The sequence below is a fragment of the Nonomuraea sp. NPDC005692 genome (assembly GCF_040631115.1).
In the GTDB taxonomy this organism is placed as follows: Bacteria; Actinomycetota; Actinomycetes; order Streptosporangiales; family Streptosporangiaceae; genus Nonomuraea.
On the sequence record NZ_JBEXYU010000007.1, the window covers coordinates 113,174 to 170,844 of the forward strand.

At 69.9% G+C, this 57,671-nt stretch carries 46 protein-coding genes (2 of these 46 running past the window's edge); 18 read left to right on the plus strand and 28 right to left on the minus strand.

What is annotated here, in order from left to right:
* Positions 1 to 910, minus strand: the 5' portion of a protein-coding gene (locus tag ABZ459_RS17715; protein WP_357971312.1) for an MFS transporter. It extends 368 nt beyond the left edge of the window; 910 of the gene's 1,278 nt are visible here — the first part of the coding sequence; its start codon is at positions 908 to 910; its stop codon lies off the left edge, out of view.
* Positions 911 to 1,036: 126 nt separating this feature from the next.
* Between ABZ459_RS17715 and ABZ459_RS17720 the strand changes: the two genes are divergently transcribed.
* Positions 1,037 to 1,564 (plus strand): CGNR zinc finger domain-containing protein, encoded by a 528-nt coding sequence (locus ABZ459_RS17720; protein ID WP_357971313.1) that lies wholly within the window; start codon positions 1,037 to 1,039, stop codon positions 1,562 to 1,564.
* Positions 1,565 to 1,592: 28 nt separating this feature from the next.
* Here the strand turns inward: ABZ459_RS17720 and ABZ459_RS17725 are convergent, their stop codons facing one another.
* From ABZ459_RS17725 to ABZ459_RS17740, 4 genes are all read right to left on the minus strand, one after another.
* Complete coding sequence (locus ABZ459_RS17725) at positions 1,593 to 2,012, minus strand: VOC family protein (protein WP_357971314.1); 420 nt, start codon at positions 2,010 to 2,012, stop codon at positions 1,593 to 1,595.
* A 20-nt stretch (positions 2,013 to 2,032) separates the two neighbouring features.
* The gene (locus ABZ459_RS17730) at positions 2,033 to 2,893 is read right to left on the minus strand and encodes an SDR family NAD(P)-dependent oxidoreductase (RefSeq protein ID WP_357971315.1); all 861 of its coding nucleotides are present in this window, start codon (positions 2,891 to 2,893) and stop codon (positions 2,033 to 2,035) included.
* Between the two features lie 123 nt (positions 2,894 to 3,016).
* Entirely contained in the window at positions 3,017 to 4,498 is a 1,482-nt protein-coding gene (locus ABZ459_RS17735; RefSeq protein ID WP_357971316.1) for an MFS transporter, read from the minus strand.
* A gap of 75 nt (positions 4,499 to 4,573) precedes the next feature.
* A complete protein-coding gene (locus ABZ459_RS17740; protein ID WP_357971317.1) occupies positions 4,574 to 4,948 on the minus strand; it encodes a VOC family protein in 375 nt (124 codons plus the stop codon).
* A gap of 184 nt (positions 4,949 to 5,132) precedes the next feature.
* Between ABZ459_RS17740 and ABZ459_RS17745 the strand changes: the two genes are divergently transcribed.
* Positions 5,133 to 8,579 (plus strand): serine/threonine-protein kinase, encoded by a 3,447-nt coding sequence (locus tag ABZ459_RS17745; RefSeq protein WP_357971318.1) that lies wholly within the window; start codon positions 5,133 to 5,135, stop codon positions 8,577 to 8,579.
* 91 nt (positions 8,580 to 8,670) lie between these two features.
* Here the strand turns inward: ABZ459_RS17745 and ABZ459_RS17750 are convergent, their stop codons facing one another.
* Positions 8,671 to 8,979 carry a hypothetical protein gene (locus ABZ459_RS17750; protein ID WP_357971319.1) on the minus strand — a complete coding sequence of 103 codons (309 nt, stop codon included), beginning with the start codon at positions 8,977 to 8,979 and terminating at the stop codon, positions 8,671 to 8,673.
* 439 nt (positions 8,980 to 9,418) lie between these two features.
* Here ABZ459_RS17750 and ABZ459_RS17755 point away from each other — a divergent pair, with 439 nt between their 5' ends.
* On the plus strand, positions 9,419 to 10,780 hold the full coding sequence (locus ABZ459_RS17755; RefSeq protein WP_357971320.1) for a DNRLRE domain-containing protein: 1,362 nt from the start codon (positions 9,419 to 9,421) through the stop codon (positions 10,778 to 10,780).
* A gap of 112 nt (positions 10,781 to 10,892) precedes the next feature.
* Here the strand turns inward: ABZ459_RS17755 and ABZ459_RS17760 are convergent, their stop codons facing one another.
* Together ABZ459_RS17760 and ABZ459_RS17765 are read right to left on the minus strand one after the other, a co-directional pair.
* Entirely contained in the window at positions 10,893 to 11,381 is a 489-nt protein-coding gene (locus ABZ459_RS17760) for a GNAT family N-acetyltransferase (protein ID WP_357971562.1), read from the minus strand.
* Between the two features lie 119 nt (positions 11,382 to 11,500).
* Positions 11,501 to 11,773, minus strand: coding sequence for a hypothetical protein (locus ABZ459_RS17765; protein WP_357971321.1), 273 nt, complete (start codon positions 11,771 to 11,773; stop codon positions 11,501 to 11,503).
* 99 nt (positions 11,774 to 11,872) lie between these two features.
* Here ABZ459_RS17765 and ABZ459_RS17770 point away from each other — a divergent pair, with 99 nt between their 5' ends.
* The 3 genes from ABZ459_RS17770 (at position 11,873) to ABZ459_RS17780 (ending at position 15,268) form a co-directional block, all read left to right on the plus strand.
* Positions 11,873 to 13,114, plus strand: a complete 1,242-nt coding sequence (locus ABZ459_RS17770) for a sensor domain-containing protein (RefSeq protein ID WP_357971322.1) — start codon at positions 11,873 to 11,875, stop codon at positions 13,112 to 13,114.
* Entirely contained in the window at positions 13,102 to 13,740 is a 639-nt protein-coding gene (locus tag ABZ459_RS17775; RefSeq protein ID WP_357971323.1) for a response regulator transcription factor, read from the plus strand. The genes ABZ459_RS17770 and ABZ459_RS17775 overlap by 13 nt, the downstream gene beginning before the upstream one ends.
* Positions 13,741 to 13,909: 169 nt before the next feature.
* The gene (locus ABZ459_RS17780; RefSeq protein WP_357971324.1) at positions 13,910 to 15,268 is read left to right on the plus strand and encodes an erythromycin esterase family protein; all 1,359 of its coding nucleotides are present in this window, start codon (positions 13,910 to 13,912) and stop codon (positions 15,266 to 15,268) included.
* Between the two features lie 359 nt (positions 15,269 to 15,627).
* Here ABZ459_RS17780 and ABZ459_RS17785 read toward each other — a convergent pair whose 3' ends face one another.
* Genes ABZ459_RS17785 through ABZ459_RS17795 form a run of 3 tightly spaced genes read right to left on the minus strand, consistent with a single transcriptional unit; the run spans position 15,628 to position 20,408 of the window.
* The gene (locus tag ABZ459_RS17785; protein ID WP_357971325.1) at positions 15,628 to 16,002 is read right to left on the minus strand and encodes a helix-turn-helix domain-containing protein; all 375 of its coding nucleotides are present in this window, start codon (positions 16,000 to 16,002) and stop codon (positions 15,628 to 15,630) included.
* Positions 16,003 to 16,035: 33 nt separating this feature from the next.
* The gene (locus tag ABZ459_RS17790; RefSeq protein ID WP_357971326.1) at positions 16,036 to 16,728 is read right to left on the minus strand and encodes a hypothetical protein; all 693 of its coding nucleotides are present in this window, start codon (positions 16,726 to 16,728) and stop codon (positions 16,036 to 16,038) included.
* Positions 16,725 to 20,408: a CHAT domain-containing protein gene (locus ABZ459_RS17795; protein ID WP_357971327.1), complete on the minus strand. Its 3,684-nt coding sequence runs from the start codon at positions 20,406 to 20,408 to the stop codon at positions 16,725 to 16,727. Before ABZ459_RS17795 ends, ABZ459_RS17790 begins: the two co-directional genes overlap by 4 nt.
* A gap of 288 nt (positions 20,409 to 20,696) precedes the next feature.
* Between ABZ459_RS17795 and ABZ459_RS17800 the strand changes: the two genes are divergently transcribed.
* The gene (locus ABZ459_RS17800; protein ID WP_357971328.1) at positions 20,697 to 21,239 is read left to right on the plus strand and encodes a hypothetical protein; all 543 of its coding nucleotides are present in this window, start codon (positions 20,697 to 20,699) and stop codon (positions 21,237 to 21,239) included.
* 87 nt (positions 21,240 to 21,326) lie between these two features.
* On the opposite strand, the gene ABZ459_RS17805 is transcribed toward ABZ459_RS17800, so the two are convergent.
* Positions 21,327 to 21,713: a DUF4345 domain-containing protein gene (locus tag ABZ459_RS17805; RefSeq protein WP_357971329.1), complete on the minus strand. Its 387-nt coding sequence runs from the start codon at positions 21,711 to 21,713 to the stop codon at positions 21,327 to 21,329.
* A gap of 76 nt (positions 21,714 to 21,789) precedes the next feature.
* Here ABZ459_RS17805 and ABZ459_RS17810 point away from each other — a divergent pair, with 76 nt between their 5' ends.
* The gene (locus ABZ459_RS17810) at positions 21,790 to 22,389 is read left to right on the plus strand and encodes a helix-turn-helix domain-containing protein (RefSeq protein WP_357971330.1); all 600 of its coding nucleotides are present in this window, start codon (positions 21,790 to 21,792) and stop codon (positions 22,387 to 22,389) included.
* 65 nt (positions 22,390 to 22,454) lie between these two features.
* Here the strand turns inward: ABZ459_RS17810 and ABZ459_RS17815 are convergent, their stop codons facing one another.
* The 4 genes from ABZ459_RS17815 to ABZ459_RS17830 form a co-directional block, all read right to left on the minus strand.
* Complete coding sequence (locus ABZ459_RS17815) at positions 22,455 to 25,544, minus strand: BTAD domain-containing putative transcriptional regulator (RefSeq protein WP_357971331.1); 3,090 nt, start codon at positions 25,542 to 25,544, stop codon at positions 22,455 to 22,457.
* Positions 25,545 to 25,751: 207 nt separating this feature from the next.
* Positions 25,752 to 26,096: a hypothetical protein gene (locus ABZ459_RS17820; protein ID WP_357971332.1), complete on the minus strand. Its 345-nt coding sequence runs from the start codon at positions 26,094 to 26,096 to the stop codon at positions 25,752 to 25,754.
* 45 nt (positions 26,097 to 26,141) lie between these two features.
* Positions 26,142 to 27,125: a LuxR C-terminal-related transcriptional regulator gene (locus tag ABZ459_RS17825; protein WP_357971333.1), complete on the minus strand. Its 984-nt coding sequence runs from the start codon at positions 27,123 to 27,125 to the stop codon at positions 26,142 to 26,144.
* Entirely contained in the window at positions 27,122 to 28,081 is a 960-nt protein-coding gene (locus ABZ459_RS17830) for a transcriptional regulator (RefSeq protein ID WP_357971334.1), read from the minus strand. Before ABZ459_RS17830 ends, ABZ459_RS17825 begins: the two co-directional genes overlap by 4 nt.
* Before the next feature lie 118 nt (positions 28,082 to 28,199).
* Between ABZ459_RS17830 and ABZ459_RS17835 the strand changes: the two genes are divergently transcribed.
* On the plus strand, positions 28,200 to 32,057 hold the full coding sequence (locus ABZ459_RS17835; protein ID WP_357971335.1) for a S8 family serine peptidase: 3,858 nt from the start codon (positions 28,200 to 28,202) through the stop codon (positions 32,055 to 32,057).
* Between the two features lie 107 nt (positions 32,058 to 32,164).
* On the opposite strand, the gene ABZ459_RS17840 is transcribed toward ABZ459_RS17835, so the two are convergent.
* The 3 genes from ABZ459_RS17840 to ABZ459_RS17850 all read right to left on the minus strand — a co-directional run bounded on the left by ABZ459_RS17840 (position 32,165) and on the right by ABZ459_RS17850 (position 35,221).
* Positions 32,165 to 32,473 carry a hypothetical protein gene (locus ABZ459_RS17840; RefSeq protein ID WP_357971336.1) on the minus strand — a complete coding sequence of 103 codons (309 nt, stop codon included), beginning with the start codon at positions 32,471 to 32,473 and terminating at the stop codon, positions 32,165 to 32,167.
* 235 nt (positions 32,474 to 32,708) lie between these two features.
* On the minus strand, positions 32,709 to 33,932 hold the full coding sequence (locus ABZ459_RS17845; RefSeq protein ID WP_357971337.1) for a cytochrome P450: 1,224 nt from the start codon (positions 33,930 to 33,932) through the stop codon (positions 32,709 to 32,711).
* Positions 33,933 to 34,321: 389 nt separating this feature from the next.
* Entirely contained in the window at positions 34,322 to 35,221 is a 900-nt protein-coding gene (locus ABZ459_RS17850) for an RNA polymerase sigma-70 factor (RefSeq protein ID WP_357971338.1), read from the minus strand.
* Between the two features lie 222 nt (positions 35,222 to 35,443).
* On the opposite strand from ABZ459_RS17850, the gene ABZ459_RS17855 reads away from it, so the two are divergent.
* The 9 genes from ABZ459_RS17855 (at position 35,444) to ABZ459_RS17895 (ending at position 51,327) form a co-directional block, all read left to right on the plus strand.
* The gene (locus tag ABZ459_RS17855) at positions 35,444 to 36,295 is read left to right on the plus strand and encodes an SDR family NAD(P)-dependent oxidoreductase (protein ID WP_357971339.1); all 852 of its coding nucleotides are present in this window, start codon (positions 35,444 to 35,446) and stop codon (positions 36,293 to 36,295) included.
* 51 nt (positions 36,296 to 36,346) lie between these two features.
* A complete protein-coding gene (locus ABZ459_RS17860) occupies positions 36,347 to 37,552 on the plus strand; it encodes an FAD-dependent oxidoreductase (RefSeq protein WP_357971340.1) in 1,206 nt (401 codons plus the stop codon).
* Between the two features lie 451 nt (positions 37,553 to 38,003).
* The gene (locus ABZ459_RS17865; protein ID WP_357971341.1) at positions 38,004 to 38,675 is read left to right on the plus strand and encodes a hypothetical protein; all 672 of its coding nucleotides are present in this window, start codon (positions 38,004 to 38,006) and stop codon (positions 38,673 to 38,675) included.
* 920 nt (positions 38,676 to 39,595) lie between these two features.
* The gene (locus ABZ459_RS17870; RefSeq protein WP_357971342.1) at positions 39,596 to 40,534 is read left to right on the plus strand and encodes a DUF1702 family protein; all 939 of its coding nucleotides are present in this window, start codon (positions 39,596 to 39,598) and stop codon (positions 40,532 to 40,534) included.
* 49 nt (positions 40,535 to 40,583) lie between these two features.
* Complete coding sequence (locus ABZ459_RS17875; RefSeq protein ID WP_357971343.1) at positions 40,584 to 42,512, plus strand: CRTAC1 family protein; 1,929 nt, start codon at positions 40,584 to 40,586, stop codon at positions 42,510 to 42,512.
* Positions 42,502 to 43,443, plus strand: a complete 942-nt coding sequence (locus ABZ459_RS17880) for an enediyne biosynthesis protein UnbU (RefSeq protein ID WP_357971344.1) — start codon at positions 42,502 to 42,504, stop codon at positions 43,441 to 43,443. The genes ABZ459_RS17875 and ABZ459_RS17880 overlap by 11 nt, the downstream gene beginning before the upstream one ends.
* On the plus strand, positions 43,443 to 49,172 hold the full coding sequence (locus tag ABZ459_RS17885) for a type I polyketide synthase (protein WP_357971345.1): 5,730 nt from the start codon (positions 43,443 to 43,445) through the stop codon (positions 49,170 to 49,172). The genes ABZ459_RS17880 and ABZ459_RS17885 overlap by 1 nt, the downstream gene beginning before the upstream one ends.
* Positions 49,169 to 49,636, plus strand: a complete 468-nt coding sequence (locus ABZ459_RS17890; protein WP_357971346.1) for an acyl-CoA thioesterase — start codon at positions 49,169 to 49,171, stop codon at positions 49,634 to 49,636. The genes ABZ459_RS17885 and ABZ459_RS17890 overlap by 4 nt, the downstream gene beginning before the upstream one ends.
* Before the next feature lie 905 nt (positions 49,637 to 50,541).
* The gene (locus ABZ459_RS17895) at positions 50,542 to 51,327 is read left to right on the plus strand and encodes an AraC family transcriptional regulator (protein WP_357971347.1); all 786 of its coding nucleotides are present in this window, start codon (positions 50,542 to 50,544) and stop codon (positions 51,325 to 51,327) included.
* On the opposite strand, the gene ABZ459_RS17900 is transcribed toward ABZ459_RS17895, so the two are convergent.
* The 9 genes from ABZ459_RS17900 to ABZ459_RS17940 all read right to left on the minus strand — a co-directional run.
* Positions 51,295 to 51,936: a tetratricopeptide repeat protein gene (locus ABZ459_RS17900; RefSeq protein ID WP_357971348.1), complete on the minus strand. Its 642-nt coding sequence runs from the start codon at positions 51,934 to 51,936 to the stop codon at positions 51,295 to 51,297. The genes ABZ459_RS17895 and ABZ459_RS17900 overlap by 33 nt on opposite strands.
* Positions 51,933 to 52,334 carry a cytochrome c-type biogenesis protein CcmH gene (locus ABZ459_RS17905; protein ID WP_357971349.1) on the minus strand — a complete coding sequence of 134 codons (402 nt, stop codon included), beginning with the start codon at positions 52,332 to 52,334 and terminating at the stop codon, positions 51,933 to 51,935. Before ABZ459_RS17905 ends, ABZ459_RS17900 begins: the two co-directional genes overlap by 4 nt.
* Complete coding sequence (locus ABZ459_RS17910) at positions 52,331 to 52,882, minus strand: TlpA disulfide reductase family protein (protein WP_357971350.1); 552 nt, start codon at positions 52,880 to 52,882, stop codon at positions 52,331 to 52,333. The genes ABZ459_RS17905 and ABZ459_RS17910 overlap by 4 nt, the downstream gene beginning before the upstream one ends.
* Positions 52,879 to 54,804: a cytochrome c-type biogenesis CcmF C-terminal domain-containing protein gene (locus ABZ459_RS17915; protein ID WP_357971351.1), complete on the minus strand. Its 1,926-nt coding sequence runs from the start codon at positions 54,802 to 54,804 to the stop codon at positions 52,879 to 52,881. The genes ABZ459_RS17910 and ABZ459_RS17915 overlap by 4 nt, the downstream gene beginning before the upstream one ends.
* Before the next feature lie 28 nt (positions 54,805 to 54,832).
* The gene (locus ABZ459_RS17920) at positions 54,833 to 55,210 is read right to left on the minus strand and encodes a cytochrome c maturation protein CcmE (protein ID WP_357971352.1); all 378 of its coding nucleotides are present in this window, start codon (positions 55,208 to 55,210) and stop codon (positions 54,833 to 54,835) included.
* Between the two features lie 112 nt (positions 55,211 to 55,322).
* Complete coding sequence (gene ccsA / locus ABZ459_RS17925; protein WP_357971353.1) at positions 55,323 to 56,084, minus strand: cytochrome c biogenesis protein CcsA; 762 nt, start codon at positions 56,082 to 56,084, stop codon at positions 55,323 to 55,325.
* 3 nt (positions 56,085 to 56,087) lie between these two features.
* On the minus strand, positions 56,088 to 56,759 hold the full coding sequence (locus ABZ459_RS17930; RefSeq protein WP_357971354.1) for a heme exporter protein CcmB: 672 nt from the start codon (positions 56,757 to 56,759) through the stop codon (positions 56,088 to 56,090).
* Positions 56,740 to 57,432 carry a heme ABC exporter ATP-binding protein CcmA gene (gene ccmA, locus ABZ459_RS17935; RefSeq protein ID WP_357971355.1) on the minus strand — a complete coding sequence of 231 codons (693 nt, stop codon included), beginning with the start codon at positions 57,430 to 57,432 and terminating at the stop codon, positions 56,740 to 56,742. The genes ABZ459_RS17930 and ccmA overlap by 20 nt, the downstream gene beginning before the upstream one ends.
* Positions 57,432 to 57,671, minus strand: the final stretch of a protein-coding gene (locus ABZ459_RS17940) for a hypothetical protein (RefSeq protein WP_357971356.1). The gene runs 609 nt beyond the window's last position; 240 of the gene's 849 nt are visible here — the last part of the coding sequence; its start codon lies beyond the right edge, outside the window — the gene reads right to left on this strand; the stop codon is at positions 57,432 to 57,434. The genes ccmA and ABZ459_RS17940 overlap by 1 nt, the downstream gene beginning before the upstream one ends.

Here is a 57,671-nt window from a genome sequence, read left to right on the forward strand (position 1 = left end):
GCATCGACCAGCGGCGTCCGAGCAGGCGGTTGACGGTGGTGACGGTGATCGCGCCGACCAGGCCGCCGGCGCCGAGCGCGCTGAGCAGCAGGCCGTACTGGGCGGGCTCCAGCTTCATCAGCTGGGTCGCGACCAGGGGGATGAGGGCCAGCCAGGCGCCCCAGCAGGCGCTGAGCACGGTCAGGGCGAGCGCCATCAGGCGGAGCAGCGGCTGCTGCCACAGGCAGCGCAGCCCTTCGGCGATGCGCTGGTTGACGGTGCCGGACACGCTCGCGGCCTGCGGCTTGAAGCGGCCGGCGAGCAGCACCAGGATCAGCGTGCCGAGCAGGTAGCCCACGCCGGTCCAGCCGAGCGCGACACTGGCGCCTGCGGCGATGAGCAGGCCGCCGACGAAGGGGCCGCAGAACTCGTTGCAGACGGTTTCGGCCCCCGCGAGCCAGGCGTTGGCCCGCTCGTGCCGGGCCGGGGCGACGGCGGCGGGCACGAGGGTGGCGGCGGAGGTCAGCGCGACCACTTCGGCGCCGCCGAGCGTGAGTCCGGCGAGGTAGAGGGCGGGCAGGGTGATGTCGTCGCCGACGGCCAGGGCGATCAGTCCGGCGACGACCAGCATGCGGGCGCCGTCGGCCAGCCACAGGAGCATGCGCCTGTCGAAACGGTCGACCAGGACGCCGACGTGCAAGGCGATCAGGAGCCAGGGCAGCGTGAGGGTGAGGCCGACGCCGGCCACCTGGGCGGGGGAATCGGTCAGCCGGGTCGCCATCAGCGGCAGCACGACCTTGGTCACGCCGTCGGCCAGGTTGGTGATCGCGGTGAAGGCGACCAGCACGACGGTGTTGCGGCCGCTGCGATCGACCGGCACCGGCCGGCCGTCGGCACCGGCGGTGGTTCCCGGTTCCAGCGCACTCGTCATCGCTAACCTCCTAAACGCGTTTGCCGGTCAGTATGCAGGTAGAGAAACCCGTTGCGCCACCTGGGTCGATAACTGGTAAAGTACTTTCGCTGGTTGGTCGGCAAGCTGACGGAAGGGGGGCGCGACGTGATCGAGCCCTCGCCCGCCGCCCGCCTGATCGAGGCGTTCCTCAACACCGTCGACCTCGAGAACGGACAGGACGACGTCGCCACCCCGGCCGAGCTCGCCGGCTGGCTCGCCGCCCGCCAGATCGCCGACGACGCGCTCCGGCTCACGGCCGAGCAGCATCGCGCCTTCCTCGACCTGCGTGCCGGATTCCGGGAGGCCCTCGACCCCGGCCACCCCGTCTCACCCGACCACGTGGCACCGGCCGAGGCGATCCTCGCCGAGATCCCCCTCCTGGCCGGCCTGGGACAACCGCTCGTCCCCGTTCCCGGCCGGGGGGCGGTGGAGACCGCGATGGCCCACCTGGCCATCGCCTGGGTCACCCTCGTCCTCACCGGCCAGATCCACCGGCTCAAGCGGTGCGCCGAGCACACCTGCCGCGGCGCCTTCTGGGACTCCTCCAAGAACCACAGCCGCCGCTGGTGCTCGATGCGCCTGTGCGGCAACCGCACCAAGTCCCGCCGCTACGCCGCCCGCCGGCGCCAATAGCGGCCGTCGGCGAAGGCACCCGAGACCGTCACCCGGCGGAGACGTCGGTGGCTGACGTGCCGGTGGCCGCATGGTCCCACTCGACGAGCTGAACGACGACGCCGTTGGGGTCGGTGAGCTGCAGCAGCCGCTCACCCCATGGTTCGGTGCGCAACGGCATGGTGATGGGGGCGTTCTCCGCGCGCAGCCGGGCGTCCTCGGCGTCGATGCCGTCGACGGTGAAGGCCACGATGAGCCCGCTCGCCCGCTGGTGGCGCTGGGCCTCCGGCAGGACGTCGGTGCCGCGGCGCAGCAGCACCATGTCCGCCGCGGCACCGTCCTGTCTGGTGAGGGACGCGAAATCGGGGGTCGCCATGGCCTCCTGGTAGCCCAGGTGGGCACGGAAGAAGGCGCTGGAGGCGGCCACGTCGTCGACGGTGAGCGACACGGTCGTGATGGTGATCTTCATGGGAATTCCTCTCAGGGTGGTCAGGAGTGGTCGGCGGGGGCGGGGACGGCCCGCTCGGCGGCCCTGCTGACCCGCTCCCAGCCCGACCAGTCAGCCATCCGGCGGCGCGAGAGGTCGAAGGCCAGGTCGTAGACCATGCTGCCGAGCAGCAGCCGCTGCGGCGGCTCGGGGCTGTCGACCAGCGCGAGCATCGCCTCGGCGGCCAGCCGGGGATCGCTGTCGATCGAGCCCTCCGCCCACTGCCGCGCCAGTTCCTCGCGCAAGGGTCCGTACGGCTCGGCCGGAGTGGTCGCCGTCATGCTGGTGTACAGATTCGTCCAGTAGCCGCCCGGCTGGACGATGGTGACCTTCACCCCGAACGTCGCGGCCTCCTGCGCCAGCGCTTCGCTCATGCCCTCCAGCGCGAACTTGCTCGCGCTGTACAGCCCCGTGCTCGGGAAGCCGCCCAGGCCGCCGATGCTGGAGATCTGCACGATGTGCCCGGATCGCTGCGTGCGCAGCGCCCCGAGAGCCGCCTGGCTGACCCACAACGCGCCGAAGAAGTTGACCTCCATCTGCGCGCGGGCCTCGGCCTCCGTGAACTCCTCGATCATGCCGGAGTACATGCTCCCGGCGTTGTTGACCACGATGTCGAGCCGGCCGAAACGTTCGGCCGCGGCGGCCACCACCGCGAAGACAGCGTCCCGGTCGGTCACGTCGGCGGCCAGCGGCATCACCCGGTCGCCGTGGACGGCGTCGAAGTCCTCGCGCACCACGCTCCGGGAGACGGCGACGACCCGGTCGCCGCGCTCCAGCGCGGCCACGGCGTAGGCGCGGCCCAGGCCGCGACCGGCTCCGGTGATGAACCACGTGCGCGGTGAACGAGTGGATGCGGTACTCATGGGCGGACAGCTCCTTGTGTCGTCGGTTCGGTAGGTGAGGAAAGTGGCCGGGGGCCGTCGCCGGCCCTGGGGCGACCGCGTCGGCCAGGTCTCCGGCGGAGGTCGGCGCTGCGGCGCGCCCGGTCAGTGAACGGGCGCGACCGGGGCAGGCTGCTGAGCCTGCGCGACCGTAGGCGCGGCGGGTCCACGGCCGCGCAGCAGGAACAGCGCGACCACGGCCGCGGCGAGCACACCCGCCGTGGCGCCCGCGAACGCCGTGGTCATGGCGGAGTCGTAGGCCTGCCGGGCGGCGTCGGCCAGGGACGGGTCGGCCACGGCGGCGGCGACCGAGCGGCGGGCCTCCTGCGAGGCGTCGGCGGGCATGGCCGCGGTGTAACTGCCGGTGGCCAGGGCGCCGAGGGCGGCCACGCCGAGCGCCGCCCCGGCCTGCTGGATGGTGTCGTTCAACGCCGACCCGACCCCGGCCCGGTCGGTGGGGATCGCGCCCATCAGCGCGGCGACGGCCGAGGGGGCGGCCAGGCCGCTGCCTGCGCCCAGCACGACCTGTGCGACGGCGAGGACGGCGAAGCCGTCGGTGGAGGCAAAGCCCAGCAGGGCGAACCCGGCGGCCATCACCAGCATGCCCGCGACGGCGGTGGCGCGGTTGCCGATCCGGCCGCCCAGCGCGGCGCCGAGCCCATTGAAGACGATCGAGGCGACGAACATGGGGATGAACGCCAGTCCGGCCTGCGTGGGGGTGTAGCCGAGGACGAACTGCAGGTACTGGGTGAGCACCAGCAGCAGTCCGCCGTTGCCGACCTGGACCAGGGTCAGCGACAGGCTGCCACCGGCGAAGTCCCGGTCGCGGAACAGGGCCAGGGGCACCATCGGGTGCGCCGTGCGCAGCTCCCAGGCGACGAAGGCGCCGAGGGCGAGCACGGTGACGACGAGCGGAATCCAGGCGACGCCGTGCGCGAGCTCGTTGATCGTCCACACCAGCGCCGACATGCCGATCACCGACAGGACGGCCCCGAGAGGGTCGGCCCTGGTCGCGGGGCCCTTGGACTCGGGCATGAGGGTCAGGGCGGCGATGACGGCCAGGGCGGCGATCGGGAGGTTGATCCAGAAGACCGACTCCCAGCCGAGCGCGGTGGTCAGGACGCCGCCCGCGACCGGGCCGCCGATCAGGCCGAGCAGCGCGAAGGCGGCGCCGGCGGCCATGGCCTTGCGGCGTTCGGTCTCTTCGGGGAAGACGACGATGAGGATCGACAGCGTGGAGGGCATGACGAGGGAGCCGCCGAGGCCCATCGCCACGCGGGCGGCGATCAACTGGCCGGGATCACCGGCGAAGGTGGCGGCCAGGGACGCCGCGCCGAAGATCACCAGGCCGATGACCATGATCTTGCGTCTGCCGTACCGGTCGGAGAGGGATCCGGCCGTGAGCAGCAGGCCGGCGAAGGCCAGCATGTAGGACTCCAGGATCCACTGGACGTCCTGAGAGTCGGCGCCGAGGTCGGCGGCCAGGGCGGGCACGGCGACGGTGAGCGCCATGTTGTCGATGACCAGGACCAGCGTGCTCAGGCAGAGCACGATGAGAATCAGCCAGCGACGAGGATGCGGTTGCATACGTTTGGATTCCATTCGGATACGGAGGGTGTTCGACGGTGAGCGGCCTGCTGCGGCCGTCCGCCGGAGGGGAGATCAGGCGCCGCTCGGCGTGATCCATTCGGTCAGCTCGACGACGATGCCGTTGGGGTCGGTGAGGCGGACCAGCCACTCGCCCCACGGAGTGCGCCGCGGCGGCCCGGCGACCGGCGCGCCCTCGGACCGCAGCCGCTCGTACTCGCGCGCCAGGCCGGTGACGGTGAACGCCACCACCGGCTGGGCGCTCGCCTGGCGAGGCTGTTCGAGGTCGCGGCGGTGCAGCAGGATGTCGGCGGCCGCGTCGTCGCGGCTCAGCCAGACGAGGTCCGGGGTGCCGAGCGTCTCGCGGAACCCCAGATGGGTGGTGAAGAAGCGGCTGGAGCTCGCCAGGTCGTCGACGGTGAAGACGACCGTGGAGGAGACGACGTTCACTGATCTCCTCTGGCGCGGTTGCCGGTCATGGATGGTCCTTCTTGCGGTGTTTCATGCTGGATCAGCTTCGCCGGTGCGGCGTGCGGGAACAACGCGGGGTTCTGCAATGGTGCGTTAACCGCAGACTTAACGGGCGGCCGGTCGGACGTTGACGTTCGTGACGGCCTCGCGCGCACAATGGGGCGTGGCTTGGAGCCCGCTCCTCGACGGTGACCCCCAGCGCATCGGCGCGTACACCCTCGCGGGGCGCCTCGGCGCGGGTGGCCAGGGCGTCGTCTACGAGGCGTACGGGCCGGCCGGCGACCGGGTGGCGGTCAAGGTGCTGCACGCCGGGGCGGCCTCCCTCCGCCCGCCCGACGGCGAAGTACGGGCGTTGTCGAGGATCGCCCCCTTCTGCACCGCCAGGATCCTCGACTTCGACCTGGAGGCCGAGCGGCCGTACATCGTCAGCGAGTTCGTGTCGGGGGCGAGCCTGCGCGCGGCCGTCCGGGAGCACGGCCCCTTCCACGGCGACGAGCTGCACCGGCTGGCGGTGGGGGTGGCCACGGCCCTGGTGGCGGTCCACCGCGCGGGCGTGGTGCACCGCGATCTCAAACCGGACAACGTGCTGCTGGGCCCCGACGGGCCCCGCGTCATCGACTTCGGCATCGCCCGGCTGCTCACCGGCTCGATCACGCCGGGCGGCGCCGTCGGCACCCCGCTCTACATGGCCCCCGAGGTGCTGCGCGGCGCCCCCGCGGGCCGGGCGGCCGACGTCTACGGCTGGGCGGCCGTCATGTTGTACGCCGCGTCGGGCCGTCCGCCGTACCGGGCGCAGGCGCACACCGTCCCGCTGCCGGAGCCGCTGCGCGCGCTCGTGAACGCGGGGCTGGCCGAGCGGCCGGAAGGGCGTCCGGCGGCCCGCGACCTCCTGCTCGGCCTGCTGGAACACCGGGCCGCCCACGGGAGCCTCATGGAGGCCGGCAGCCGGGCGGCGGGCGTCGTCGCCGCCCGGAACGGCGCCGTACGGCCGCCGCTCGGCGAGCGCGCCGAGCAGGCGTTCGCGGCGCTGCCCGAGCCCTCGCAGGCCGCCGTCCCCGGCCTCCTGGTACGCCTGGTCGGCCCCGGCGACCAGCTCAGATCCGCCACCCCGGACGAACTCGGCGACGACCCGGCGGCGCCCGTCGCCGTCGAGGCCCTGCGCCGGGCGGGGGTGCTGACCGGCGACGCGGACTGCGTGCGCATCGCCTCGCCCGCCCTGCCCGTCGCCTGGCACCGGCTGCGCGGCTGGCTGGCCGACGAACGTCCCGGCCTGGCCGATCTCGAACGGCTGCGCGACGCGGCCCGGGCATGGGCGGCGAACGGGCACAAGGACGCCGACCTGCACCAGGGCTCCGCGCTCGAACGCGACCACCGCTGGGCCGGCCAGACCAGGCGGCACCTACGGCTCAACCCGGTCGAACGGCGCTTCCTCGCCGCCTCGGCCGCGCTAGCGGGCCGTCGCAGGCGGCGCCGGGCTCTGCTGCTCGCCCTGCTCGCCGCGCTGCTCGCGGTGGCGGCGGTCCTGGGCACGCTGGCCGAGACGCAGCGACGTACCGTCACCGGGCAGCGGGACGAGGCGATCGCCCGCGGGCTCGCCGCGCGGGTGCCCGCGCTGCGACTGCACACGCCCACCACGGCGATGCAGCTCAGCCTCGCCGCCTGGCGCCTGTCCCCCGTGCCCGAGGCGCGGCTCGGGCTGCTGGCCTCGCTCGGCCAGGCCGACGTCAGTACGGGCATCGACGGCAGGTACGTCGCCGTGGCGGCCCGAGGGCACGTCCTGACCTGGGACAGCGACGGCGCGACGGTCCGCGACCCGGCCACGCGCCGGACGCTGGGCACGATCGCCTCGCCCGGATGTTGCGCGAACAGCTTCCTCAGCCCGGACGCCTCCCTCCTGCTCGCCATCGACGCCTACCAGTCCACGGCCCGCCTGTTCGGCGTGCGCGACGGCCGCCTGCTGCACGAGCTGCCCCTGGTCGGCAACGGAGCGGTCTTCGCCGCCGGGGGCGGCAGGGCGGCGGTGTTCACGTACGACTCCGGCAGGCCGGTCTCGGTCCTCGACCTGCGCCGCGGCACCGTCGTGCGCACGCTGACCAGGAAGACGGTCACGGCGGCGGCCCTGAGCCCCGACGGGTCCACCCTCGCGCTGGCCGGCGCGGACCGCCGGGTGGAGCTGGTGGACCTCGCGTCGGGACGTACGGCACGCGCCTTCACCGTCCCGCCCTCCGACGACCAGATCCGGGCCCTGCGCTTCGCCCCGGACGGCAGGACCCTGATCAGCCACGCCGTCGAGCTCCGCTTCTGGGACACCGGCACGGGCGCCGAGCTCGCCGGCCACGCCGCGGCCGGGGAGCACGTGGAGAGCTTCGCCACGGACCCCGGCGGGCGGTGGCTGGCGACCGCGAGCAGCCAGGGCCTGCGGCTCTGGGACGTACGCGCCCGCCGGTCGGCGACCGTCGTACCGGGCCTGCCGTCCCTGGTGGAGGAGCTGGCGTTCACCGGCGACGGCCGCGGCCTGGCCTACACGGTACGGCCGGGCGGCGTACGGTTCGCCGACGTCGCCGCCTGGACCGCGCCCGATCGGCTGGGCGGGGAGGCCGTGCAGGGGGCGCTGGCGGTCGGGGCGGGACGGGCCGCCACGGCCGGGCCTGACGGCGTACGGGTGTGGGACCTGCGCACCCGCCGCCAGGTCGGGCCCACCCTGGTCTTCCAGGGCACGGAGGCGACCTCGCCGTGCGCCGCCTCGAACGACCCCGCGCACGCGGTGACCCTCAGCCCGGACGGCGCCACCCTCGCGGCGGTCACCCCCGACGGAGCCGTACGGATCAGCGACATCGCCACCGGCCGCGAACTGGCCCGCCTCTCCCGCCGCCCGCCCCGCCGGACGGGCGATCTGTGGCGGGTCGGCGACCTCACGTTCGGCCCCGACGGCAGGACGCTCGCCGCCGCCACGACCTACCGCGCCCCTGGCACCTGCCAGGAGGAACGGGCCACCCAGCTCTGGACCGCCACCCCCTCCTGGCGGCCGGCCCACACGGTGAACGCGACCTACGGGAGTTTCGCCTTCCTGCCCGGCGGCCGGGAAGTGGTGGCACGCGACGACGACGGGCTCGTGCTCCTCGACGTCGCCTCCGGGCGGACGGTCCGGCGGATCACCACCGATGCCGTCGGCGGGTCGCTGAGCGGCCTCGCGCCCGACCCCCGGTACGCGCTCACCGGCGTCAACGCGCTGTACCTCGCCGATCTGCGTACCGGCCGCCTCATCGAGCCGCCGCTGGTCAGCGAGGCCGGCGTCGGCGCCGCCGCCTCCTCCCCCGACGGCCGCACCCTCGCCACCGTCGACAGGGACCAGCGCATACGCGTCCGCGACACCTCCACCGGCCAGGTCGCCGACCTCCCGTTCCCCGGCACCGCGGGCCCCGTGCTCGCCCTGTCCTTCTCCCCCGACGGCCGCACCCTGTACGCGCTGACCGGCGACGGCGCCCTGTTCTCCTACGTCACCGACGGCCCCCGCGCCGCCGTCCTGCTGTGCACCCGCGTAGGCGGCCACCCTTCCCGTACCGACTGGTCGCGCTACGTCCCGGACGCGCCGTACCGCGAACTCTGCTGAACGGCGCGCATGACATCCATGCGGGGCCGCGGTCCCCGAACATGCGGAAGCCCTCGCACAGCCGGAGTGCGAGGGCTTTGGCATGTTCGTGCTAGGCGGAGAAGCTCCCGATGGGAGGGGTGTCCACGCCGTAATCCGGCTTGAGTATCCACGCGACCGGGCCGATGCATCCCGGGAAGGCGTAGAGGCGGACGTCGCCGTTGGTCCGGTTGTAAATCTGATGGGGGTCAGGGGGCAGGTTGTGGCAGCCGTTGGGGTTGGCGTACACGAACAGGGGCTGGAGTGCGGTGGTGTAGACCACCACCTCACCGCCGGCGGCCAGGGCCGGGGCGGCGGCGGCCAACGGGCTGACGGTGACGGCCGCGGCAGTGAGGGCGGCGAACGCGAGACGAGACTTCATGCGGACTCCTGATCTTCTCTGAGGCGGCGGGAAGATCTCCGGCGATCCCAGGTCTTCCCCACGACACTCAGGGTAAATCGCAAAGCGTGGCCGATCAACCACCGAGCGTAGTCAACGGACGGCCGCGGATTGCGGTGCCGTCAGTCAGGTGAACGCACACCGCCCGCGCCGGGACACGCCGTCGTAGCCGGGGTTGACAAACGTTGGTGACCGACCGACGATCTCCGGGAATGCAGATGTGCAGCCGGGCGGCAAATGGCCGCGGCCGCATCTTTTTTTCGTGTCCATTGATTCTTGTCATGGCATCCGACGTGGCCCGGTTCGCCTTTCCTGGAGGTTACGGGCAATCCTCATGCCTGGGCCGAGAAATGTGTTCCGACAGGGGACGACTTCACAGACAACAGGGAGAGACGTGCGACGAAGAAGTTTCCGCTCATCCGTGAGATTACGTGTCTGGGCCTTCCTTCCGAGCCTGCTGCTCGGCGGCCTCGCTCCCCTGCCGGCCTCGGCACAGGCGGCACAGGTGGCACGCGACGGCATCGCACCCGTCGCCGACACCTACGTGGTGGCCGAGGCGCCGGGAACCGTCTATGGGACGTCGGCCAAACTCGCGGCCTCGAACTGGAGCACTCCCTGGCACAGCCAGGCATACCTGAAGTTCTCCGTGCCCGCCCCGCCGGCCGGGCAGAGCATCGCCTCGGCCCGGCTGGAGATGCTCTACCAGAAGACCGAGCAGCAGGCCGCCGTCACCGAACTACGCTCGGTCGCCGACAACTCCTGGACCGAGTCCATGACCTACCCCCTCCGGCCCGCGCCCGGCCCCGTCGTGGCCACCGCCACCCTGCCCGCGCCGGGCGCCACCAGTCTCGGCTTCGACGTCTCCGCCACGGTGCGCACGGCCGGGACGTACTCCTTCGCGATGACCAACCCGAGCGCGGAGTCGGCGACCGTCGTGCACTCGCGCGAGGCCGGTGACCTGGGCCCCCGCCTGATCGTCACCTACACCCGGCCGACGCTGTGCGGAGCGTCCTTCGCCGCCGAGACCGGCGAGACCTATCAGCAGGCGCTGGCTCGCGAGGACGCCCTGTTCGGCGGGCTGAAGGCGGTACGCGTCTTCTACGGCGGCCTGCCCGACCCCTGGCCCGGCAAGCTGAACGCGGGCAAACGCCCCATGGTCATCTCGTTCAAGGCCGCCCCCGCCGCGATCGTCGCCGGCACCCACGACGCCGCGATGCGCGCCTGGTTCGCCGCAGCACCGGCCGACCAGGACATCTACTGGACCTACTACCACGAACCCGAGGACAACATCAGAAACGGCGAGTTCACCGCCGCAACGTACCGCCAGGCCTGGAGTCACCTCGCCGCGCTGGCCGACGAGGCGGCCAACCCCCGCCTGCGAGCCACGCTCATCCTGATGGGCTGGACGGTGGACCCGGCCTCAGGCCGCGACTGGCACGACTACTACCCCGGCAGCACCGCCATCGACGTCCTGGCCTGGGACGTCTACAACTACGACACCACCGCCGCCAAAGGCCAGTACCTCAGCCCGGCCACCCTGCTCGACCGCACGTACGCCGTCAACCAGGCCGAGAACCTCCCGCACGGCGTGGCCGAACTCGGCAGCCACATCGCCGCGGGCGACGACGGCACCCGCCGCGCCGCCTGGCTCGGCCAGATGACCGCCTACCTCGGCCAGCACGCCTCCTTGTGGGCGCTCTACTTCGACCTCGACTGGTCCACGGGCGACTACCGCCTGCGCGACCCGGCGGGCCGCGCCGCCTGGACCTCTTTCTGCACCTGACCGTCCCGCCGGCGGACGTCATCAAGTTCTCAGCACAGCCGGCTGCTCGGCCAGGCGCCGGACCGCCTGCAGGCGGTCCGGTGGCACTGGCCGGGCGCGTCGTGGGGAACCGTCACAGAGCGCGGTACATGATGTGCAGTCCGACGTAGCCCTTCACCGGACTGCAGAAGCCCTCCGGCACGGTGCCGAGCACCTCGAATCCGAGCCGCCGGTACAGCCGCACCGCCGTCTCGTTGGTCTCCACGACCGCGTTGAACTGCATCGAGCGGAAACCCATGGCGCGGGCCCACTCGATGGTGTACTCGCACAGCGCGCGGCCCACACCGCGTCCGGAATGCGCTGGATCGACCATGTAGCTGGCGCTCGCGACGTGCGAGCCGTTGCCCATCTGGTTGTTGTTCATCTTCGCGGTGCCGAGGATCGTCCCGTCGTCGTCGACCGCGACGACCGTACGATTCGGGGCGGGCAGCAACCACCAGCCGCGCCCCTCTTCCTGATCGAGATCGAGCGGATAGGTGAAGGTCTCACCGGCGGCGACGATCTCGTGGAAGAACGGCCAGATGGCCGACCAGTCGTCCACGGTGGCTTCTCTGATCAGCATCCGGCCAATATACCGGCGGCCCCGAACGTCTCCCGGTGACGGCGAGGCATCGTGCGCCTTCCCTTCGGTGACAGCCGTCCGAGCAGCGGGCTTCCTGCCTGCGAGGGGGACGACGTGGTTCATGTCTTGCGCCTGCTCACGTGGTGCACGATGAGGGCGGCGACGCACACGATGGCGACGGCGCCCGAGGGCAGGCCGAGCGACCAGGCACGGCCGATGCTGTTGGCGATCAGGTTGACGACCGCGCTGGCCATCAGGACGAGCCAGAGCAGGGCGCGCAGCGCGAAAGCGCCTCTGCTCAGCGCGGGCCTGCGCGCCGCGTGCCGGGATGTGATGGCCCGGGAGGTGGCGGGGTCGGAGTCAGGGCTGGGGATGCGATAGGGGTCCGTCATGGCCAGAACTCTAGAAACGGGCCCGATCTGCGGAAATCCCGGACGCTACCTGGCCGTGGTACAGCGGGCTGGAGCAAGCTGTGTCCCCTTTCACCTACCATGGCATCAGTGTTGCGGGGAATCCTTGAAAGTCTGGAACGGCTGGCCGGAGGGCTCGGCACAGCGTTCATGGCCGTCGTCGTCTCGCTGTGCTGGCTGGTGGTGGCCGCGCTGAGCCTGGTAGGGGTCGGGCTGGCGCTGGTGCCGGCGATGATCGCGATGACCAGGGGCGCGGCCGAGTGGGAACGCAGGCGCCTGGCCGGCGCGGGTGTCGAGATCGTCAGCCCGTACCGGCTGCCTGCCGAGCAGCTGCCCCGAGGCTGGGCGGCCAGGATGCGGGCGGCCCGTGCCGACCCGGCGACCTGGCGCGACCTGGGCTGGCTGGCCCTCTACGCCGTGGTGGGCCCGGCCTGCGGCCTGCTCGGGCTGGTCATGCCGGTGGCGGCGCTGCGGGAAGTCACCTACCCGTTCTACTGGCAGTTCCTGTCGCGCGAGGATCAGCTCACCAACTTCGCCGTCCCGGTCACCACCTGGCCGGGCGCGATCGCCACTTCGGTGATCGGCATGGTCGTCGTGGTCGCCCTGGCCCGTCTCTTCCCTGTGCTGGCGCGCCTGCAGGCGCTGCCCGCCAGGAAACTGCTGGTCCCGCACGCCTCGATCGACTTGTCGCAGCGCATCGCGCAGCTGACCGCGACCCGCGCGGGTGCGCTGCGCGCGCATGCCGTCGAACTGCGCCGGATCGAGCGGGCCCTGCACGACGGCGCGCAGAACCGGCTGAACGCGGTCGTGGTCACGGTGGCCGCGGCCGAGCGTGCACTCCAGCGCGATCCCGCCCGGGCCGCGCACGCACTGGAACGTGCCAGGAACGCGGCCGAGCAGGCGCTGGCGGAGCTGCGCGGCGTGGTTCGCGCGATCTTGCCGCCGATCCTGGAGGAGAAGGGGCTGGCGGGCGCACTGGACGCGCTGGCCGCCGGATGCTCGGTGCCCTGCCGGGTGCGGGTGGGTGAGCTCGCCGAGGTGCCGTTGTCGGTGGAGAGCACCGCCTACTTCGCCGTGGCCGAGGCGCTGACCAACGTGGGCAGGCACAGCGGCGCCCAGCACGCGGAGGTCGTCGTCGAACGTGTAGGCCCGTTGCTGCGCGTCCAGGTGCGTGACGACGGCAAGGGCGGCGCCCGCGACGGCGCGGGCACCGGGCTGGCCGGCATCCGACGCCGCGTCGAGGCCCATGACGGAACGATGACCGTGACCAGCCCCGATGGGGGGCCGACTGTGATCGAGGTGGAACTGCCGTGCGAGTCGTGATCGCTGAGGATGACGCGCTGCTGCGCGAGGGCCTGGTGCTGCTGCTGAGCGGGGAGGGCATCGAGGTGGCCGCGGCCGCGAGCGACCCCGAGGGGTTCCTGGCCGCGGTCGAGGAGCACCGGCCCGATGTGGCGGTGGTGGATGTGCGCATGCCGCCCACCCACACCGACGAGGGCATCCGGGCGGCCGTGGCGGCTAAGCGCCTGCAGCCGGGCCTGGGGGTGCTGGTGCTGTCGGCGCATGTCGAGCAGGCGTTCGCGACCGACCTGCTGGCCGACGGCACGCAAGGGGTCGGCTATCTGCTCAAGGAGCGGGTCGGCAAGGTCGAGCAGTTCCTCGAGGCGCTGAACCGGGTCGCCGGCGGCGGCACCGCCATCGACCCGGACGTGGTGGCCCAGCTGTTCACCCGCCGCCGCGACCCCCTGGCGGAGTTCACCCCGCGCGAACGCGAGGTGCTCGCGCTGATGGCCGAAGGACTGGGCAACCTGGCCATCGCCGACAAGATGGTGATCACCGAGGGGGCGGTGCACAAGCACATCCGCAACATCTTCGCCAAGCTCGGCCTGGCTCCCAGCGACCGTATGGACCGCAGGGTCGCCGCGGTGCTGCGCTACCTCAGCGCCTGAAGCCGGCCCCTGACACCCGGCCTCCGGAAAACGGCCCTGTGCGCTGGGCCGCGGGCGGCGTGCGGTAGCCAGCACCACCATCGACCGGCCAGCGAGCGGGATCGAAACCGCCTGCGCCGCTCCCTACGTTGGTAATCGCTTCATCCGACACCCAACGTAAGGATCTGTCTTGACGAGCAACACTCTGCGTCGCACCGTGCCGGTCACCCTGGCGCTGGCGGCCTGCCTGACGAGCCTGAGCGCTCCGGCCTTCGCCACCCCTGCCCCCGCCACCGCCGGCGTCGCCACGGCGGCCGTCGGCGCCGGCCAGGAGCCGGTGGTGGCGGACCTGGAGCGCAACGCTCAGGAACTGCGCAGCACCGTCCCGGGCGGCCCGTCCCGCGACCTGCGGGCGTTGTCGGCGATGACCAAGGGCGCCACCATCGTGGGGATCGGCGAGGTCACGCACGGCTCCAAGGAGCTGTTCACGCTGCGGCACCGGATGTTCCGGCACCTGGTGCAGACCCAGGGCTTCACCACGCTGGCGCTGGAGGCGACCTGGTCGGCCGGCGTCCGCCTGGACGCGTACGTGCGCACCGGCAAGGGCGACCTGCGCACGATCATGGCCGAGGAGTTCCAGCAGTCCTACCGCTCGTGGAAGACCCAGGAGTGGGTGGACCTGTACGAGTGGATGCGCGACTACAACCGCACCGCCTCACGCAAGCTGCGCGTGATGGGATTCGACATCGGCGACGTCAATCCCGAGCAGTACCGGCGCATCCTCGCGTGGGCCGAGAAGCACCAGCCGTCGCTGGAGCCCGAACTGCGTCGCCGCTACGCGGGCCTGCTCGCCCTGCCCGCCGGTGTGGAGGAACGGATGAACACCCTGGCCGAGTTCCCGGCCGAGCGGCGCACCGCCCTGGCCGGCGACGCTCAGGCCGCCTACCGCCTGCTGGACAAGAGCGGCAAGGCGAGCCCGCGGGTCCTGCAGGAGGCCCGCGTCATCGTCCAGATGACCACCATGTACGCACTGGACGGGTCGGCCCTGCACCGTCACCGTGACCGGGCCATGGCCGAGAACACCGTGTGGTGGCAGCGCAACACCGGCACCAAGACGGTGGCGGCCGCGCACAACGGGCACATCGGCTACGTCTCGGCCTGGCCCGACCTGTACCCGGTCACCCAGGGCGCCGTCCTGCGCTCCCTGGCCGGCGCCTCCTATGTGGCGATCGGCACCACCATCCACAGCGGCCGCTTCCGCGCCACCGACCCCAAGACCGGCCAGGTCGCGGTCTTCGACACCGGCTCCCCTGTCCCGGCCAGCAGCGAGGCCGTCCTGGACCGGGTGCGCTACCGCGACTACTACGTGGACCTGCGCCGCGCCGGCCGTACCCCGTCCACCCGAGCGTGGCTGGACACCGCCCGTCCGACCTTCACCATCCCGGCCACGTACGTGCCCGAGCAGTTCAACCGGCCGCTGGCCCTGGGAGCGGCCTTCGACGTGATCGCGCACCTCAACCGGGTCGAGGCAGCCACCCCGCTGCGCTGACCCGCCTTCCCGCGGACTGGTCGGCCGATGGTGCAGCAGGTTGCATGGCGGCCCGGCACGGTGACGCTGTGCAGTCGATCGATGACACACGATGGGCGATGGCGGCGTCGGCGGCCGTCGTCCGAGGGGATTCGGCGTGCCGGCCAGCCGGCGCGCCTGCACCGGGATTCGCGTTGTGCCCGGCACGACACGCGAAGCGGGTCATGCCGGGCGGCGGCGTTCGAGGATGGCGGCGATGGTGTACGCGCCGCCGCCTTTCCGCGCCAGGAGGACCACGGCTTCCGCGAGCCGACGGTGGGCGACAGGGCAAAGGTGTGCCCGATCGCTCCGCCGGGCGATGGGAGGGGTGTCGCCGCGGCTCACCGTGCCGTCATCGGTTCTGGCGCGTTGTGGGCGCGGCGGTAGGCCAGTGGTGACAGGCCCAGGTACGTGTTGAAATGCTTGCGCAGGGCGACGGGGTCGCCGAGGCCGCAGGCGGCGGCGATCCGCGCAACGCTCAGATCTGTGGACTCCAGCAGCAGCCGCGCGTGCGCCAGCCGCCGCTGCGCCAGCCACTTCTGCGGGCTGCTGCCCACCTCGCCGCGGAACCGCCGGGTGAAGGTGCGCACGCTCATGTGCGCGTGCCCTGCCCTACGGAGGACTCCGATGGCCGCCCCCGGGCTCGCCCGAGACCGAGTCCGAACTGGGCCAGGACCTGACGATCCACCTCCACCGCGGCGCCGCTCCGGCGGCATGACCCTCAGCACTCCGTCGGGGTGACACGTCGGTCAGGTGGAGATCGGGATGGTCTCGAGGGCCGGGGGCAGTTCCGCCAGGTAGGGGATGAGGCCGAGCCTGTGGTGGCGGATCGTCGCGGTGATCCGGATGTCGGCCGTCACCGGCCGGCCGGCCGCGGCGCGGATCGTCACGGTAAGGGGCTGGTCGCCGGCGAGTGCCTGGTCGGCCACGGCCTTCAGACGCCATTCGGGATCAGGGTCGCGTTCGCCGCAGCCGGTGAGGAAGACGTCCTCTGAAGCAGGGCCGGGGGCGTACTCGACGCTCGATTCCACGAAGGCCAGGTTGGCGGTGAACGTGACGCGCCAGTCGCGGGCGCGGCGGGGGTACGCCTGGCGTTTGGGGGCGAGGGACCAGGCGATGGGCTGTTCGGCCGGGGCGGCGTCCGGGGACTCGAACCGCATGCCGACGTCCGCTTTGGTGAACGGGGCGCCGGCTGTGCCCTCGCGGAAGGTGCAGACGATGGCGAGCCAGTAGAAGTCGTATCGATCCTGGTGCTCGGCGAGGAAGGCCCGGGCGGCGGAGTCGAGTTCCGGTGTGTCGGCGGTGAGCTTGCGAACGTAGGGGGCTCCGATCGACACCCGGCCGGCCAGCCGGGGGTCCGCCGCGATTCCCCCCAGTCGCCGGTCCAGGACGAGATCGACGTCGAAGACATCGGTGGCGTACGGCTGGTCGGGTCCGGTCATCTCGTGGTCTCCCCGGGGGCGTTCGAGGTTCGCCAGTCTCCCATGAAACCGAACGCTCCCCAGTCCTGGTAGGCCGGATGGCGGCGGCGGGTCGCGATCTGCGCGGTGCGGAAGGCCGCCCGCCTGTCGTCGTGTTCGGCCAGGCACCGGTAGAGCGTCGCGTAGAAGAACGTCGCGGCCTCGGGCCGTACCGGCCACAGGCACCCGACGATCGCCGGGACGCCCGCCGCGAACAGCGCCGCCGGCAGGCCGCGCAGGTTGTCGTTGATGTCGAAGCGGCCGAGCGCGGACTCGCACGAGCTCAACGTGACCAACTCGACGTTGCGGAGGTCGGCCCGCAGGATGTCGTGCGCGAACAGCCGCCCGTCGTCATCAGGGCCTGGTGTGAGGAACAGGCACTGGAACCACGGCGCCGCCGCGTTGTGGCTTCCGTGCGCCGCGACGTGCACGTACCGGGCCGTGGGCGCCAGGGTCAGGAAGGCGCCCGGGGTCGCGGCGGCTCCGATCAGCACCTCCCCCGTCAGTGCCCGCCCCACCTCGGCCGCGTGGATCTCGAGGCCAGGCTCCGCCTGCAGCCCGTGGCGGGAACCACCCTCGGCCGAGCCGAACACCACCAGGTGCCGTGTTCGGGCGGGCGGCGTCGTTCGGGTGATCGGACCGCCAAGGGAGCGGCGGAGCGGGTTCAGCCCGCAGATCTGGGTGATGGTCCAGCCGTCCGCGATGGGCTCTCCCTCCGTCTCGAACAGGTGGAACGGCAGATAGTGCAACGGTCCGTGCGGCCAGACGCACAGGTGGGTCTTCCCCTGCCGGCTCCATTCGCCCAACCGCTGCCCGAAGCGGCCGAGGTAGGTGTCGCCGACCTCGGTCAGCAACCGCCGCGCGGCGCGGCTCACCGGACGATGGAGGGGGTCGTCCTGGATGCTGGCGCGAATATCGGACACCTCCGACGCGACCGGATGGAACATGATGACGTGCTGATCCTGACTCGCCCGTACGATGCCGGCTTCCACGTCGGAGATCCGGATGGTGTGGAGTTCGACCCAGTCGCGGCTGATCGCCAGGCAGCTGAGTGAGGCACGTGGCGTCTGCCCGTCCTCGGCGGCGTCCGTGGCTCCCAGGTAGATCGACAGGATCACCGTGTCGCCGGGGATGAGCGGCTGGACCTGGTCCAGGAAAAGCAGCGGAACACCGCCAGGCCGGCGCGAGGTCATCAGCTCGCCGGTGATCCACTCATCTGCCAGGCGCAGCCGGTTGAGCCGCTCGGCGTCGGCCGCTTCGGGCTCGGCCTCGCCCGCCCCCGCGTAGGCGAGCATGTCGAACGTCTCGTCCTGCCACGGCCGGGCGGGGCCGGTGCGCTCGACGGCGCCCGCCCGCAGGAGGCTGCGCTCCAGCCCTGACGACAGGGTCAGCGGGCCGCTGTCGAGTTGCGCGACAGTCGTGTCGACGCCCTTGGCGGCCTGGTGCAGCAGGAACACGACGTCGTAGGCGACACTCCGGCGCGAGCCGAGGCGCAGGGACATCAGCAGGCAGAGTTCGTGGATCTTGAATCCGATCTCCGCTGTGACGGCGTGAAGACATGCGACGCCCGGCACGAGCAATCCGGCGACGTGATCGATCCGGGCTTCGCCGGCGGTGAGGACGACCGCCATGGCGAGGTCGATGGCATCGGCCGCCGCGGCCGAGTCGGCCGCGAAGCCGTACTGGCGGATCGCGGAACCGGCGGCCGTCGCCGCGCCGATCAGATCCCCGTCGTCCAGCTTGGACTTGGCCGCCTGTTCGGCCAGCCGGGCGCTGTGGTACCAGCGTAGGCCGGGGTACTGTGCGGTGAGGTCCGGCCAGATTCGCGCGGCCTCCTCGATGAGCTCCTCCCCCTGGCCCGCTTCGGCGCCGTCGGTGTGCACCGCCAGGTGCAGCAGGGTCACCGCCAGCTCGGACGCGGGCCACCGCTCGGCATGCGCCCGCGACCGGACCGCCTTCGCCGCTCCCTTCGCCTGTGCGCAGGCGACGCGGTTGCCGGGCAGCGCGTGTACCTCGGTGTCCCAGCGCCGGCGCCTGCTGTCGGGCGAGGTCGGGGAGGGCAGGTCCCGGTCTCGCCAGATCTGCCGTTGCAGATCCGGACGGGCCGTCTCGGCGGCCAGGGCCAGCGCGTCGGCGTGCAGGGTTTCGGCGTCTCTGCGTCCGAGCCGTTCCCCCAGCAGGTGCAGCGGTTCCGCGCACAGCCGGTCGGCGCTCGCCGGGAGTTCGACCTCGCCGAAGTGGGCCAGCAGGCGTAACAGGTTGATCCGCCCGATGGGATCCAGCCGGGGGTTGAGCAGGTCGAACGCCTCGCGAACCGCCCTGAGCTGCTGTCGGCCGTCTGATTCGCCAGAGAGCAGGCCGAGGGCGGGGAGGACGCGTGCCTGGGCCACCAGGATGCGGCCCTTGGTGTGCCCGGTGGTCAGGGTCTCCGCCTCCCGCAGTTGTGTCAGGGCGACCTGTAGCGGCCCGGCCGGTGGCGGCATCTCGGCCAGGCCGTCGCCGAGACGGAACCTGGCCCGTCTGAGCCGTTCCCGCCACGCCTGCTGGGCGTCCTCGGCGGCGATCGCGGTCATGTGCTCCAGGTACGGGGTTGAGCGCAGCAGCGCCGAGGCGTACAGGGTGAGCGCCAGTTCTTCGTCGTCTCGGGGTGATTCCGCACGTAGCTTGGCGATCTGGTCATCGACGACCGTGCACGCCGAGCGGAACCGCGTACCGTCGGGGAACTGCCCGAGGAAGAACCGCGACGTCTCGACATACAGGTCCGCCAGCGTCCACCACCAGGTCCCGCGGCGCGCGCCCCACCTCACGCCGGCCGCCTCCAGCGTGAGCCGGACGATCGGCAGGGCGACCCGGCTGTCCCCGTCGCTCAGCAGCCGGTGCGCCGCATCCATGAGGGCGATCACCGCATGCTCGGTCACCTCCCGTCCGATGTCCGAGGCCCGCTCCAGGGCGCGCTCCTCGCTGATCACCCTGTTGACCAGGTCCACCGCGGTCGCGACGATGGCGTCCGCCTGGGCCTGCGCCTGCGCGGCGCCGTCCGGGCCGGGCGCCGAAGGCTCGCCGGCCCCAGGCGCGGCCTCCGGTGGCGTCTCCGCCGGGTCGTCCGGTTCCTCCCACTCCAGCCGTAGCCGGGTCACGCGCGCCAGCGCGCTCAGGTGGGCGGCGCGACCGGTCCGGTCAGTCTCCGCGTCGACGGCCTGGCGGAGCACCTGGGCGGCCTCGATCAGGGCGTCCATCCGGCCAGAGGACGCCGTCCCGGCTTCGCCATCGCCCGTGGTGTCGAACCGATCGAGCAGGGCTCGTACGTCGAGCAGCGCCCGGGTCCGTGGATCGTCGCGCGGGTCGAAGCCCGTCGCGGCCGTCAGGTCGGGCCACAGGGGTTCCGGAACGCGGCGATGATCGACCAGGAACAGCGCGGCGTACCACTGCATGGCCCTGCGCCACTCGTCGTCAGCCTTCCTGCCGCCTTTCAGCACGCTCGACCTCAGGACGCCGAACTCGGCCAGGACGGTGAGGACGTCGGCATCGCGCAGGACCCCGTCGAGCCGCTCCAGCCGCCGGACCACCTGGCCCGCTCCGCGGTCCAGCAGCCACTGCGGGTGCCTCGACTCGCCGTACCGCCTCATCCGGTCCCGCGCTTCGGCGAGCAGCGTGTCTCTCATCGTCCCCCGTCCCCGGGCTGAGTGCGACGATTCCATCGTTGCCCGGCTCGGGCGAGGTCTTCAAGGGTCAACACGTCTGGTCGGTGAGGGCCTTGGGGTCTCGGCAGTCATCACCGTGAATCCAACGATGTTGCTGCCGACCCGCAGGGGCCGAGCTCACGGACGGAGCTGAGACGGACCAGCTCGCCCTTGCCCGGCGAACGGTCCTGGGAGTCCGGCGTGGCCGTTCGAGTGTGCTCCAAGAGCGTTGCAGCCGAGCCACAAGCGGGCTTCCCTAGCCTCGGGATCATGTTGACGACCCTGGTTGTGACCGCCTCCCTCCTGTTCACCGGCGCCCCCGCGCAGAGCACGGCGACCAAGCCGCTGACCTTCCGCGGCATGACGCTCCAGATCCCCAGGACCTGGAAAGTCGGGAAAGAAGACATGTGGGGCATCCACGTCAGGACCGGCGGCTGTGACCGGCTCGCCGTCGAGTGCCGTGGGTTCTACCTCGTCGGCCCGGAGGGCATCTCCCTGGCCCGCCACGGCAACCCCTACGACCCCGAGGAGCCGTACCACCCGGGCAACGGGCTCGCGGCCTGCGCACCCGACAAGCGCTACGTGGAGGACTTCCCCGGCAAACTCGTCGCCCGTGCCATCCGCCCGGTCGGCGCGGGACACAAGGCCACCTACCGCGTCTGGCGCGTCGGCTGCGTGACGCAGTCGGCCAAGCGGACCGGCGTCTCCTATCAGGAGCGGATCTGGCACCTGCCCAAGTCGAAGATCCTCGTCTTCGACCAGTGGAGCGACCGCCGGCTCGGCCCGATTCTCAAGCAGGCGACCTGGAGCTGAGCCCGCCGGTCGCGGTGCTCGCGACCAAGCCGGAACAGAGCGCCCGGCACGGTGAGGTCGCGCCCGCGAGTGCCTCCGCCGTGCCGCTCAGGCCGAATGGGCGCGTTCCTCCTTGTCGGCGAGCCAGAAGAAGACCGGCGGCAGAACGAGTTCGATGACCGCCAGCACGACCTGGAACCCGTGCGGCCAACCGGACACGGCGAGCGAGAGCAGCCGGCCCACGCCGCCCAGCAGGAAGACGGCGGCCAGCCACCGCACCACCCTGGCCGGGATCGGGCGCTGCCGCGCCGCCCACAGCCACGCCAACCCGTAGCCGACGAAGGCGGCTCCCATGAACCGGCCCCAGCTGTCGATCGTCGGCCCCGCGGAAGCGGCGCCGGGGATCGCCGCGTTGCCGAGCGCCACGTGGAGCAGGCCGATCAGCACGCAGGCCCACCCCATCAGCTGAGCGAGCGTACGGAGCGCCTTGACCATGATTTCTCCCACCTTAGTTGACATGTGTCTACTACGGTGCACGCGCTAGTAGACGTGTGTCAACTAGTCTTGGTCCATGCCTCCACGCCAGCGACTCACCCCTGACGGGCGCCACGCCCAGCTCCTCGCCGTCGGCGCCCGGCTCTTCGCCGCGCACCCCTACGCCGACGTGCTGATGGAAGAGGTCGCCGAGCAGGCCGGCGTGTCACGAGCTCTGCTCTACCGGCACTTCCCGAGCAAGCAGGCCCTCTTCGCCGCCGTCTACCAGCAGGCCGCGGACCGGTTGCTCGCCGAGACGCGGCTCGACCCCGCCCACTCACTGCGTGAGCAGCTCGTGCAGGGCATGGACGTCCATCTCGACTACTTCGTGGCCAACCGCAACGCCGTCCTGGCCGCGAACCGGGTCCTCACGGGCGATCCGGTGATCCAGACGATCATGTCGAACGAGCTGGACGCGCTCCGGGCGAGGCTGCTGGCGGTCCTCCCGCTCGCGGGCGACGACGTTCGCGAGGCCGTCTCCGGGGTCCTGAAGAGCTGGTTGGTCTTCGTCCAGATCCTCTGCGTCGACTGGCTCACCCACGAGACCTGCGCGCGCGATCAGCTGCGCGACATCTGCGTCGGCGCGGCCCTCGGCGCCCTCGATCCACTGCTCACCGAGAACCCGACGAGCCGCTGAGAGGGAGGTCCCGGCTCAGGTCAGCGGGCCCATGGTGACCTCGCCGGCAGCGACCTCGTGCCGCATCACCGCCGGGTACGGCGCCCGTCCCCTTCGTGACGTGCCGGACGTGGCTGCCCTTCGAGGTCGGCCAAGAGCGACAGCGCCAGGTCCTCCAGCAGGCGGTAGCCGGTCGAGGACGCCTGGTCCAGCGCTTGACGGGCGTACTGGAGCGCGCGGTCGTGCGTGCCCAGGTCGGCGTGCGCGCGGGCGATACCGAGCAGCGGCCTCACCTGCAGACGCCGCATGCCTGCCGTGACGGCGTAGGTGAGTGCTTGCCGGTGGGCGTCGAGGGCCTCGCTGTGATGTCCGGTCATCGCCCGGACGGTGCCGAGTACGTGCGTGGCGCTGCACATGGCGTAGACGTGCCGCGCGCCTTCCGCGCGCTGACCGGCCAAGATCGCGGCCTCCAGGGCGAGGTCGAGACGGCCGCGGTCACGGTGGATCTCCGCCAGCGTGGTCAGGCTCTTGGACTCGGGCACGTGCAGGTCGCTCGCGCGGTCGTGGCGGAGCGCCTCGGTGGCGAGGGCCAGTGCCTCGTCCAGGTCGCCGCTGAGGCGCCGGACCGTCGCGAGCTCGTTGAGGGAGTGGCTCAGCTCGCTGTTGCGCAGGTGGCGGTGGAGGGCGATGGCGTCGCGCAGATGTCGTTCCGCTGCCTCCAGGTCGCCGCATTCCAGGTGTACGGCGCCCAGATTGCCCGTGGCGCGGGCCTCGCCGTAGGTGTCGCCGATCTCCCGGTTGAGCTCCACGGACCTGACGAGGTGGTCGATGGCCCGGCCCAGCTCGCCCTGGTCGTGGCAGGCGGCGGCGGCGTTGTTGTGCGCGGCGGCGGCGCCGGCGGACCAACCCGCGCGCTCGCTGTGCCGGACGGCCAGGTCGCAGGCGAGGCGGGCGGCGGAATAGGCGGCGCGGCACAGGGCGGCCGTGCCCGCACAGAGGTGCGCCGCCGCCAGGCCGAGCGGGTCGTTCTCGACGGCGGCCGCGTGCGCCGCGGCGTCGGAGACCGCCACGATGTCGGCCAGGCTGGTGGCGGTGTGGTGGACGAAGTGGCCACGCAGGGCGTCGGCGATCAGCCAGGCGTGCCGTCTGGGTCCGCTGATCGGCGGCCGGCGGGCGGCGGGGACGGAGAAGGCGGCGTCGGCGGCGTGCAGGGCGAAGGCGACCAGGTTGGCCTGCTCCGCGCTGAGCCAGGCCATCGCCTCGGCACGGGGCCTGAGCCCGGACGTGACGGGGAGCGGCAGACGGGTGATCGAGGGATAGGCGCTCTCGGCCGCCGCGACGGTCTCGGCCAGGTACCAGTCGCCGAGGCGTTCGAGGGCCTGGACGCCGGCCGCCGGGGCGTCGTCGCGGAGCGCGAGCTCTCCGGCGTACTGGCGGAGCAGGTCGTGGCAGGTGTACCGGTACGGCCGGTGCTCCTCGATCAGGTGGGCGGCGGCGAGGCGGTCCAGGAGCTGTTCGGCCTCGGCGGTCTCGACGCCGGCCAGGGCGGCGGCGGCCGGCGCGGTGATGTCGGGCCCTCGAACCAGCCCCAGCAGCCTGAACAGGCGCCGCTCCGCCTCCGGCAGTCCCGCGTACGACAGCTCGAACGCCGCCCTGACCGCCACGTCGCCGTCGATCCGCAGCAGGTCCAGCCCTCGCGCGGACAGCGCGGCGGCGTATTCGCTCAGCGACCTGCGCGGGCGCGTCGCCAGTGTGGCGGCGGCCACGCGCAGGGCCAGCGGGAGGCGGCCGCACAGCCGGACGATCTGCTCGGCCGCGTCCGGCTCGGCGGACAGCCGCTGATCCCCGACCACGGAGGCCAGCAGTCGCACGCTCTCGCGACGGTCGAGCACGCCGAGCGACAGGTTCCGGGCGCCGTGGGAGACGGCCAGCCCGGCGAGCGCGTTGCGGCTGGTGACGAGGACCAGGCAACCGGGAGCGCCGGGCAACAGGGGGCGTACCTGCTCGGCAGTGCGCGCGTCGTCGAGCAGCACCAGCATCCGCCGGCCCGACAGGCGCGAGCGGTACAGGCCCGCCGCGGCCTCCTCCTCTTCAGGGATCCGCTCCGGGGGCGTCCCGAGCGAACCGAGCATGCGTACGAGTGCCTCCAGCGGCGACATGGGCGGTCGGGGCGCGTGCCCGCGCAGGTTCACGTAGAGCCGGCCGTCGGGGAACTCCTCGGCCACGAGATGGCCGAACCGGACGGCCAGGGCGGTCTTGCCCGCGCCGGCCGGGCCGGTGACGGTGGTGACGGAGGGCACTCCCCCGCACAAGGCGTACCTGCGCAGCAGGGCCAGATCGCGTTCGCGCCCCACGAAGGCGGTCACGTCGGCGGGCAGTTCGGCGGGCACCTGCCTCGTCTCGTCGCCTCCGTGGACGGGCTCCAGGTCGGGGGCGTCGGCGAGGATGGCCGCCTCCAGCCGGCGCAGCTCGGGGCCGGGGTCGAGGCCGAGTTCGTCCGCCAGCAGGGCTCGCCCCTGACGGTAGACCTCAAGCGCGTCGGACCGCCGCCCGGAGCCGTGCAATGCCGTCATGAGCAGCCCCCGCAGGCGCTCTCTCAGCGGATGTCCGGCGAGCAGCTCCGACAGCTCGCCGACCACGTTGCGGTGGCGGCCGAGGGCGAGGTCGAGTTCGGCCCGCTCTTCGAGGACGGCCAGGCGCAGTTCCTCCCATCGCCCGGCGAAGGCCGCCAGCTCCTCCAGTTCCAGGTCGCCGAGCACCGGGCCGCGCCACAGAGCCAGGGCCTGGCCCAGCAGGTCGGCGGCCTCGGCCTGCCGTCCCGCCTGAGCCGCCTGACGGCCCTGTTCGATGCACTGTTCCGCGTGCTGGGTGTCCACCAGGCCGCCGACGAGCCGATAGCCCGACCCCTCGGTCTTGATGATCTCCGACTCGGCGCCCGCCTCGCGTAATCCCTTGCGTAACGCCGCCACCGCGATCATGACCTGGTTGCGTACGGTCGCGGGCGGGTTCTGCCCCCAGGCGGTGGCCAGCCGGTCGATGCTGAGCACCTTGCCGTGGCCGACCACCAGCATGGCCAGCACCGCCCGGGCCCGTGGGCCGCCCAGCCGCACCGGCCGGTCGCCGACCGTCGCTTCGAGCCGGCCCAGGATGTTGAACCGTACGTCGTCTGCCCCCATGTGATCACGATAGCGAGGGCTGTCTCCGCCGGGCGTCTGCCCGCAAGGTGCGCGCACCGGGGCAGACGCCGATGGCCGCCACCCTGGTCGGGGTGGCGGCCGTCGTGGTGTCGGGGTCAGGGGGGCCGGTTGGCGAGCTCGGCCTCGGAGGCTCTCTGCTCCCCGGAGAGGTCCCGGCCCCGAAGTGGCGTCAGAGCGTTCTGCTGATCACTTGACGTCGATCCAGGAGTAGGTGCCGCTCGACAGCGTCGGCAGCGACACCCATCCGCTTTCGGCTCCGTAGACGCTCATCCCGCTGCTCGTCAGCGTGCTGGCGTTCTCGCGCCACCCCCAGACGGTGAAGGTCCTGATCTTGCTGGACGGGCCCGTGCAGTTGACGGAGAACCCTTTGATGCCTCCACCACGGACGGTGACCACCTTTTTGTAGCAGCTCAGGTCGGAGGCGATCTGCACGGTAGTGGCGGAGGCCGTCCCCGCAGGGACAGCGATGAATCCGCTGACTGCTACGAGCCCGATGCTGAATGCACGGCGCATTGCCGTCGTAGGTCGCATGCGGCACACCGTAGAACGCGGCGCTATGGATCGGCTGTGGCTCGGCTATGCACTGGAGCAGCGAGGAGGGGTGCTCCGGGCCTGGGATCGGGCGGCCTGCACGCCGGCCTGGAAGCGGGTGTGGGCGCCGAGCCTGGCCATGAGCTCGGCGATGCGCCGCTGGGCGGTGCGGTAGCCGATGCCGAGCTGGCGGGCGATGGCCTCGTCGGTCAGGCCGGTCAGCAGGAGGGCGATCAACCGTTCGTCGTCCTGCGGCGCCTCGCGCGAACCGGTCAGCCGCATCGGCAGCGCCCGCTCCCAGGTCCCCTCGAACAGCCTGCTCAGCGCCTCCAGCAGCCCGGAGGGGTGCACCAGGAGCGCCGCGGAGTCGGGCGACTCGTAGCGCAGCACCAGCAGCGCGAACCGGTCGTCGACCAGGTAGAGCTTCATCGGCAGGCTGGGCAGCACCCTCGCCAGCTGGCCCGCGCCGATCATCTCCTCGATCAGCCGCAGCGCGCCCGGCCGGTCGATGAAGTCGCGCTCGTAGATGACCCGGCTGGTGATGCCGCGGTCCAGCAGCTCGCGGTGGGCGGCCACGCTGGCGTGCCGGTCGAAGTACGGCGGCTGGGAGAAGGTCCGTACCTGGTGGCGGGCCGCGCGCTGGAGCTGGAGGAGGCGTTGCCGTACCGCGGCGGCGCCGGTGATCACCTCCACGACCAGCGGCGGCTGCTGCCCGGAGGCGCGCTGTTGGAAGGCGTCGTCCAGGTCGGCGGCACGTTCCCTGGCGCGCGCGAGCCCCTCTTCTGCGACGGTGAGCAGCGCGTCGAGCGCGACGTCGGGGGCGACGGCGACGTACCGCGCCGGTTCGTCCGGCAGCCGGTTGACCAGGCCCTTGTTCTCCAGCCCGGTCAGCAGCGCGGGCAGCAGCGCGGGCAGGCCGGGGCCGGCGAAGCCCGCGGCGAGCCGGTCGAGGGTGGCCGGCGAGCACTCGACGAGCAGCTCGTAGAGCTGCTCCTCGGCCGGGCTCAGCCCGAGCGCTTCGAGCGTCACCGCAGCCAGCCGCGCAGGACGGCCTGATAGCCGGCCTGGAACCGGGTCTGCGCGTCGAGCTGGACCATCATCGCCTGCACCCGCCTGCGCACCGTGCGCACGCTCCAGCCGAGCTGCGCCCCGATGGCCGCGTCGGTCAGCCCCGAGATGAGCAGGGGCAGCAGGTCCTCGTGCGCGTCGGCGGGGCTCCGCTCCTCGGGCAGCCGGGCCTGCCCCTGCCGCACGCCCAGCGGGACGGCGCGCTGCCAGTTCATCTCGAACAGCGCGCCGAGCGCCTCCAGCAGCGTCGGGTCGTGCACCACCAGCGCGGATTCGACCAGGTGCAGGTCGTGCCGCAGCGGGACGATCGCCGTCGGCCGGTCGTTCAGGACGAGCTTCATCGGCACCTCGCCGACCCTGGCCTGCTCGCCGGCGGTGATGTAGTCGGTGACCACCGTCAGCGCCCCGGGCAGCTCCATCGCCTTCCTGTCGTACAGGACGCGGTAGTTCACGCCCCTTGCCAGCAGGTCGAACTCACGCGCGTTCGCCCCGATCACCCCGGCGTACGGCGGCGCGTCGAACACCCGGATCGAGCGGTGCGTCTCCCGCTGGAGCTGCTCGAAACGGTCGTTCACCGCCTGCCTGCCGATCACCACCTCGACCAGCCCGGCGGCGTCGCGCTCGGTGCCCGCCCGGTGGAAGGCGGCGCTGAGCCCGGCGATGCGGCCCCGGGCGGCGGCCAGCGCCCTGGACCTGGCGCTGATCAGCACGTCGAGGCCCATGCTCGGGGCGACCGCGGCGTACCTGGGCGGGTCCTCCGGCAGCCGGGTGACCAGGCCGAGTTCCTGAAGCCTCGCGCAGAGCGCGGCCTGCGGGCCGGCGAGCCGTTCGAGGTCGGCGGCCGTGATCGGCGAGACCTCGATCAGCGTCTGGTACAGCGCCTCTTCGGCCGTCGACAGGCCCAGCGATTCGAGCATGCGCCCATCGTGTCCTCTTCCCGCCAACGGCGTGAAGAGGACGAAAGGTCATCTTTCCGGATATGGCGCATGATGGGAGGTTTTGTGTGCTCGATCATGTACTACTCCGAGGAGAACCATGGCTCGCCGCCCGCTCGCCGGGCTGACCGCGTTGGGGTTGGTCCTGTCCATGGGGATGGCCACGCCCTCCCCTTCACCCGAGTCCGCCGACACCCCGGCCCCCGCCCCGGGCGCCTTACCCGCCGCCACCCAGCTCACCCTGATCACCGGCGACGTGGTGACGTACGGCAAGGCCGCCGACGGCACCCCGCGCGCCGACGTGAAACCGGCCAGGCGCGCAGGAGGAGCGCCGGTGTCCTTCGTGACCCTGCGAAAGGGCGACTCCTTCTACGTCTTCCCCTCCGACGCGATGGCCCCGGTGGCCTCGGGCCAGGTGGACAAGGGCCTGTTCGACGTGGCGTACCTGGCCGCCAACGGCTATACCGACGCCGAACGCCCGACCCTGCCGGTCATCGTTCAGTACGGCACCGCCGGGCAGGCCGCCGCGACGCTGTCGGCGCGGGCCGACGCGCTCCCGGCCACCGCCTCGCCCCTCGCCCTGGCCAGCGTGGGAGGCGCCGCCGTCAAGGTGGACAAGAAGGCGGCGCGGGAGTTCTGGGCCGCGGCCGCCTCGTCCCCCGCCGCGCGCGCGACCGCGCCCAAGGCGATCTGGCTCGACCGCAAGATGAAGGCCGTGCTCGACAAGAGCGTGCCGCAGATCGGCGCGCCGCAGGCCTGGGCCGCCGGCTACAAGGGCAAGGGCGTCAAGGTCGCCGTGCTCGACACCGGCGTCGATCCCGACCACCCCGACCTGGCCGGCCGGATCGGGGCGACGGCCAACTTCACCGACGATCCCGACGCCCGCGACGGCCACGGCCACGGCACCCACGTCGCCTCCACGATCGCCGGCTCCGGACGGTACACGGGCGTGGCGCCCGAGGCCACGCTCCTGGTGGGCAAGGTGCTCAGCTCGTCGGGCACGGGCACCTCTTCGCAGGTCATCGCGGGCATGCAGTGGGCCGCCGCGCAGGCCAAGGTGGTCTCGATCAGCATCGGCGGCGAGTACGAGGACCAGAACGGCCCCATCAACCAGGCGGTGAACACGCTCAGCGCCGAGACGGGCGCGCTGTTCGTCGTGGCCGCCGGCAACGACGGCGGCAGCCGTACCGTCAACTCGCCGGGATCCGCGGCGGCGGCGCTGACAGTCGGCGCGGTCGACCGCGAGGACGAACTGGCCCCCTTCTCCAGCAGAGGCCCGACCCCGTTCGACTACGGGCTCAAGCCCGACGTGGCCGCGCCCGGCGTCGGCATCGTCGCGGCCCGCGCGCGCGGCACGTCGATGGGTTCGCCCGTGGACGAGCTCCACACCGCCGCCTCCGGCACCTCGATGGCGACCCCGCACGTGTCGGGCGCGGCGGCCATCCTCGCCGGCCGGCACCCCGACTGGACGGGCCCGCAGCTCAAGGCGGCGCTCATCGGCACCGCCAAGGACGACGGCCTGACCGCCTACCAGCAGGGCGCCGGGCGCATCGACGTGGCCAGGGCGGTCACCCAGCAGGTGCGCGGCTCGGGCAACCTCGACTTCGGCTTCCTGAGCTCCCCGCAGAGCGGCCCGGCCACCAGGACGATCACCTACACCAACGACGGCGACCAGCCGGTGACGCTGGCCCTGCGGGCGAGCATCGCGGCGCACCGCGGCACCGCCCCCGAGCGGGCGCTCAAGCTGGACCGCGACACGGTGACCGTCCCCGCCCACGGCGCCGCGGACGTGGCCGTCTCCTTCGACCCGTCAGGACCGGCCACCTGGTACGAGGGTTCGGTGGCGGCCACCGGCGGCGACGTGGTCGTGCGCACGGCCGTGGGCGCGTTCGTCGAGCCGCGCAGGGTCAAGCTCAAGACCGAACTGATCATGCCGGACGGCGCGACCGACGCGGTCTCCGTCCCTTGGCTGTTCCTGCGTACCGACGACCGCGACGACCTGGACTCCGTCTATCAGACGGCCGAGGGCGAGGCGAGCGTCTACCCGGGCACCTTCAGCGTCCACACCATCGCCGCCTGGCGGGGTGAGAACGGCGAGTGGCAGCAGTCACTGCCGACCGCGCCCGAGGTCAAGGTGGACCGGGACACGACGGTCACCCTCGACCTGCGCAAGGCCCGCGAGGTCCGCCTGGACACCCCCCGCACGACCGAGACCTACCTGTCCCACTACGCCCTGCGGCGGACCACCGCGAACGGCATCGTGGCCGACTTCCTCTCCTCCTACCCGGCGTACGGGCTGCACCACTACTGGATGTTGCCCACCGAACCGGTCAAGCAGGGCGCCCTCGACCTCACCGGCCAGTTCTGGCAGGGCGCGCCCCTCGTCACGATGAAGGCCGCCGGACGCACGCTCGCCCCCCGCTACGCGGGCATCACCCCCGACATCCCGAAGCTGACCGGCAAGCAGACCCTCCCGCTGGCGGACGTGGGCCACGGCACCGACCTGTCCGGCCTGGACGTACGGGGCAAGCTCGCCCTGCTCGACCTCGGCGACCTCTGCCCGGACACGACCTGCTCCGGCGACGGGCTCGACCGCGTGGAGGCCCTGGCGGCCGCCGGCGCGGTGGGCGTGCTCGGCTACGGCGCGTCCGGACGGGCCTTTCTCGACCCGACCGGCAGCTGGGCCTTCTACCCGATCCCGACCATGAGCCTGCCCGCCGACCAGGGCAGGGCGCTGGCCCGCAAGCCGGTCGACGTCAAGGTCGAGGGCAGCCCGGCCAGGCCGTACATGTACTCGTTGTTCTTCCCCGAGCGCGGCCGGATCCCCGCCAGGCTCGACTACCGGGTGACCAGGAAGAACCTTCAGGAGATCGACGACCGCTTCCACTCCGACCGCCCCGGCACCGTACGCATGAGCTGGACCCCCGTGCTGCTCAACGGCTCCGAACCGTTCGTCGCGTGGGGTCTCGACGGCGCCTGGCAGGCTCGGACCACGGTGACCGAGTACGTCGGGCCGGTCTCGCCCGACGTGACGTGGCAGCGTGACGTCCGGATGCGGTACGACGAGGGCAATCCCTCCAGGACCGGCTACACCACGATCGCGCTCGACGTCTTCACCAAGGCGGGACGCCGGACGGAGCGGTGGGGCATGCAGCCCAGAGTTCCCGGCGCACCGCGCGACAGCGACCGCGTGATCGACTCGGGCACGGTCACCTGCTTCGCGTGCCGTACCGGCGGTCTGTTCACGGCGGCGGTGCCCGTCATGGGCCCCGAGCCCAACCACCAGGAGCCCTTCACCTGGAGTGCCAACTTCCAGGCCTGGGCCGGCGGCAAGGACGAAATGCACCTCTACCGCGACGGCCGGGAAGTGCCCCTGGAGGAGAGGATCGGCGCGCTCGGACCCGTCGCGATCAAGCTGCCGACCTTCACCCTTCCGCCCGATGAGGCCGAATACCGGCTCACCGACATCTTCCACACCCCGCAGTCGGGACAGCGGTTCGCCACCGATGTCGAAACGGCCTGGACCTTCCGCTCCACACGCCCCGAATCCGGGATGAAGGACCTCACCGACGGCCTGTGCGCGGGCTGGCTCGTCACCCAGGTCCTGGCTCCCTGCGCGCCGGTACGCCGGCTCAACCTCAGCTACGACCTGGACCTCGACCTGGACAACCAGGCCACGGCCGGGCTCGCCCGCCGCATCACCGTCACCGGCTACAACGGCTCCTTCGGGCAGCCCGACGCCAAGCTGACCACGCTCCGGCTGTCGGCCACCTTCGACGGCGGCGCCCACTGGGTGCCCGTCCCCATGTCCGCCTCCGGCGACCACGCCTTCACCGGCACCATCACCCACCCGCCCCTGCCCCGGACCGACGGCACCGTCGGCCTTCGTGCCCAGGCCACCGACCAGGAGGGCAACGCCGTGGACCAGACGATCCACAAGGCCTACGGACTGAAGTAACCCCGACGGAACGCGCACGGCGCACCCCTTCCGGCGAAGGGGTGCGCTGTGCGCCGCCAGGGACTCGAACCCCGGACCCGCCGATCAAGGGACCGCTCCACCCGCGATCAAGCCCTGCCAACCCGTCGCCCACGGGGCTCTTCCATGAGTGCTTCCGCAGAGAGGCCGGGCGGCCCATAGGGGGCGTACCATTTCTGACCATCGATCGTGGAGACGGAGATGCGTCGCTCATCATCGACAAGAGTCACTTCGCTCAGCTTGCCTTCATGCGCCTTCTGAAGAATGAACGAGATATCACGCTTGCTGTAAGGGTCGAAAGCCGCGAACGTACCTGCAAAGACGTGCGCAATGACCAGCATCGTCAGCAGCTTGACTCTTGGCCTGGCGGGGCTGCGCTCCGATAAGGGCTTGACCACGGCACCTCTTTCGTAGGCGCCCCCCATTGCCATGCACCTTCATCGCAAAACAACGAGGATTGCGCCGAGACCGTCCAGAACAGCCAAAGGTATCCCATGGCCGACAATGGCCACTAGATCACGAGGTCGATGCCGTTGTCGCTGAGTGGAGGCAAGGTCTGACGGCGTGGCTCGCCCGTGCGGCGCTCCGGTCGTGCAGGCCCTGGTGCCGGCCTTGATGCGGGTCATGCCCTGCTCACCAGGTGACCGGGAGTTCGTGGACGCCGTAGATGACGGCGTCGGACTTGAACGGCAGTTCCTCGGCCGGTGCGGCGAGCCGCAGGGTGGGGATGCGGCGGAACAGCGTGTCGAAGACGATCTGCAGTTCCACCCGGGCCAGGTTCTGGCCGAGGCACTGATGCGGGCCGAAGCCGAAGGCGAGGTGGTGGCGGGCCCCGCGCTCGGCATCCAGTTCGCCCGGGTCCTCGAACGTCGCCGGGTCCCAGTTGGCCGACAACATCGAGACGATGACGCCCTCGCCGGCCTTGATGCTCACCCCGCCGATCTCCACGTCTTCGGTGGCCAGCCGGGAGGTGACTCCGTCGGCGATGGTGAAGTAGCGCAGCAGTTCCTCCACGGCCATGGGCGTCCTGCCCGGGTCGGCCTTGACCAGGGCCAGTTGGTCCGGATGCGTCAGCAGCCCGACGACGCCGAGCGAGATCATGTTCGCCGTGGTCTCGTGCCCGGCGGTCAGCAGCAGGAAGGCCAGGCTGACCAGGCTCGCGTGGTCGAGGGTGCCCTCCCGGCGGTGCCGGGCGATCTGTCGGCCGAACAGGTCGTCGCCGGGCTCGGACTCCTTGCGGGTGATCAGGTCGTCGATGTAGGCGCGGAGCTCGCTGAAGGCTCGCCGGCGGTCTTCCAGCGAGGTCCGGCGCACCATCATGGTGGTGCGGCTCTGGAAGTAGTCGTGGTCGTCGTACGGGACACCGAGCAGTTCGCAGATCACCAGGGAGGGCACCGGCAGGGACAGTGCCTGAACCAGGTCGACCGGCCGCCGGCCGGCGGCGAGCATGTCGTCGATGAAGCGGTCGACGATGTCCTGGATCCGCGGGCGCAGCGCGGCCAGCCGCTTCACGGTGAACTCGCCGATCACCGAGCGCCGGGCCGCGGCGTGTTCGGCGCCGTCCATGCCGAGCATCAACGGCGGCTGGCTGCGCAGCTGCTGCAGGGTCGCCGCGTCGAGGGTGAACAGCGGGAAGCCGTCCTTGCGCTTGTCGGAGGAGAAGCGGCCATCGACGAGGACGGCCCTGGCCTCCTCATACCCGGACACCCACCACGCCTCGCCACCGCCGGCCAGGCGGACCTTGTTGATCGGCGCCTGCTCACGCAGTCGCTCGTACGCGGCGGGCGGGGCGAACGGGCAGCCCCGCCCGACCGGCAGTTCCAGATCGGCGAGTCCGTCGGCAACGCTCTTCGTCATGAATGACCTCCCAGTACTGGATCTGGCGGAATGTGTTCTGCTGGAGCGACTCCGGAACCGGCGGTCGCTCCAAGGCCGTGGGCCGGCTCGTCAGCGGTGTTCATCGCAGGCTGAGCGGGGTTGCCGAGGCCGGCGATGCGGCGGCACATCCCGCACCGACGGCCACGCGAAGGCGGTGAGCAGTACGGAGGCGCCCGCCGTGAGCAGGACGACTGCCCTGAGAAACGTTGACCAGAGGGAAGGTGGTGTGTCGGCTGCCGGCGGGGCCTGAACAGCCATATCTGCTCCTCGAAGAGAACGTTTGCATGGTTGACGTGATGACGGGGCGGGCCGGAACGCGGATGCCGCCGCCCGGAATGCCGCGCGCTGCCGGCGCGGCGGCCGGCGGATCACTTCAGCGTGAGCGGGGTCTCGGGTCCGATGCGGGTCAGCTTGTGCGGGTTGCGGACGTAGTAGAGGCCGGTGATGCGGGTGTCCTCGACACGGGTCGCGATGACGCCGTCGATCTCGCCGTCCACACACAGGAGGAGCGCCGGGTTGCCGTTGACCACGGTGAGCTCGCCGGTGAGCGCGACCTGGGCCTTGCCGAGACCGCTGACGATCATGCGGGCCACCTTGCCGGCGCCGATGATCGGCTGCGGCGCGGCCTGCTTGACGCCGCCGCCGTCGCTGATCAGGACGACCTCCGGGGCCAGCACGTCGAGCAGCCCCTGCAGGTCCCTGGTCTCGACCGCACGCTGGAACGAGGCCAGCACCGCCCGGCTCTGGCTCGGGGAGACCGCCTCACGAGGGCGACGGGCATCGACGTGCCGGCGGGCACGGTGCGCGATCTGGCGTACGGTCGCCGGCGTCTTGCCGACCGCGGCGGCGATCTCGTCATAGCCGACGTCGAAGACCTCACGTAGCACAAAGACGGCCCGCTCGGTCGGCGACAGCGTCTCCAGGACGAGCATGAGCGCCATCGACACGCTCTCGGCGAGCTCGACGTCCTCGGCCACGTCCGGCGCGGTGAGCAGCGGTTCGGGCAACCACGGGCCGACGTACAACTCCTTGCGGCGCTTCATGGTGCGCAGCCGGTCGAGCGAGCGCCGGGTGGCGATTCGTACCAGGTAGGCGCGCCGGTCGTGCACCTGCGCCAAGTCGATCTTCATCCACCGCAGCCAGGTCTCCTGGAGGACGTCCTCGGCGTCGGTCGCCGAGCCGAGCATCTCGTAGGCGACGGTGAACAGCAGGTTGCGGTGGACGAGGAACGCCTCGGTGGCGGAGTCCATCCGGCCGTCATCAGCCATCGGCTCTGCTGTCCCCGTCGTTGCGTCCCCGCGCTCGTTCATGCCTGGCTCCTGCCTGTTCACTCGCAACTCCTGCTCCATGCATAAGGCGTTGGCGCCCACCGCCGTGTGACACCCGTGCTCGGTGACGCACGTCACATCGCCGCGCTGTCACACAGTTCGGGACGCCGACGCCTCATGATCGTCAGGACGCCGCCTCCGCAGAAAGAACGGAAAGACATCATGAGCAAGGTCTGGTTCGTCACCGGTTCGTCCCGCGGCCTCGGCCGCCACTTCGTCGAGGCCGCCCTGTCGCGCGGTGACAAGGTGGCCGCAGTCGCCCGGAACACCGCAAGCCTGGACGGGCTGGTCGCCGCCTACGGCGAGGCGGTGCTTCCGCTGGAGCTGGACGTGACCGACAAGGCCGCCGTCTTCGAGGGTGTGAAGCGGGCCAGGGAGCACTTCGGCCGGCTCGACGTCATCGTCAACAACGCCGGCCACGCCCAGGTCGGCGCGGTCGAGGAGCTGACCGAGCAGGACCTGCGCGACCAGCTGGAGACCAACCTGTTCGGCGCGGTGTGGGTGATCCAGGCCGCGCTGCCCTACCTGCGCGAGCAGCGCTCGGGGCACTTCATCCAGCTGTCCTCGGCCGCCGGGCTCATGGCGATGCCGCTCAGCGGCGCCTACAGCGCCTCAAAGTGGGCCCTGGAAGCCCTGAACGAATCCCTCGCCCAGGAGGTCGCCGACTTCGGCGTCAAGGTGACCGTCATCGAACCCGGCGGCTTCGCCACCCGGTCAGGAAAGAACCCCGACCCACTGAACAACGGCCACCTGTCCGGGCCCGACCCGATCTACGACGGCCTTCGCCGACGCATCGCCGCGTTCGCGGGAAAGCAGCCCGCCGGCGACCCGGCCGCCGCGGCGCAGGCACTCCTCAAGATCGTCGACTCCGACGACCCGCCCCTGCGGGTGCTCTTCGGCCTGGGCTTCTACCCGATGCTCCAGCAGGTCTACGCCGACCGGCTCAAGACCTGGGCCGACTGGCGGGACCTTTCGGCGCAGGCTCACGGCGACCTCGATCAAGAAACCCGGTGACCCGGTGCCGAGTCAGCCCACAGCGAGCAAGCGAACCGACAGGAGCAACACATGAAGCACCGCATCGTCGTCCTCGGCGCCGGCTATGCCGGGGCCTACGTGGCCGGGAACCTGGCCCGCCGGCTGTCCCCGGCGGACGTCGAGATCACCGTGGTCAACGCCGAGCCGGACTTCGTCGAGCGGCTGCGGCTGCACCAGCTGGCGGCCGGCCAGCGCATCGAGGCTCCGAAGCTCGCCGACGTCTTCGCGGGCACGGGCATACGGCTGCGCCTGGCCCGGGTCACCGCCGTCGACCCCGTGCGCCAGGTCGTCGCCGTCGCTGACGCCGACGGCGGCGGCGGCGGCGAACTCGGCTACGACACGCTCGTCTACGCGCTCGGCAGCCACGTCGCCGACTGCGGCGTCCCCGGTGTGGCTGAGCACGCCTTCCACGTCACCGCCCGGCCCGCCGCGCTGCGCCTGCGCCAGCGCCTGGACAGCCTGGCCGAGCGGGGCGAGGGCGGGAGGGTGCTGGTCGTCGGCGACGGGCTGACCGGTATCGAGACCGCCACCGAGTTCGCCGAATCCCGGCCCGGCCTGTCGGTGACGCTCATCGCACGCGGCCGGCTCGGCGCCCGGCTCTCCGCCGGAGCCCGCAGCCACCTGCGCCGGGCCTGCGACCGGCTGGGCATCACCGTCCTGGAGCACACCGGCGTCGAAGCCGTCGAGGCGACGCGGGTGCAGTGCGACGACGGCACCGCTCCGGCGTCCGACGCGACCGTGTGGACCGCCGGGTTCGCGGTCGCCCCCATCGCCGCCGCCGGCGGGCTGGAGGTCACCGACGACGGCCGGATCGTCGTCGATGGCACCATGCGGTCGGTCTCGCACCCGAACGTCTACGCCGCCGGCGACAGCGCCTACGCCATCGGCGGCAACGGCCGGCCGCTGCCGATGTCCTGCGCGTCGGCCGGCTCCACCGGCCGGCAGGCCACGGACGCGATCGTGGGGCGCCTGACCGGCCGCAAGATCGCGAAGAGCAGGCTGGACCACCCGGGCAACCACATCAGCCTCGGACGGCGGGACGGGATCCTGCAGATGGTCGACGACGCAGCGCAAGCGAAGCCGAACTACGTGGGCGGCAGGAAGGCCGCGCGGATCAAGTCCGGCATCCTCCAGATCTCGCTGTGGGGCATCTCGCACCCGACCTTCGGCCTGCCGAAGCGCAAGCGCCGCCTGGCCGCCACGCCGGATGTGTCCGCCGAGAAGGCGCTCGCGTAACCGCCTCACGGGGGGCCGCGTGGGCAGCACCGCCACTGATCTCTTCGACATCAGCCGGTAGGCCAGTGAGGCCGGGCCGAGACCGGCCGGCCCCACTGGCGCTGGGCTCCGCGCCGACGCCGAAGGCGCGTTCTTGCACCGGGAGGCCGGCCCCGTCCGCTCCCGCACCCTCGACCGCGAACCCCGGCGCCTGGCCAGGTGCGTCACGGAGCGCTTGGCCGCCCCCGTGTCTTGGCCCGCTCGGTGCAACACTTCACACAGGACGGAACCTCGATCCCGACGTGCCTCATAACGCTTCACGCCGGTTCGTCCAAGTAGGGGCGTGGCATTCACAACTTTGCGAACAGGATTGGTGGCCGCCGTACTGGCCGGTTCCTTGGGAGCGGTCACGGCTCAGGAACCCTCCTTCGCCGCGGCCCCGCAGCCGGCCCCGTCAGGATCCGGCCCGGTCGTGTCCGGTAGCGTGACGCTCCTGGCCGGGGACAAGGTGACGGTCAGCGGCCGGGGCCACCGGGTGGAGAGCGCCCCCGGACGGCAGGTCCGCTACTCGACGCAATTTCGCGACGGACACCTCTACGTGATCCCTTCGGACGCGTTCCCGCTCGTCAGCGAGGGACTGCTCGACGATCGGCTCTTCGACGTGACCCAGCTTCTCGCATGGAGGTACGGCGACGCCGACACGGACGAGATCCCGCTGATCAGTCAGACCCTGGAGGACAAGTCGGCCCCGACGCTGAGCGGGACCCGCCTGACCCGCAAGCTCGACGACCTCGGCGTGGCGGCGGTGCGGGTGCCGAAGAGCACCGCCGCGCGGACGTGGCGGGACCTGGTGAGCGGGGCTCGTACGCCGGCCGCGGGGAAGGGCAAGATCTGGCTCGACGGGCGCCGGTCCTTCACGCTGGACCGCAGCACCGCGCAGATCGGCGCGACCGAGGCGTGGAAGCAGGGGTTCACCGGCCAGGGCGTCACGGTGGCCGTGCTCGACAGCGGCTACGACGCCGGCCATCCCGACCTCAAGGGTGTCGTCACCCAGGAGCGCAACTTCTCCGACGAGCCGGACATGCGCGCCCGATGGATCCATCGCCGCTCCCACCTGGCCACCGATTACACCCAGCTCAGCTGACGAATGGCGGCTGCCGGGGTAGTGAATCCATTCCGAGGTGACCACCCACGGGAAGGGCGGCCCAGTACGCCGCGTGCCTCGGGTAGCGGCCAACCGAGCGCGTACACCTAAATCGCCTGGGTGACGTGTTCGGCTCAATGCGCCAAGACGATCATTAGGAAGATGCTCAGTGCGGCCTCATGGTACTGCCGTTGAGCGCCGACAGCGCACTGCAGGAGGTACATGCCCATGGTGGTCTCGGTCATATCGGATCTCCTTCCCAGCGAGAATCGGCATCGTTCTCCAGACAGGAAAAGCATTCTCCTTGACTTGCCCCTGGGCTTTGCGGGAGAAGGCGCTCAAGACTCATCCGGATAGTCTTCGCGAAATTAGATGAGGGGCCAGGGTGGCCATCAGACGATGGCTCCGCCGATGCGCCAGCCGCGACCATTGATGTGATCAAGGAAGGTCGATCAGGCTTTTGTCAACGGAACGTTGTCGCCGGGTGTGAGATCTTTGCTTGTTCCAGCTCATTTTCTGGCATGACGTTGTGAATGTCTTGTGGCGGATCGGATGCGCCCTATGACCCAGAGGCGATGCGGAGGTCCACTGCCGCATGGCCGCGCGAGGACGACTCGCGCGTCCGTCGAGGGAAAGCGCATGAGCGGGTTCGCGATGGTTCTGGCCCGGAGACCCCACAGGAGAGGACACGCCGTTGCCCGAGGGGGATGTTCTGGTGCCAGGTGGCCATCGCGTTAAAACATGTCCGATGGCGCCGAAATTACTTGGCAATGCCGCTAAATGCATGCATGCGCTAAGCGTGCCAGTCCTGGCAAATCGGCCGAAATTCCACCTTTTCCCCATGCTATGCTCCCGATATTGAGAGCATTGTTAGCGTTGTCGCGCAATTGCCAAGAACTTCTTTGAGGTGCTGGTCGTTAATGTCCGGGTGGCGGAACCTTGTTTTCAGCCGTTTCAGACTTGTGGACGGGCTCGCGGATTTTGCCGAGCGAGGATTCACCCTGAATCGTCCCGTCAGCCGTGCTGTCCTCGAAGGGCATGCCAGATCGTTCCTGTACGGGTTCAACACTGCGATGGCCGGTTCTCCGATCGGCCAGGTGCACGCGCGGCTCGGTTCGGTGGAGCCCGAGGAGCGTGGCTTCGCCTTCGAGGGTGCGGGAATGGCGTCCGCCCTGATGGACGGCCTTCTGCTGTCCCGAGGACGCCGTACGAAGGCGCTGCTCGCAGGGACGGGTGAGGAGCACCCCTACGTGATCCACGTCGGGGCGGGATGGGCGCTCGCCCGGCTCCGTTACCCGGGCGCGCGCCGGCTGCTGGGACTGGATCCTCTGCTCGGGTGGCTCGCACAGGACGGATGGGGATTCTCCCTCGGGTTCTTCGGCGGCCGACGCGCGCTGCGCCGCCGCAGGAGCCGCGGCCCGCTGCGAGCGACGGACGCCGTGCGGTGCCAGGGCATGGGCCGGAGTCTGTGGTTCATCGAGTCCGCCGACCCTGAGTCGGTGGCGGTCGCGATCGACGCCGCCCCTCCGGAGCACCGGCCCCATCTGTGGAGCGGTGTGGGGCTCGCGGCGACCTACGCCGGCGGCGCCACCGGGGAGGAGCTGGGCCGTCTGGCGGAGTTGTCCGCCGGGCATCGGGCCCATGTGGCCCAGGGGGCCGCCTTCGCCGCAGAGGCACGGCGTCGCGCTGGCCATGTGCCCGGGTACACGCGGGAGGCCGTACGCCGCCTGGCCGGGGTCGATGTCGACACCGCCGCGGACTGGACGCAGAAGGCGGCTGCCTCGCTCTCCGGTGACGGGACCGTCCAGGAATTCCTCCTGTGGCGACGTGAGATCCGCCGGCTCTCCGGAGCCGAGTAGACGGATCGAAGAGTACGACGGGAAATCACAGCACGTGTTCGGGGGGATCGTGTTGCAACGAATATGGCGCGGACTGCTGGTGCCCGCCGTGGCACTCGCGGTCGTGGGGGCGCTCGTGACCGTGAGCCGGGAGCCGACCGTGGCGGAGGACGAGCGGGCGCGACTGGCCGAGCGCTTTCGCTTCGTCCGGATGGATCTGGACGGCGACCCCGCACACGTGGCGACAGTCCGCCGGGTGGCGCCCGGCCTCGCCCGGATCTCGGCGTGGATCTCGGCGGTCGGCGCGGCCGTGGCCATCGCCGACATCGCGGGCAGCGGCCGGGACGGCGACGTGTGCCTGGTGGATCCGCGCGACGACTCAGTGACCGTACGCCCGGCGCCGGGCACGGGTGATCGCTTCACGCCGTTCCGGCTGACGCCCCGGGGATTGTGGTGGAATCCGGCGACGATGGCGCCGATGGGCTGCGTGCCGGGCGACTTCAACCAGGACGGGCGCGCCGACCTGCTGGTCTCCTATTGGGGGCGGTCACCCGTCCTCTACCTGCGGCGTGACGAGCTCGATCGACCCCCCACCGCGGACGGCTTCCGGTCACGGGAACTGGTCTCGCCCCCGCGGATCTGGAACACCGAGACCGTGAACATCGCCGACGTCGACGGCGACGGCCGTCCGGACGTCATCGTGGGGAACTACTTCGCCGACGGCGCCCGCGTGCTGGATCCGGAGGCCGGGCCGGATCCGCTCATGAAGATGCAGGACGGCATGTCCAATGCCGCGGGCGCCGGCACCGCACACGTCCTGCTGTGGAAGTCGGGTCTGGGCGGGGCCGCTCCGGACGCGTCCTTCCAGGAAGAACCGCAGGCGCTGCCACCGGACGCTCGCACCTCCTGGACGCTGGCCACGGGCGCGCAGGACCTCACCGGCGACGGGCTGCCGGAGCTGTACCTCGCCAACGACTTCGGACGCGACCATCTGCTGGTCAACCGCTCCTCGCCCGGCCACGTCCGCTTCACGACCGCCGCCGGGACCCGCACGCTCTCCACGCCGAAGTCGAAGGTCGTCGGGCGTGACTCGTTCAAGGGCATGGGCGTCGCGTTCGCCCAACTGGGCCCCGATCCGTTGCCACACATCCTGGTCAGCAACATCACGCTTCCCTACGCGCTCCAGGAGAGCAACTTCGCGTTCGCCCCCACCGGAACGGCCGACGACCTGCTCAAGGGCGTTGCCCCGTACCAGGACCGCAGCGAGGAACTGGGCCTGTCCCGGTCCGGCTGGGCCTGGGACATCAAGACCGGAGACTTCACCAACAGCGGCGAGCAGCAGATCCTGCAGGCCGTCGGGTTCATCAAGGGGGAGACCAACCGCTGGCCTCAACTCCAGGAACTGGCGATGACCAACGACTCCCTGCTGCGGGAACCCGCCGCCTGGCCGGACTTCGGCCCAGGGGACGACCTTTCCGGGGCCGCGCACAACAGATTCTTCGTCCGGACGCCGCAGGGCCGCTACACAGACCTGTCCACCATGCTGGATCTGGAACAGGAGACGCCCAGCCGGTCCTTCGCCCTGGCCGACACCGACGCCGACGGCCGTCTGGATTTCGCGGTGGCCAACCAGTGGGGCCGGTCGACGTTCTACCGCAACGCCGGCCCGGTCGGTGACCACGTGGGCCTGCGGCTGCGGGTGCCGGCACCGGCGGGTCGTGACGGCGCGCTCACCCCGGCCATCGGCGCACGCGTCACCGTGTCGGCACCGGGTTCGCCTTCGCAGACCCAGCAGGTCTACCCGGCCAACGGGCACACCGGCGTGTCCAGCCCCGACCTGCTCTTCGGCCTGGGCGACCGCCCGCTGCGGGACGTGACCGTCGAGATCACCTGGCGGGACGCGTCGGGCCTGCATCGCATCACCCGGACCCTGCGGCCGGGATGGCACACCGTGGTCCTGGAGCACGGCTCGTCGAACGGAGGCCGACGTGGCCGCTGAACTGTCGCCCGACCAACGGCGAATCAAGGCGCTACGACGCTTCGCGTTGTCCATCACCGTCCTGACCGTGCTGGGGCATGCGTGGCTCGGCTTCGAGCAGGCATACCTCACGCCGATCGTGACGGTGCTGACCGCCTACGCCGTCGAACTGACCCTGGAGAGCCTCGAAGCACTGGTCTCTCGACGGCGGCCCCGGTTCCTGGGCTCGGCGGCGACATTCGCCGACTTCCTGCTTCCGGCGCACATCGCCGGGCTGGCCTCGGCTATGCTGCTCTTCGCCGGTGACCGGCTGGCCCCGTACATGCTCGCGGTCGCGGTCGCCATCGCCACCAAGTACGTCGTCCGGATACGCGTCCACGGGCGGCTCAGGCACGTCCTGAACCCGTCCAACACCGGGATCACCGTCGTCCTCCTGCTGTTCCCGTGGGTCGGCATCGCGCCGCCGTACCAGTTCACCGAGTACACCCCCGGCCTGTGGCGATGGGTGATCCCGCTTGTCATCCTTGCCGCCGGGACCATGCTGAACGCCAAGCTGACCGGGAAGATGCCGCTGATCCTCGGCTGGCTGGGCGGGTTCGTCCTGCAGGCCGTGATGCGGGCGGTGCTGACGGAGGTCTGGCTGCCGAGCGCGCTGCTGCCGATGAGCGGCGTGGCCTTCATCCTCTACACCAACTACATGATCACCGACCCGGGCAGCACCCCGGTCGCCCCCCGCCGCCAGGTCGCGTTCGGGTTGTCCGTCGCCGCCGCCTACGGGGTCCTGGTGGCGGCCGGCGTGTCATTCGGGCTGTTCTTCGCCTTGACGTCGGTCTGCGTGACGCGCTGGCTGGGACTGGCCGCACTGAACCTGTGGCGGCGCACGGCCCCCGACCGGCGGCCCGCCCCTGTCACCGCTCCCCTCGAAGTGGCCGCCGAATCGAGGAACTCCTGATGGACGAGCCCATCGCGGTCGTGGGAATCGGATGCCGCTTCCCCGACGCGGACGACCCGAGCCGCCTGTGGGAGAGCGTGCTGGCGAGGCGGCGGGCGTTCCGCCGGCTGCCTGCCCAGCGGCTCGACCCTCGGGGTTACATCTCCTCCGACCGGTCGGCCGCCGACACCACCTACGTCAAGCGTGCGGCGCTCCTGGAAGGCTGGACGTTCGACCGCGAGCGCTTCCGCGTGCCAGGCTCCCTGTATCGCGCCGTCGATCCGGCGCACTGGCTCGCGCTCGAAGTCGCCGACGCCACCCTGAGCGACGCCGGAGCACCCGGCGGCGAGGGGCTGGACCGTGACAGGGTCGGCGTCGTCATCGGCAACTCCCTGACCGGCGACGTCACCCGGGCCCATGGGCTGCGCACCCGTTGGCCGTATGTGCGCCGTACCGTCGCCGCCGCGCTGTCAGCCGAGGACCTGACGCCCGAGCAGCGCGCCCGGATGCTCGCCCGCCTGGAGGAGGACTTCAAGCGGCCGTTCCCCGTACCCGGGGACGAGTCGCTGGCCGGCGCGCTGGCCAACACGATCGCTGGGCGGATCTGCAACCACTACGACTTCCACGGCTTCGGCTACACCGTCGACGGCGCCTGCGCGTCGTCACTGCTCGCCGTGAGCAACGCGTGTGCCGCGCTGCAGCGGGGTGAACTGGACCTCGCCCTGGCGGGCGGGGTCGACCTGAGCCTGGATCCGTTCGAACTGGTTGGATTCGCCCGCCTCGGCGCGCTGGCCGAGGACGAGATGCGTATCTACGATCGTGACCCGACCGGCTTCCTTCCCGGAGAAGGCTGCGGGATGGTGGCGCTCACCCGCCTGTCCCACGCCCACGAGCGCGGCATGCGGGTGTATGCCCTCATCGGCGGCTGGGGCGTGTCATCCGACGGCGCGGGCGGCCTGACCCGGCCGGAGCAGCGTGGTCAGGCACTCGCGCTGGACCGCGCCTACCGCATGGCCGGCTTCTCACCCGCGACGGTGGATCTCTTCGAAGGGCACGGCACGGGCACTCAGGTCGGCGACGCTGTCGAACTGGACGCGCTCACTGCCACGCTGAGACGGGCCGGCCGCGCGGGCGCCCCTGCGGTGCTGGGCAGCATCAAGGCCAACATCGGCCACACCAAGGCGGCCGCCGGCATCGCCGGCCTGCTCAAGGCCGTCCTCGCCGTCCACCACGAGCTGCTGCCGCCGACCACCGGTTGCCGGTCGCCGCGTCCCGAGCTGACCGACAACGCACCGGTGCTCCGTACGGCGCAGGACGCCGAACCATGGTGCGGCCCGCATCGCCGCGCCGGCGTCACCTCCGCCGGGTTCGGCGGTATCAACACCCACGTCGTCGTGTCCGAGGCACGGCCCGGCCGGCGGACGACTCTGACTGCGAGAGAGCGGCGATTGAGCATGCGGCCTCCCGGCTGGGAGGTGGTCGCGCTCGGCGCCGCCGACCGCGAGGGACTCGCGCGCGAGCTGCGGATGCTGGCCGGGCACGCCGCCGAACTGTCCGACGCCGAATTCACCGACCTGGCGGTGACGCTCACCCGGCAGGCCTTGCGCGACCGGCCGTGGCGGGCGGCCCTCGTCGCGGACGGCCCGTCCATGCTCGCCGATCGTCTGCATGGCGCGCTCGGGCTCGTCCTGGCCGGGGAGGACGCGCATGTCGGCGTGCGTGACGGAACGTTCGTGTGGGGACGCCGACCGGCACGCCCCGGGCTGCTGCTGCCCGGTCAGGCCGCGCCGGTGTATCCGGACGCGGGCTGGACGGGGCGGCTGGTCGACACCGGCGACCTGTTCGCCGACGGCCCGGTGGAGGCGGGCACGACCGACACCACCGTGGCGCAGCACGCCATCGTGCGTTCCTCGCTCGCCGGACTACGTTACGTGGCCGCGCTGGACGTGGCCGCCGTCGGCGCAGTGGGACACAGCCTGGGCGAGCTCACCGCACTGTGCTGGGCCGATGCGCTGAGCGAGCGGGAAGCGTTGCGGCTCGCCCGCACGCGGGGCGAGGCGATGGGCCAGATGCCCGGAGAAGGGGGCATGATCAGTCTCGCCACCGGTCCCGAGCCGGCCCGACGTCTCATCGAGGGCACCGCAGCCGTCATCGCCGCCTGCAACGGTCCCGCGTCGGTGACCGTCGCCGGTCCCGCGCAGGACCTGGAGACGGTTCTGGCCCGGGTGCTTGAGCACGGGGTTCGGGCGACGCGTCTGCGCGTGTCCCACCCCTTCCACACGTCCGTCATGGCTCCGGCGGCCGAGGAACTGGAGCCGCACTTCAAGGCGGCCCGGCTCCGTCCCCCGCGGCGTGACGTGTACTCCTCGGTCACCGGAAAGCTGATCACCGCCGACGTCGACCTGGCCGCCCTGCTGAGCGAGCAGCTCACCGCGCCGGTACGGTTCGCCGACGCCCTGGAGGGCCTGCTCGCCCACGCCGATCTGCTCATCGAAGCCGGACCGGGCACGATGCTCACCGGTATCGCGGAGCAGGCGGGCGTACCGGTAGTCGCTCTCGACAGCGGCAACCCCTCGGCGCGCCCCGCTGCGGAGGTGACGGCGGCCCTGTTCGCCGCCTGCGGCGCGAACGCCGGTGCCTTCGTCCACGGCAGAGGAGCACGGCACATCGACGCCTCGCAGCCGAGGCGATTGCTGACCAGCCCGTGCGAGACCACCTTTCCCGCCTGGCCTGAGCACCAAGGAGCGGGCGAACCAGCCAAGACCGGGACGCCCACGCGTGGAGTGCCGCCCGAGGCGGCCTGCGACGCGCGCGCCGTGGTCGAGGAGCTGCTCGTCACCGAACTGGAACTGCCCGCGGTACGGCCGCAGGACCGGCTCCTCACCGATCTGCACCTCAACTCGCTGAAGGTCGGTCGGCTCGCCGCCGAAGCCGCCGCCCGTCTGGGCAGGGCCGCGCCCGTGGCGCCTCCCGCACTGGCCGGCGCCACGGTCGCCGACCTGGCCGCCTACGTGGACGAGCTGCCCGAGGCCGGGCAGGAGCTCGACTCCCTCATCGCCGGGGTCGCCCCTTGGGTGCGAGCGTTCGAGCACCGCTGGGTGCCCGCCCCGCCGCCCGGTAGGGCCGCCGCCCGGGACTGGAAGATGTCGGCCACACACCATCCTCTCGCCGACGAGCTTTCCGTCTGCTTCCCGCCTGGAGAAGGCGCGCCGAGCCGGCTCGTCGCGCTACCGCCCGGTGACGGGGACGCCGCCGACGTCCTCACCGCCGCGCTCCAGGAGGCCGCGGCCGAGAACGTGCCGATTGTCGTCCTGCACCACCAGGGCCTGGGCGCCGCACTCGGCCGGAGCCTCGTAGCCGAACGTCCCGACACCGACTGTCTGGTGATCGACGCACCTGCGACGAAGGCAGGGCTGGAGCAGGCGGCAGAGGAGGCATCGCGGGTCTTCCACGGGTACACCGAGATCACCGTCGACGGCCGAGGCGGGCGGACCACGCCGGTGACACGTCATCGACGGCTGCGTCGGCGCGGCGACCCGGTCCGCACTCTCCCGCTCGGACCCGAAGATGTGTGTGTCGTCACCGGCGGAGCCAAGGGAATCGGCGCAGAGTGCGCCCTCGCACTCGCCCAGGCCACCCGCGCCCGTATCGTCCTGCTGGGCCGCAGCGAAATCGACGATCCGGAGGTCGCCGCGAATCTAGAGCGTTTCGCCGCCGCCGGGGCGAAGGCCATCTACCTGCGCACTGATATCACCGACCCCGAGGCGGTACGCCACGCGGTACGGCACGCTTCCAAGCTGGGACCGGTCCGCGGCCTCGTGCACTCCGCCGGGCACAACCGGCCCGGCCGCATCGAGGCCATGACCCCGGAGCGGATGCGCGCGACGTTCGCTCCGAAGGTGCAGGGGCTGGAACTCCTCCTGTCCGAGCTCGACGAGGCGGACCTGCGCATGCTGATCACCTTCGGGTCGGTCATCGCCCGGATCGGCCTGCCAGGTGAGAGCGACTACGCGCTGGCCAATGAGCGGCTGCGCCTCCGCGTCGCGGACGCGGCCGCGCGGCTGCCCCGATGCCGGTGCCTGAACATCGAATGGTCAGTCTGGTCCGGCACCGGCATGGGGGCACGACTCGGCGCTGTTGACATGCTGACTCGTCAGGGTGTCGCACCCATCCCGGTGCCCGAGGGCGTCGCGGCCTTCATGGACCTCCTCGCCGAGAACGACCTGCCGTTCGACGTCATGGTCTGCGGACGGCATCCGCGGGGGCAGACGCTGGTGTACGAACGGGAAGCGGTGCCGACCTGGCGGTTTCTGCAACGCCCCCTGATACATCATCCCGGCGTCGAACTAATCACCGAAGCCGACCTGTCCATGCCCGAAGACCTCTATCTGGACGACCACGTGCTGGACGGCGTGGCGCTGCTGCCCGCAGTCGTGGGAATGGAGGCGATGGCTCAGGCCGCCGCGGCGGTGGCCGGCCGCACGGACGCGCCTGCCTTCGAGCACATCAGATTCAGCTGGCCGGTGACGGTGCCGACGGACGGCGTTTGCACCGTTCGGCTCGCGGCCCTCAGCCACGACGACGGCCAGATCGAGGTCGTCCTGCGCGCCGCGGAGACCGGCTATGCGGTGGACCACTTTTCCGCAGTGTGCCGGTTCGCCGACCGGTCACCCGTCCGCACCCTCGTCACCGGCAAGGGCCCAGGCGACGCCGTCCATGATTACTACGGCACCCTGTTCTTCCATGGCTCCCGCTTCCACCGGCTCCGGCGCTACGAGTTGCTCACCGCACGCCGATGCGAGGCGCTCGTCAACGCCGACCTCACCGCGACCTGGTTCGCCGGATTCCACGATCCGTACCTGCTCCTGGGCGATCCCGGTACCCGCGACGCCTACATCCACGTGCTTCAGGGCTGCGTACCGGGCCAGCGGGTGCTGCCCGTAGCGGTGGAATCGGTGCAGAGCATCGCATTTCCCACAGGAACTGTGCGGGTACGTGCCCGGGAACGCCACCACGACGGCGCCACGTTCGTCTACGACCTCGACGTCACCGACGCGAACGGCACCGTGATAGAGACCTGGCGTGGACTGCGGCTCACCGATACGGGACCAATGCCAGACACCCAAGCGTTGTCCCTGGAGATGCTCGGCCCACACCTGGCCCGCACCCTCGACCGGCTCTTCCCCTCGATCACGACCGATCTGGTCTGCGTCGCGAGCGGTACACGCTCGTCCCCCGCGACCACGGAACGCATGGTGCGGACGCTCTTGGACGGCGAGCACGCCGTGAGCCACAGTCCGGAGGGTCGGCTGATCGTCTCTGGCGCGTACGCCTCCGCGAGCCATCACGCCGGGTACCTGATGGTGGCCATCGGAACGCGGCCCATCGCGGTCGATTGGGAAGCCGTCGAAGGCGCGCCCACGCAACGCTGGGACTCGCTCCTGAGCACATCAGACGCACAGGTCGCTCGGCAGATCACCGTCACGGCGGGAGAGCCGAACACCTGGGCGGCCGCTCGGATTTGGACCGCCAGGGAAGCCCTGGCCAAGCTCGGTGCCGGTCCCTCCGATCCCCTCATCCTCGTCCCCGAGACCCGGGACGACGGCTGGCTGCTCATGCATTCGGGACAACGGCGGATCGCCGGTCTGGTCACCGCGGTCCGCGAGCTACCCAGCCCCGTCGCGATCGCCGTCTGTCTCCAAGGGGACCGACAAGGGAGCACCTCCCTCACCTGGGACGGCGCCTCATGACACGCACCTACGTCCACCGCCACCGTGTCACCTTCGAGGAGACGAACTTCACCGGCAACGCCTACTTCGCCCACTACGTCCGCTGGCAGGGACACTGCCGCGAAGCCTTCCTCTCCGAACACTGCCCCCGCGTCCTGGACATGCTGCACGACGGGTACGCCCTCGTCACCGTCTCTTGCGGTGTCGACTACCTGCGCGAATGCTGGCCCCTGGACCTCATCGAGATGCACATGTCACTGTGCGACACCACCACGAACCGGCTAACGATGATCTTCGACTACCAGCGCGTCGCGGACGCAGGCCCGGAACTCGCCGCGCGTGGCCGGCAGACCGTCGCCTTCATGCGGCGCCGATCCACCGGCCTGGAACCAGCTCCGCTGCCCGCGCAACTCATCGCGGCACTCGGCCCTTACATGAAGCGCGCCGGAACACATTCGCCGATGCCGTCCACAGCCATGGAGTAAATGGACGAGAAATGCCCCGATGCCCGCGCGGCACACAGGGACTCCACGATCGCGGCCCATGCCCGGCCGATCGAGTCGGATATCGCCCACATGCGCGAGAACGTGCGTTCGGAACCTTCCATAGAGGTCGATGTCCCATCGCCTGTCTTCCGCCGCGCCTCAACCATGGGCGCACTGGCGAATCCGCCGGGCCGCGTCCCAGACGGCCCGCGCGGGGAACGGCTACAGGGGTGCCTTCTGGGGGCGAAAGACCAGAAGGGCGCCGTCCTGGTGAGCGTCTCCCCCGAAGCACTTGTCACCGGGTGATCATCCGTCTGCGATCACGCAGAACAACGACTCGTTCTCGCTCCCACGCCGTCGGTCCGCCTACCACCTCTTGCCATTTGGCGTTCCACGGGTCGGTTATCGCAAGTTCCCACTCCTCGGAGACAGCGGTCATCAAATCGGAGCAGCCGGCGATCGCCCGATCGGCCATGCGCAAGAGATCGTCATCCGATCCACACCCTCAGAAGCGAGCCGCTCCCGTCATCACCACCGTCGTACACTGCAGGCCTTTCCTGTGACCTGTTGAACGGCTGCGGTCAATGCACGCAAGCGACACGAAGCGCATCAAGAACGTTCAGCACCGAAACGATTCACCCTATCAGAGGTAAAATTCTGTGGTGAAATATCAGACGAGCTTCATATTTCACCATGGACTCGATTCGCATCTCCCAACGCCCCAGACAACTCTCTTCGCCACCGAGTCGAGCCAATACGATTATGACGTAGAGGCTTATCGGCACAGAAATGGCCGGATGACTTAACGGAGCAGCACTATGGACCGGGTCGAAGCCATGCGGTCAGGAAACAGCACATGCCACCATGACGACCACGTCAGGTCCATCAGGTTGGCAATCGCCAACATGAACGAAAGACTGGCCGAGCCGCTAGAACTACGCGATCACGCACAGACCGCACACATGAGTTTGTTTCACTTTCATCGAACCTTCCGCACAATTACCACAACCACCCCTGGCCGATTCTTCACCGCCCTAAGAATCTCCGAGGCCAAGCGAATGCTCGTACGGACATCCACGAGTATCGTGGATGTCAGCATCTCCGTTGGGTACTCCAGCTTGGGCACTTTTACGTCACAATTCACCAGGCTCGTGGGGCTATCTCCAGGACGATTTCGATCTCTGGCGCGCAAGTTCGCAGACGTACCAGTCATCGAACTGATGAATATCAACAGTGCACCACAGCCTGACGGTACCGCATTTCATCTTGAGTGCTGGGTTCGCGAGCGACCTGACCTCACTCCTGGCCTCACCGTGATTGGATTGTTCCCTTCGCACATCGCCCAGACTCGACCCATCTCGTGCACGGTCATTACTTCTCCGGGCCCGGTCCTGATACCGGTTTCGAGATCTCCGGCAAGAGTCGTCGCATCGGCGATTAGTATGGCCGTGGAGGCGACAGTCGAACAAGTTCTCATGGAAACACCCGAGGCATCCATATATATAGGAAGAGGAAGTGATGTGACACTCGGCGACCAAACCCCCTTGGAAGTCGTCTACATCCAGCCACGAAAGCGACAGTTGACTGATCCGCCACTTTTGACAGCGTTTCCCCTTCTCACACAGGAGGACATTTCGCCTGAACAGACTTCTGACCGCTCAACCTCCGCAACTTTTGCCGACAGCCCTTAGCAAGCGCCCCACATCGGCTCGATAAGCCCCAAGGGGCGCCTGCCTCAAGTATTCACAGAAATCCTCCGTGGCCTTTCTGGTCCGCCCCGCGCCAAGTGCAATCCTGCCGCGCAGGTATCGTGCTTGCGTATTTTCCGGATCGAAACTCAATGCCTGCCCCACGGCCCAGCGTGCATCCTTCAGATGACCGGCCATATACTGCATATATCCCAGGTATGTATAGGCTTCAGCATTACGATGGTCGATACTCAAAACTCTGATGTACTGCACGATCGCATCTCTGACCGCCCCCTGGCTCATGTACTGGCGCGCCCCGGCCAGCAGTTCTTCGATCGACTGCGGTTCACCATTTCTGGATTGGGCAGGAGTCGAACGTTCGAGTGCGGCGTTCATGGTAGTCATCGACGTTCGAAGCGGGACCGATCCTGTGAGCAGCGTGGCCATCCCGATCAAAAGAGCACCGCTCAGCATCCACCTGAAGCATCGCTGATGAGCGCGTGAGCCGATTCCATACTCGACCCGAGGCAGCCTCATGAGCGGCCAGAGTCCCACCACGAGCACCACCCATGTCAGGGCGGCCGCCCCCACCGGCATGAGCCATTCGTTCAAGCTTCCTCCCGCTGACCACCGTCGGCCCAGCACCAGACCCGACGTCCAACCAGCACGAGTCCGATCAGCATCGCAACGGGGGGAAGCCACCAGACGATCAGCCCGAGCCCACGGTTCGGGGGCTCCAGCAGGATCCAATCACCATAGGTAGCGACGAGGTCAGCCTCGATGGCCCGCGGATCGCGTCCTGCATTCAACTCCGAGTCGATCACCCTCCGGATGGTGCGGGCGATCGGCGAAGGAGAGTCCGCGACCGAGATGCCCTGACACGTTGGGCAGCGTAGTCGCTTCTCCAGGCGATATGCCTGCTCCCCGCGCGAAGGAGGCCCGCTGAGCTGGTGGGCGACAAGGAGCACGAGTGCGACGGCGACAACCACAAGGATCAGTCCCCGTCTCATTCACCCGTTCCCGTCATCTCCTCGATGTACCTCTCGAGCGCCGTATCATCCAGCTCACCGAAATGAACAGCGCTGACGTGACCATCCGGTGCCACGAAAACCGTCTGAGGAAGCCCTCGTACTCCATACGCAATAGTCGTCCTCGCGTCGACATCCACGCCATTCAGCCAGTCCACACCGGTTTGGCGCAGGAAGTCGTATCCTCTTTCCTTTGTGTCATGGGCAAGCACACCCAGCACGACGAGCCCTTTCTCACGATATCGTTCAAGCGCCCCGTCCAACAGAACAAACTCCGAGCGACACACATCACACCACGAAGCCCAGAAGTTGATAATTATCGGGTGACCGGCGAACTGCGCCGTAGTGACGTTCCCAGGCCCCCCGATTCGGTCGAGACTGAAGCCTGGAGCTTGACGTCCGATGAGCGGTACATGCTCCTCCGCTGGATCCCACACCAGCACACTGATCAGTACGCCCGCAAGAGATGTCAGCGCCGTGACCACCGCCGCTGTTGTTAGTCGGTTCACGATACGTGACGAAGGCTTCATACCGGTTCCCGTTTCATCGTGGCGCTGCAGAAACGGCCGCTGGCTTCTGCGATATGCTTGCCCCTTACCCGGCGTCGGCGGCATACGCTCACCAGCCCACCTGCAGCGGCGCATGCTCCACCTACCCACAGCAGGCCAATTCCGGGATTGCTGTAGAAGTGAAAGTTGGCACGTCCGCCTGGTTGTTCGATGGCGAGCACAGAGACGTATAGATCGCCAGTGAGATCATGCCTGATGGCCGGCATGCCCACCGGATCGGCTGACCGCTGGACCAGCCGGAGGGACGGCGACAGATCAACCTTTCCTACGGTGAGCTTGGTAATCAGATCCGTATGTTCTGGCCGTGTCTGAGTCCGTACGCCTTGGTAATGAACGATCTCGCCCCTGAAATTCGACTGTTCTCCCGGCGACAAGGTGATCTCTGCTTGTCCTGCCAAACCCATCGAAGTGGCGATTCCCGCCGCTGCAATCGCCAATCCGGCGTGACCGAGGAATGCTCCGCAGGCGCTATAGCGTTTGCCGCCCGCCCGCCATATCGACCACGTCTCGATGGTGTTGACCAGAAGCGTGAACGTGGCTACCGCAAGCACCGCGACAACGGCCGTGGACCGGACGCCTGCGGCCATGACGGCTGCCGCGACGCCAGCGGAGCCAAGCCCAGCAGGAACAGCCCGGGCCATGACCCTCTGTGGTGACCACACCTGCCAGGCGAGCAACTGCCCGGCTCCGGCTAGCAGAACGAGCAGGATCAGCAATGGGCCCGCCATCTCCTCGTAGTAGGCCCTGCCGACGCTCACCCGCGGCCCAGACAGCGCCTCGACCACCAACGGATACAGCGTTCCGCTGAGCACGGTGACACACAAGACGATCAATACCAAGTTGTTTGCCATGATGGCGGTTTCTCGACACAGCAGCGATCGCATGCGAAAATTATTGATGGCCATTCCAGCACGAGTCCGGACGAGCCAGATACCACCTCCCAGGATCACCAGCAAAAATGCCAGATACATCCCGCTCACAGGTGACTCCGCAAAGGCGTGCACCGACGTCAGAAGGCTGCCTCGGGTCAGAAACGTACCCAAGGTGATCAGGGACAAGGTGACGACCAAGAGATAAAGATTCCACCTGCCGAGCGGACCACCACGTTCTCGTAGCCTCGTGCTGTGAAGATATGCTGTGGCAGTGAGCCATGGCATGAACGCCGCGTTCTCCACTGGATCCCAGGCCCAATACCCGCCCCAGCCCAGTACCTCATAGGCCCACAATGCCCCCAGCACCAGGCCGATGGTGAGAAAACACCAAGCGATGAGCGACCACCGTCTCAACATAGGAGTCCAGCGAACCAGAAGGTTGTGGTCGCGCGCTATCAAGGTTCCCATCGCCAGGGCAAATGGAACAGTGAATCCTACGAAGCCCAAATAGAGCAGCGGAGGGTGATACGCCATAAGGAAACTGCTCTCGAGCAGTGGCTGAGGGCCGCGACCGTCGGTCATCGATTCCGTGGTCGCGAACGGATCAATGACGAGTGTCAGCGTCAAATAGAACACTTGCACCACTCCGATCACGGCCAACGCCCAGGCGTGCGCGATCTCTCTGTGCAGCCGATGGCGACGCGCGAAGAGCGCCAGGTAGCCTGCCAGGCACAAATTCCATAGGAGCAGCGAGCCGGCGTCGCCCGCCCACAGCGCAATCACGCGGTAGAAGGCGCTCGTGGCGGAACTCGAATTCTCGGCGACATAGTGAATGCGGAACTGGTTGGCGAGCAGGGCTGCCACCATGGTCGCAACAGTCACGACGACGGCGATGAAAACCCCGTAGGTGGCACTCCTCGCGCTGTCAAGCATGGTGCCCCGGCCACGTGCGCCCGCAACCGCGGCAGCTACGACCCAGCACGCCGCAACAAGAGCTAGGGTCAGCGCCACCCTCCCAAATAGTGCTGTACTCACAACCTCACCCCTTACTGTCGGGGGCATAGCGGTTGCCGTGCTGTACGACAAGGGTGTCGGCATACATCACATGGTCGCGGCCATAGACCCCCTCAACGATCGCTCCCTGGCCCGAACGAAAGATCGCTGGCACGCTACCTTTGAAGATCACAGGAACCGTTCCGACATCGTCCTGTAGCACGAACAGCAACTGCTCGTCCCGATGCCGCACGGAACCTGGCTGCACCTGCCCGCCGATCCGTATTTGGGTACCTACCTCGGTGCGACCGGATATCTGGCCAGGAGTCAGGTAATACGTGAGGCTGCCACCCAGGCCGCGAATCAGTATCCAACCCAACGCGCCGGCGGTGAGCAGTAGCGGCAGCACCAGACGGACTTTCATCGTCGCCTGGCTCTGGTCTCGCCGGAGCGCTCAGATGTTCGGCGAATAATCGAGATCGCATACGCGGCCATGACACCCGTGGTTATGAGGTAACCCGCTACAAGGTAGCCCATCAGTCTTTCCGTTCTGGCATGGCAGGGATGACCACCGGCCTGACCCGCTCGATGAGTCGCCCAGAAGCATCGATGAAAGTGCGGTCTTCCATTCTGCGAAGACGCAGGCGCATGATGATCAGCCACACCGACATCACGGTGAAGGCCATGGTGGCGGCTACCAGGGTTGCCAACATCGATGGCGCCAATGCCGGCGCTTCCGGGCGTAGTAGCGACGGTTCCTGGTGTAGGGAGCGCCACCACAAGACGGACAGATGCACCAGGGGAACATCGGCAAACCCTACGATCCCCACCACGGCTGCCCACCTGTAGGAGCGAGCGGGATTATCCGGAAGTCGCCTGACTGTCAAATAGGCCGAATATACGAGGAAAAGAATCAAAGTCGTCGTAAGCCTCGGATCCCAACTCCACCAAGTGCCCCACACTGGCCGTCCCCAGAGCGCCCCGAGCGTGATCGTGAGACCGGTGAACACCACGCCTGCCTCCGCCGCGGCAGCGGCGAGTCGATCCCAATGAACCCGCTGCGTCCGCAGATACGCGATGCTGGCTACGAACACCACAGTGAAGTTCATGTACCCAGCCCACGCTGTGGGTACGTGCAGATACATGAGTCGCTGCACTATGCCCTGCTCCCCGTCGGCGGGCACAAGGAACAACGCGACCAGCATGGCGGCGATCACACCGGCATTGGCGACGACGGCCAGTGCGCGGCGCCCCGCCGCACCCGACATCCAAATCGCCGTTCGCCACAGGATCTGCACTCCTCAGTCCTCCAGAACAGACTCGAAGAGCAGTGCTCCAAGAGACCAGGCAATGAGGTCGAAGGCAACCAGAAGGCTCAACCAGTCGCCAGGATCCTCGCCACCGAGGGCTGCGGCGGTTCCGCGTGTCGCACCGAGCAGCATGGGGGCGGCCAACACAAGTGCCAGCAGCGGGAAAACGCCCGAACGAGTCCGCGTTGCGCTTGCGAAAGCGCCGAACAACACGCCCAGTGCAGCGAGTCCAGCCGCACCCGTGAACATGACAACGGTCAATTCTAGGGGGCGAGCCATCGCCGGAAGGTCAAATAGCATCACCCCAAGCAGCATCATCCCTGCTTCGAGCACGATGAGCTGCGCCGTGAGAGCGATCGCCTTACCGGTGAAAATTGCCCCCCTCGGTACCGGAGCGAGTATCAACCCCAGCAGCGCACCGTCAGCGCACTCGTTCTCAAAGGACCGCTCGGATGCGAGCACAGCTGCGAACAGCGCGCCGAGCCAGATGATTCCAGGCAGAACCTGAATGAGCATCGTTCGCCCTGGCCCGAATACGAGGCCGGATGTCACAAGCAGCATGACGGCGAACGGCATGACGATCGCCATAGTGTGGCGGGCCCGCAGGTCCGTTCGTAGGTCCTTGGCGGCCAACGCCGCCACCTTACGCAGATACGCCGTCATGCTTCACCTCGTCGGCCCGGCCGTTGCCAGGCCCGGCTGCGATGCGTCCTTTCTCCATGTGCACCGTCCGGCTGGTCCATCGGCAGCGGCCGTCGTCGTGCGTGGCCGCCACAACCGTGCGGCCCGCATGCAACGTGGTGCGGACCATCGCGTCGACCAAGCCCTTCGCGTCATCGTCAAGACCGACGTAAGGCTCGTCGAGCAACAGCACCTCCGGCTCCCTCATGAGCGCACGAGCGAGCGCGACACGTTGCCGCATTCCCTTTGAGAATGCGCGAACCGGTTCAGTGACCACGTCCATCAGGCCGACCTGCTCAACAGCCCACATCGCACGCGCGGGCTCCACGCCATGAAGCCGGCAGACGAAGTGAAGGTTTTCCAGCGCGCTCAGATCATCGTATAGACGGGTCTGGTGTCCGAGCAGCTCTACCCGCTCACGAACCGCCATCCGGTCGCGCACAAGGTCGAAACCGACCACCTGTCCTGAGCCGAAGGTAGGCGAGGCCAGCGTCGTGATGACATTCAGCAAGGTGCTCTTGCCCGCCCCGTTTGGTCCGCTCACCACAACAGCTTCGCCCCGTTCGATCCGCACGGAGGCGCGGATCAGTGCAGGGACCTTGCCATACATCCGGGTGAGCTGGAACAACTCGATGGCCGGTCCGTTTGCATCCATCACCCTTGCCGTGGGGACGGACCCGCCAGCTCGATCCGCCGCTCAACGTGAAGAAATGCTTCTTCACCGGGAATCTGCATGGCTACGTCGATCGGATGGGAGAGTGCAACCAGTCGAGCAAAAGGCTCGATGGATTCGTCTACAGAATGCAGCGAACCCGTTCTGCGCACTTCCTCGACGCTTTCGAGAGGGATGCAGTCGCAGATGCTCACCGGAGTGCCGATGGGTGGGAAGCTGGT

What these genes read in the sequence shown, in the direction of transcription:
- ABZ459_RS17725 (WP_357971314.1), bottom strand. Translation starts at nt 2,012, where the DNA reads ATGAAGATCACCATCACGACCGTGTCGCTCACCGTCGACGACGTGGCC.
- ABZ459_RS17730 (WP_357971315.1), bottom strand. Translation starts at nt 2,893, where the DNA reads ATGAGTACCGCATCCACTCGTTCACCGCGCACGTGGTTCATCACCGGA.
- ABZ459_RS17735 (WP_357971316.1), bottom strand. Translation starts at nt 4,498, where the DNA reads ATGCAACCGCATCCTCGTCGCTGGCTGATTCTCATCGTGCTCTGCCTG.
- ABZ459_RS17750 (WP_357971319.1), bottom strand. Translation starts at nt 8,979, where the DNA reads ATGAAGTCTCGTCTCGCGTTCGCCGCCCTCACTGCCGCGGCCGTCACC.
- ABZ459_RS17760 (WP_357971562.1), bottom strand. Translation starts at nt 11,381, where the DNA reads ATGCTGATCAGAGAAGCCACCGTGGACGACTGGTCGGCCATCTGGCCG.
- ABZ459_RS17765 (WP_357971321.1), bottom strand. Translation starts at nt 11,773, where the DNA reads ATGACGGACCCCTATCGCATCCCCAGCCCTGACTCCGACCCCGCCACC.
- ABZ459_RS17770 (WP_357971322.1), top strand. Translation starts at nt 11,873, where the DNA reads ATGGCATCAGTGTTGCGGGGAATCCTTGAAAGTCTGGAACGGCTGGCC.
- ABZ459_RS17785 (WP_357971325.1), bottom strand. Translation starts at nt 16,002, where the DNA reads ATGCCGCCGGAGCGGCGCCGCGGTGGAGGTGGATCGTCAGGTCCTGGC.
- ABZ459_RS17790 (WP_357971326.1), bottom strand. Translation starts at nt 16,728, where the DNA reads ATGACCGGACCCGACCAGCCGTACGCCACCGATGTCTTCGACGTCGAT.
- ABZ459_RS17795 (WP_357971327.1), bottom strand. Translation starts at nt 20,408, where the DNA reads ATGAGAGACACGCTGCTCGCCGAAGCGCGGGACCGGATGAGGCGGTAC.
- ABZ459_RS17800 (WP_357971328.1), top strand. Translation starts at nt 20,697, where the DNA reads ATGTTGACGACCCTGGTTGTGACCGCCTCCCTCCTGTTCACCGGCGCC.
- ABZ459_RS17805 (WP_357971329.1), bottom strand. Translation starts at nt 21,713, where the DNA reads ATGGTCAAGGCGCTCCGTACGCTCGCTCAGCTGATGGGGTGGGCCTGC.
- ABZ459_RS17810 (WP_357971330.1), top strand. Translation starts at nt 21,790, where the DNA reads ATGCCTCCACGCCAGCGACTCACCCCTGACGGGCGCCACGCCCAGCTC.
- ABZ459_RS17815 (WP_357971331.1), bottom strand. Translation starts at nt 25,544, where the DNA reads ATGGGGGCAGACGACGTACGGTTCAACATCCTGGGCCGGCTCGAAGCG.
- ABZ459_RS17820 (WP_357971332.1), bottom strand. Translation starts at nt 26,096, where the DNA reads ATGCGACCTACGACGGCAATGCGCCGTGCATTCAGCATCGGGCTCGTA.
- ABZ459_RS17830 (WP_357971334.1), bottom strand. Translation starts at nt 28,081, where the DNA reads ATGCTCGAATCGCTGGGCCTGTCGACGGCCGAAGAGGCGCTGTACCAG.
- ABZ459_RS17835 (WP_357971335.1), top strand. Translation starts at nt 28,200, where the DNA reads ATGGCTCGCCGCCCGCTCGCCGGGCTGACCGCGTTGGGGTTGGTCCTG.
- ABZ459_RS17845 (WP_357971337.1), bottom strand. Translation starts at nt 33,932, where the DNA reads ATGACGAAGAGCGTTGCCGACGGACTCGCCGATCTGGAACTGCCGGTC.
- ABZ459_RS17850 (WP_357971338.1), bottom strand. Translation starts at nt 35,221, where the DNA reads ATGGCTGATGACGGCCGGATGGACTCCGCCACCGAGGCGTTCCTCGTC.
- ABZ459_RS17855 (WP_357971339.1), top strand. Translation starts at nt 35,444, where the DNA reads ATGAGCAAGGTCTGGTTCGTCACCGGTTCGTCCCGCGGCCTCGGCCGC.
- ABZ459_RS17860 (WP_357971340.1), top strand. Translation starts at nt 36,347, where the DNA reads ATGAAGCACCGCATCGTCGTCCTCGGCGCCGGCTATGCCGGGGCCTAC.
- ABZ459_RS17870 (WP_357971342.1), top strand. Translation starts at nt 39,596, where the DNA reads ATGTCCGGGTGGCGGAACCTTGTTTTCAGCCGTTTCAGACTTGTGGAC.
- ABZ459_RS17885 (WP_357971345.1), top strand. Translation starts at nt 43,443, where the DNA reads ATGGACGAGCCCATCGCGGTCGTGGGAATCGGATGCCGCTTCCCCGAC.
- ABZ459_RS17890 (WP_357971346.1), top strand. Translation starts at nt 49,169, where the DNA reads ATGACACGCACCTACGTCCACCGCCACCGTGTCACCTTCGAGGAGACG.
- ABZ459_RS17895 (WP_357971347.1), top strand. Translation starts at nt 50,542, where the DNA reads ATGAACGAAAGACTGGCCGAGCCGCTAGAACTACGCGATCACGCACAG.
- ABZ459_RS17905 (WP_357971349.1), bottom strand. Translation starts at nt 52,334, where the DNA reads ATGAGACGGGGACTGATCCTTGTGGTTGTCGCCGTCGCACTCGTGCTC.
- ABZ459_RS17910 (WP_357971350.1), bottom strand. Translation starts at nt 52,882, where the DNA reads ATGAAGCCTTCGTCACGTATCGTGAACCGACTAACAACAGCGGCGGTG.
- ABZ459_RS17920 (WP_357971352.1), bottom strand. Translation starts at nt 55,210, where the DNA reads ATGAAAGTCCGTCTGGTGCTGCCGCTACTGCTCACCGCCGGCGCGTTG.
- ABZ459_RS17930 (WP_357971354.1), bottom strand. Translation starts at nt 56,759, where the DNA reads ATGACGGCGTATCTGCGTAAGGTGGCGGCGTTGGCCGCCAAGGACCTA.
- ccmA (WP_357971355.1), bottom strand. Translation starts at nt 57,432, where the DNA reads ATGGATGCAAACGGACCGGCCATCGAGTTGTTCCAGCTCACCCGGATG.